The following is a 57,671-nucleotide window of genomic DNA, read 5'->3' as shown; positions in this document are numbered from 1 at the left end:
GCTGAGCATCAGGCCATTATTAATATCGTCACCTCATGGCCGGGCGTCAGGGGAGCGCATGATTTACGTACGCGGCAGTCAGGGCCGACCCGCTTTATTCAGCTTCATATCGAAATGGAAGACAATTTACCGCTGGTTCAGGCGCACGTTATTGCTGAACAGGTGGAACAGGCGATCCTGCATCATTTCCCTGGGTCGGATGTGATCATTCACCAGGATCCCTGCTCGGTCGTGCCGACGGAACGACAGGGACATTTTGAGCTTTAGTTTTTCGTTGTAGTAAAGCAGACATGGGCGGCTTTTTAGGGGTAAATTACCGCCTTTTGGCCTGACCTGAATCAATTCAGCTGGAAGCGGTTGGTATACTATTGCAGCAGCGTCGAAGCCTCGGCTTGCCCGCAGGCTGTTTCCGGCAACAGGATTAATTTTGCATTCAAAGTTCAGAGGTAGTCATGATCAAAAAAATTGGTGTGTTGACGAGCGGCGGTGATGCGCCGGGCATGAACGCCGCGATTCGCGGTGTGGTTCGTGCGGCATTGTCAGAAGGTCTGGAAGTCGCGGGTATTTACGATGGCTATCTCGGTTTGTATGAAGACCGCATGATCAATCTGGACCGCTACAGCGTGTCTGACATGATCAACCGCGGCGGTACCTTCCTCGGCTCCGCGCGTTTCCCGGAATTCCGTGATGAGAAAATCCGTGCGGTGGCTATCGAGAATCTGAAAAAACGCGGTATTGATGCGCTGGTTGTTATCGGCGGTGACGGCTCCTACATGGGCGCTAAACGCCTGACCGAGATGGGCTTCCCATGCATCGGCCTGCCTGGCACCATCGATAACGATATTAAAGGCACCGACTACACCATCGGTTTCTTCACCGCGCTGGAAACCGTCGTTGAAGCAATCGACCGTCTGCGTGACACCTCTTCCTCCCACCAGCGTATCTCCATCGTAGAAGTGATGGGCCGCTACTGTGGCGACCTGACCCTGGCCGCATCCATCGCCGGCGGCTGTGAGTTTGTGGTGCTGCCGGAAGTTGAGTTCAATCGCGAAGACCTGGTGGCGGAAATCAAAGCCGGTATCGCGAAAGGTAAAAAACACGCCATCGTCGCTATCACCGAGCACATCTGCGATATCGATGAGCTGGCTAAATACATTGAAACCGAAACCAAACGCGAAACGCGCGCAACCGTACTGGGCCACATCCAGCGCGGCGGTTCTCCGGTGGCCTACGACCGTATTCTGGCTTCCCGCATGGGCGCTTACTCCATTGAACTGCTGCTGCAGGGCCACGGAGGCCGTTGCGTAGGTATTCAGAACGAAAAACTGGTCCACCATGACATCGTCGACGCTATCGAAAACATGAAGCGTCCGTTCAAAGGCGACTGGCTGGATTGCGCTAAGAAACTGTACTAAGTCCGCTTTTATCAGGAGCCGGGGAAACCCGGCTTTTTTATGGCTGTGTATATTTCCAATAGTTATAGCCAATCTTTTTTTATTCTTTAATCAATGGATAAGTTTCTGGCAGGCTGAGTTCATCAAACTACACAGAAGAGAGCGTGCGATGAACAAGTGGGGAGTGGGATTAACATTACTTTTGGCGTCTGGCGGCGTATTAGCTAAGGATATCCAGCTACTGAACGTGTCTTACGACCCGACGCGTGAACTGTACGAAGAATATAACAAAGCCTTCAGCGCGCACTGGAAGCAGGAAACCGGCGACAACGTGGTGGTGCGTCAATCCCACGGCGGTTCAGGCAAACAGGCGACTTCCGTCATCAACGGCATTGAAGCCGACGTGGTCACCCTTGCGCTGGCCTACGATGTCGATGCCATTGCCGAGCGTGGCCGTATTGATAAAAACTGGATCAAACGCCTGCCGGATAACTCCGCGCCTTATACCTCCACCATCGTTTTCCTGGTGCGCAAAGGCAACCCGAAACAAATTCATGACTGGAACGATCTAATTAAACCGGGCGTTTCCGTTATTACCCCGAACCCGAAAAGCTCCGGCGGCGCTCGCTGGAACTATCTGGCCGCATGGGGCTATGCCCTGCACCACAACAATAACGATCGGGCCAAAGCACAGGATTTCGTGAAGGCACTGTTTAAAAACGTTGAGGTGCTGGATTCAGGCGCTCGTGGCTCGACTAACACCTTCGTGGAACGCGGCATTGGCGATGTGCTGATTGCGTGGGAAAACGAGGCGCTGCTGGCGACCAACGAGCTGGGCAAAGACAAGTTTGAAATCGTTACCCCAAGCGAATCTATCCTGGCCGAGCCTACAGTTTCCATTGTCGATAAAGTCGTGGAGAAGAAAGGGACGCAGAAAGTCGCCGAAGAGTATCTGAAATACCTTTACTCTCCGGAAGGCCAGGAAATTGCCGCGAAGAACTACTATCGCCCGCGTAACGCGGACGTAGCGAAAAAATACGAAAACGCCTTCCCGAAACTGAAGCTGTACACCATCGATGAAGAGTTCGGCGGCTGGACGAAAGCGCAGCAGGAGCACTTCTCCAACGGCGGCACCTTCGACCAAATCAGCAAACGCTAATCCAGACGGCCCCAGAGGGGCCGTTTTTGTTTCAGGGTTAAATGCGAGCTATTATCAACGCCAATTTACATTCCTGCCGCTCCGCCGTAGACTGCTGAAAAAATCCGCAGGAGACAGGTATGTCACACTGGTTTATCCATCCCCTATTCCTTCCAGGCCTGGTTATCCTTGTTACCATCGCTCTCTGGGCTACCTCCGCGCTACCTGAGTATCTCACCGCTCTGCTGTTTTTCGCCGTAGCGATGGTGACAAAAATCGCTCCTGCCGAAGTTATTTTCAGCGGGTTTGCTTCCTCAGCGTTCTGGCTGGTATTCAGCGGATTTGTCCTGGGAATTGCGATCCGCAAAACCGGGCTTGCAGACCGCGCGGCAAGGGCGATATCCGCCAGCCTGACCGACTCCTGGGTAAGGATGGTCGGCAGCGTGGTGTTGCTCAGCTACGCTCTTGCGTTCGTTATGCCCTCGAATATGGGACGTATCGCCTTGCTGATGCCCGTTGTGGCGGCAATGGCGAAACGAGCCGGCATTATGGAAGGATCAAGAGCCTGGTTTGGCCTGGCGCTGGCGGTCGGATTCGGCACCTTCCAGCTTTCCGCCACCATTCTACCCGCCAACGTGCCCAACCTGGTGATGAGCGGCGCGGCTGAAGGCTCTTACGGCATCCATCTTAACTATCTGCCTTATCTCTGGCTGCATACGCCGGTGCTGGGGATTTTAAAAGGCCTGGCGCTTGTCGGCCTGATTTGCTGGCTCTTTCCAGGTAACCCTCACGCTCCGCAAGAGGTGGAGTTTCCCCGTCCGATGAGCGGCGATGAAAAACGGCTGGCGTGGCTGCTTGCGGCGGTATTAACGCTTTGGGTCACTGAAGGCCTGCATGGCGTTGGCCCGGCCTGGGTAGGGCTTGCCGCCGCCTGTATCACCTTGCTGCCGCGAATCGGCTTTATCAGCAGCGAAGAGTTCGCAAGCGGGGTGAACGTACGCACCTGTTTCTATGTGGCGGGCATTCTGGCGCTGGCCCTCTACGGTGACAGATACCGGCTTGGGCGGCATGGTAGGCGAGAAGCTCCTGGCCGTGATGCCTCTTGATCCCGAGCGGCCCTTCACCAGCTTCGTTGCCCTGACCGGCATAACCAGCCTGCTGAACTTTATCGTCACGGCAAACGGCGTGCCGGCGCTGTATACCACGCTTGCGGAAAGCTTTTCGCAGGCGACGGGGTTCCCGCTGTTATCGACGATCATGGTGCAGGTTTTGGGTTATTCAACGCCTTTGCTGCCGTATATGGCCTCGCCTATCGTGGTGGCGATGGGGCTGGGACAGGTGCCCGCAAAGGCCGGGCTAAAACTTTGCCTCGCGCTGGCGGTGATAACCTTTGTCATACTGATGCCGCTGGACTACGGCTGGTTCCGGCTGACGGGAAAGCTATAAAAAAAGGCCCCGCGAGCGGGGCCTTTCCACTGTGCGTTAATTACGCTTTTTTCGCTTCAGCCGCAGCTTTAACGATAACCGCGAAAGCGTCGGCTTTCAGGGAAGCGCCGCCGACCAGCGCGCCGTCGATGTCCGGCTGAGCGAACAGCTCGGCTGCGTTTTTATCGTTTACGGAACCGCCGTACTGGATGATGACTTGTTCAGCCACTTTCGCATCGGCTTTAGCGATGTGGTCGCGGATGAATTTGTGAACGGCCTGAGCCTGAGCTGGAGTGGCTGATTTGCCAGTGCCGATTGCCCATACTGGTTCGTAAGCGATAACTACGCCTTCGAAAGCAGCCGCGCCCTGAGTTTTCAGAACGGCGTCAATCTGACGAGCACAAACTTCTTCGGTTTTGCCCGCTTCGTTTTCCGCTTCGGTTTCGCCGATGCACAGTACCGGCGTCAGGCCAACTTCTTTCAGGACGGCGAATTTCTTCGCGATCAGTTCGTCGGATTCAGCGTGATAGGTACGACGCTCGGAGTGACCGATGATGATGTACTTAGCACCGATGTCTTTTAGCATTTCGGCGGAGACTTCACCGGTGAAGGCGCCGGACAGGTTTACGTCAACGTTCTGAGCACCAAGAATGATGTGGCTACCGGAAGCGGCGTGTTTTGCCTGGTCCAGGTACATGGCCGGAGGAGCGATAGCTACGCCACAACCATCAACGCCGGAAAGTTCTTTGCGCAGGCCAGCAATCAACTCGTTAACCATGTGCTTGCTGCCGTTCAGTTTCCAGTTACCCATCACTAAAGGATGTCGCATTTTAATTCTCCACGAGGTCAAGCAAATAAAAGAATCGCTGCCCTCAGGGCAGCATGGTCTGTGAAATAGTATAGAGACTCAACGGGTGAAAGGCTTTGCTTTTTGTCATTTATTCACCGTTGTTTAGCGTTTCCGAAAGCGCGAGCTTAATCGGTTCAACGGCGAAAGTTAGCCCTTTTTCGCCGTTATCTGCCACTACATAGCGAATCGCCCCTTCGGTCTGCGCGAAGTAGCGTTTGTTCTTGCCGGCGCTGAGTAATTTGTTGAGCCTGTCCAGGCTTTGCTGCTTAGAAAAGGTCGGAGTAAAGCTGCGCAGCAGGGCGGCCATATACTCTGTCGCTTTCGCAAGGGCGGCTTTCTGCTCCGGCCCCTGAATCGGCAGCCAGGTCATCTGGATGGATTTGATTTTCAGCGTGCCGCGTTCCAGCGCCGTAGAAGCGTAGAGGTTTTCGTTAATCTTGCTGGCCGCCCGCGTCAGGTTCGTCCTGTCGCGGCTGGCGTCGATGGCGCGAAATTCATTGATCGGCAGCTTTGGGTTATCGATATTAAATTTTTCACGAAACTGCGTAATCGTCAGATCAAAGGTCGGCGAGCCGGGCAGCAGGTAGGGCGCGGCGGGCAAGGTGGAGGGCGTTTCTGAAGGCGGGTCTGCCCGGCTCACTGCAACAGGTAGCGTGAACAGCGCAAAGGCGCAGAGCAGATATTTCATCAACAGCTTCTCCAGGACATTCATTGCACCGATTAAATCGGCAATCTGTTGGCTTGTCAAAACCCGGCTCGGCCAGGGTACACTACGCCGCATAATTTTAATAAGGACCTTACCATGACCATACAGCAATGGCTGTTCTCTTTTAACGGGCGTATTGGACGACGCGATTTCTGGATTTGGATTGGCGTGTGGATTGCCGGCCTGGCGATTTTGTTTGTCCTGGCAGGGGCAAAAATTATGCCTTACTCGACCGCCGGCTTCTTTTTGTCGGGGTCGTTGATTCCCACGGCTGCGGTTATCGTCAAACGCCTGCACGATCGCAACAGAAAAGGCTGGTGGGCGCTGCTGTTTATACCGGCATGGCTGCTGCTGGCGGGTAACTGGGAGGTTTTTGGCAGCGTAGCGCAGTGGGGACTGGGGCGCTTTATCCCGACGCTGATTCTGGTGATGATGATGATGGACCTGGGCGCGTTTGTCGGCACCCAGGGCGAGAACAGATTCGGCAAAGATACCAGCGAAGTAAAATACCGCTGAGCTTACCAGTAGTGTTCGGCGGTCATATGGCCCGGACGGCGACGCAAATGTTTGGTCATCTGCCGGGTATCTTTCAGCAGCTGCTGGGTATCGCGCACCATTTGCGGATTGCCGCACAGCATGACGTGGCTGGTTTCAATATCCATCGGTAAGCCAACCGCGGCTTCCAGCTCGCCGCTGTCGATAAGCGCAGGTACGCGGCCGTGCAGCGAACCGGCGATGGTTTCGCGGCTCACCACCGTCTGAATGCGTAATTTCCCTTCATAGCGCCGCTGAAGCTGCTGCATTAACGGCAGATAGCTCAGGTCGCTGGCATAGCGCACGGCATGCAGCAAAACGATGTTCTCAAAGCGTTCAAGATCCTTGCCTTCCTGCAGGATCGAAAGATAAGGGCCAAGCGCGGTGCCGGTCGCCAGCATCCACAGCGTTTTGCAGTCCGGGATTTCTTCCAGCACAAAGAATCCGGCGGCCTCGCTCACCACCAGTACTTCGTCGCCGGGTTGCATAACGTGCAGGCGCGGGCTGAGTTTACCTTCCGGCACGTTGACCAGGTAGAATTCGAGATCGGGGTTGCCCGGCGCGTTAACGTAGGAATAGGCGCGCTGCACGCGTTCCCCGTCGATTTCCAGCGCCAGTTTGGTAAATTGCCCGGCGGTAAACGGGGCTACAGGAGCCTGAATCGTGAGGCTGAAGAGAGAATCGGTCCAGTGCTGAACCCGAGTAACTTTACCTTTGACCCAATCCGCCATGTTGCGCTCCTGTTGTTGCTCTTGCCTTATCTTCACCAGAAAAATGAGAGATTTCCAGCCTGCGCAGGCCGGAAAGCTCAATCAGACAAACGGCAGCCTTACAGAATATGGGCCTGCACGTCCGGGTCTTTGCGGTCGAGATAGTGAATGGATTTGATACGGCGGATGGTGCGCGATTTGCCGCGAATCAGCAGCGTTTCTGTGGTCGCCATATTGCCTTTGCGGGCGATCCCCTCAAGCAGATCGCCTTTGGTGATGCCGGTGGCCGAAAAGATAACGTTATCGTTGCGCGCCATGTCGTCCAGCTTCAGAACCTTGCCTGCTTCAATGCCCATCGTTTTGCAGCGTTCCAGCTCCTGTTCGCCGATGTGGCGGTTGGCTTCGTTGTCGCCTTTAACGTGATGACGTGCCAGCAGGCGGCCCTGCATATCGCCGTCCAGCGCGCGGATAACCGCTGCGGAAATCACCCCTTCAGGCGCGCCGCCGATGCCGTACATCACGTCCACTTCGCTGTCCGGCATGCAGGTGAGGATCGAGGCGGCAACGTCGCCGTCAGGAATGGCAAAAACGCGCACGCCCAGCTTCTGCATTTCGGCGATGGTGGCCTCGTGGCGAGGTTTCGCCAGAATGGTGACGGTAAGCTCGCTGAGCGGTTTATTGAGCGCAACGGCAACGTTATGCAGATTTTGCGCAAGCGGCAGGTTGAGATCGATAACGCCCCGTGCGCCAGGGCCCACGATCAGCTTTTCCATATACATATCAGGGGCGTTCAGAAAGCTGCCTTTATCGCCTACGGCTAATACAGCCAGCGCGTTGGCCTGGCCCATCGCCGTCATGCGGGTGCCTTCTATGGGATCAACGGCGATATCCACCGCGTCGCCTTGCCCGGTTCCCACTTTCTCGCCGATATAAAGCATCGGCGCCTCGTCGATTTCCCCTTCGCCAATGACGATCCGGCCGTCGATATTGACCTGGTTAAGCACGATGCGCATGGCGTGAACGGCTGCGCCGTCGGCGATATTTTTATCGCCGCGGCCAAGCCATTTATAGCCTGCAAGCGCTGCGGCTTCCGTTACGCGGGAAAATTCGATCGCAAGTTCTCGTTTCATCACATACTCATTTAGCAAGCTTAATTGCGACGGAGTGTAGCACAGGCGGCTGTCGGCCAGGAAAACCCTGCAGGGGGAGGGAGAATGAAAATGGCCCCTTCCGGGGCCATAGAAAGGGCTTAAGATTCGTCGTGCTCTTCCCATGCAAGCGCGCGTTTCACCGCTTTCTTCCAGCCTGCGTAACGGAAATTGCGCTCGGTGGTTTCGATACCCGGACGGAACTCTTTCTCAATGACCGCTTTCTCGCTGACCTCATCGAGGTTCTGCCAGAAGCCAACCGCCAGGCCTGCCAGATAGGCCGCGCCCAGAGCGGTAACTTCACGCACTTCAGGGCGTTCGACGCGAGTGCCGAGAATATCGGACTGGAACTGCATCAGGAAATTGTTGGCCACCGCGCCGCCGTCCACGCGTAAGGCGTGCAGACGAATGCCTGAGTCAGCCTGCATCGCTTCGAGCACGTCACGGGTTTGATAAGCGATGGATTCCAGCGTAGCGCGGATGATGTGGTTTGAATTCACCCCGCGCGTCAGGCCGAAAATCGCACCGCGTGCATACGGATCCCAGTACGGCGCGCCGAGGCCGGTGAAAGCGGGAACGACATACACCCCGTTGGTATCTTTCACCTTGGTGGCGAAGTATTCAGAGTCGAAGGCGTCGCTGATGAGCTTCATCTCGTCGCGCAGCCACTGAATAGAAGCGCCAGCCATAAACACCGCGCCTTCCAGAGCGTAATTCACTTCACCTCGTGGACCGCAGGCGATCGTTGTCAGCAGCCCATGGCTTGAGGTCACGGCTTTTTCACCGGTGTTCATCAGCATAAAGCAGCCGGTGCCGTAGGTATTCTTCGCCATGCCTTCTTTCACGCACAGCTGCCCGAACAGCGCCGCCTGCTGATCGCCTGCGATACCGGCGATAGGAATACGCGTGCCGCCTTTACCGCCAATGTTCGTCTGGCCATAAACTTCGGACGACTTACGCACGTCCGGCAGCATGGCGCGTGGAATATCCAGCGCTTCCAGCATGCGGTCATCCCAGTCCAGCTCATGGATATTGAACAGCATGGTGCGGGAAGCGTTGGTGTAGTCGGTCACGTGCACGCGTCCCTGAGTCATTTTCCAGATAAGCCAGGTGTCAATGGTGCCGAACAGCAGTTCGCCGCGGCGAGCGCGCTCGCGTGAGCCTTCCACGTGGTCGAGGATCCATTTTACCTTGGTGCCGGAGAAATAAGGGTCGATGACCAGGCCAGTATTGTGGCGGATATACTCTTCCATGCCGTCACGCTTGAGCTTCTCGCAAATCTCCGCGGTGCGGCGGCACTGCCAGACAATGGCGTTATAAATGGGTTTGCCGGTTTCACGCTCCCAGACCACGGTGGTTTCGCGCTGGTTGGTGATGCCGATGGCCGCAATCTGATCGGAATTGATATCTGCTTTCGCCAGCACTTCTACCAGCGTGGAGCTTTGCGTCGCCCAGATTTCCATGGGGTCATGCTCAACCCAGCCTGGCTTCGGGTAGATCTGCTCAAATTCACGCTGTGAAACGCTGATGATATTGGCGTCATGATCCAGGACGACGGCACGAGAGCTGGTGGTGCCCTGGTCGAGCGCAACGATGTACTTTTTTTCTGTGGTCATAAACTTGTCCTGAAGTCAGTGGTGCTTAAGAGGCGTTTTGTTGTGCGGATGAGCGTGAAGCTTTCTCTTCAACGTCTTCGCAAACGTCGCACGGCAAATGGCGACCAATCAATTTACGATACCCGAATGCGCCTAAGGCTGCGCCCGTCAACGGGCCGAATACGGGCACCAGGAAGTAGGGGATATCCTTGCCGCCGGTAAAGGCGACCTCGCCCCAGCCTGCCAGCCAGGCGAACATTTTCGGGCCGAAATCACGCGCCGGGTTCATGGCGAAGCCGGTCAGCGGGCCCATTGACGCGCCGATTACGGCTATCAGTAAACCAATCAGCAGCGGCGCCAGCGGCCCGCGTGGAATGCCGTTGCCGTCATCGGTCAGCGCCAGAATCACGCCCATCAGAATGGCGGTAATCACCATCTCTACGGCAAACGCCTGCACAAGGTTGATGTGCGGGTTGGGGTAAGTAGAGAAGATGCCGGCCAGCTCAAGGCTGTCTACGCTGCCGCGCACCATGTGATGGGTTTGTTCGTAATCAAGGAACAAATTGTAATACAAGCCATATACCAGCGCTGCGGCGCAGAAGGCGCCTGCGATCTGCGCCACAATAAAGGGCGCGACTTTACGTCCGTCAAAGCAGGCGAAAAGCCACAGCGCGACGGTGACGGCAGGATTGAGGTGCGCACCAGAAACACCCGCGGTTAAGTAGATGGCCCATCGCCACGCCTAAACCCCAGATGATGCTGATTTCCCACTGTCCGAAGCTTGCGCCTGCCACTTTTAATGCCGCCACGCATCCTACCCCGAAGAAAATCAACAACGCGGTACCCATAAATTCTGCGATGCACTGGCCTTTTAAGGTTGGTGAAGCTGTCTGGCTCATAAGTAGGGTCCTGAAGGCAAAATTAATGATTGTTGTGAGTTGAGCGTCCCTGCCACCCTGTTGCCATGTAGGCATGGTGTTAATTTATCGTTAACGAACATAAACGAGAAATATCGAACCTTAAATTTGTGGCTTTCGTCATAAAAAGCGCGTTTTCGAGCCATAAATGAGCACTATCACACAGTAAAAGCAGGGTAATGCCCGCGTGTTAAAGATGTATTCTTTAACAATTAATGGCTAAGCAGGCCGCGGTCTCTCGGCATAAGCTGAAAAACGTTATGTTACGCAAAGAGCTCGGGAAGCCGCTGGACACGCCGTGCTGCGCTACTTACAATCGGGGAAACGCTGCGTGGTGCGCATATGTTCACAAAGGCGTCGCCGGACATCCCGGGACGAGGATAGCCATCCATCAACGCCTTGCAATTCAGGAGAGATTTGACATGTCATTTGAAGTTTTTGAAAAACTGGAATCGAAAGTACAGCAGGCGATTGACACTATCACGTTGTTACAGATGGAAATCGAAGAGCTGAAAGAAAAAAACAACAGCCTGGCTCAGGAAGTGCAGCAGGCACAGGGCAATCACGAAGAGCTGGTCCGCGAGAATAATTCTCTTAAAGAACAACAGCATGTCTGGCAGGAGCGTCTGCACGCGCTGCTGGGCAAAATGGAAGAAGTGTAGGTCACAGGCTGAAATAAAACGGGCGCCCAGGGCGCCCGTTTTGCATGTTGTAAGCTGATTATTCGATATCCAGCGGATCTTCGGAAAGGATAATGCCGGTGTTATCCGCGTAAAGGTGATCGCCGGAGAAGAAGGTCACGCCGCCGAAGTTAACGCGCACATCGCTTTCGCCAATGCCTTCGCCCGTGGAGCCGACCGGAATGGCGGCAATGGCCTGAATTCCAATATCCAGCTCTTCCAGATCGTCCACCTGGCGCACCGCGCCGTAAACCACAATGCCTTCCCACTCGTTTTGCGTAGCCAGACGAGCCAGTTCAGCATCAACAAGGGCGCGGCGTACAGAACCGCCGCCATCGACCAGTAAAACACGGCCACGGCCCATTCTGTTCGAGCAGATCGTACAGCAACCCGTTGTCCTCGAAACATTTCACCGTAATGATTTGCCCGCCAAACGACGACCGCCCACCAAAATTGGAAAACAGCGGTTCAACGACGTTGACGTCTTCCTGGTAGATGTCACAAAGCTCGGAAGTATCATATTTCATAGGATTTAATTTCTGTTGCTGCAGGAGCTGTCAGTATATCGCTTAATGTTAACTGTTGGCAAAACCATCAATTGTTAATTGATATTTATGGGGCCGCATTCTCCCCCGTTCAGGCTGATATATTTCCGGCGCGGCGGTAAAAGCCACGGAACGGGCGGGCTATTTGACAGCCGGAAAACAGCTATTATATGCTCAGTCTGTCCTTCACTTCCCAGCCGAGGTATTCGTCCAATGCGCAATTAATGCCCTCCGTCACCTTTGACGGCCTTCCCGCAGCTCCTTTCGGGCGTTGCTCTGGTGCATTAATTTCAAGGTTATCGCATGACGAATTCTCTCCTTACGCTGGAACGCGTTTCTTTTGTATTGCCTGACGGCAACCCGCTTTTCTCAAATCTCAACGAACAGTTTGACCATCGCCATACTGGCCTGGTGGGAAGAAATGGCGCGGGCAAGAGCCTGCTGGCGAAGATGCTGGCGGGCCTGGTGATGCCGACCTCCGGTCACTGCCATCGTTCAGGCAAAGTCAGATACCTGGCGCAGCATCTGTCGCCGCAAAACTACCAGAATGTTGCGATGCTGGCGGGAGTTGACGACCGGTTAGCGGCGTTAAGGCGTATTGAGGCAGGAAGCGTCGATCCGGCGGATTTTGACCTTGTGGGTGACGGCTGGGACTTACGCCAGCGGCTGAAAACGCAGCTGGAGTCCGCGGGGCTGGGCTATCTCACGCCGGCTTCGGCGGCGGACCGGCTGAGCGGCGGGGAAGCGATGCGGGTGGCGCTTACTGGCGCGATGTTGTCCGATGCGGACTTTCTTATTCTTGACGAACCTACCAACCATCTGGACGGCGCCAGCCGGCTGGCGCTGATGCAGCAGCTGCAGCGCTGGCCTCGCGGCCTGCTGACGATTAGCCATGACCGAACGTTGCTGCAGCAGATGGCAAGGATTGTCGAACTGTCATCGCTGGGTTTGCGCAGCTACGGCGGCAATTATACTTTTTATCAACAGATGAAAGCGCAGGAAACTGCCGCCGCCTCGCAAAAGCTTGAACGCCTTAAAACCGAGCGTAAGCGAGAAGAGCAGGCGCTGCGCGAGCAGCGTGAACGGTTTGAAAAACGCCAGCTTCGTAGCAGTCGCCAGAGCAAAGAGGCCAATCAGGCGAAAATATTACTGGGCCGCCAGAAAGGCCGCAGCGAGGCCTCGGCAGGCAAGCTGGCGAAACAGCAAGCGCAGACCAGGACGCAGCTCAGCCAGCAGGTGCAGGAGGCGGCGAAGCAAATGGAGACATCCACCCACATCGTCATGCACGCCATACCCGCACTCACGGCGCTCTCGCAAAAGGTGGCCGCGCTTAACGAGGCCGTTTTACCTTTCGCTCCGGAACCTTTCAGCCGGATAAACTTAGCTATCAACGGCGGTCAGCGAATGGGCGTCGTCGGCCCAAACGGCTGCGGTAAATCGACGCTGTTAAAAACATTGGCAGGCCTGCTGCCGCTGGCGTCCGGTCGCTGCGAGCTGCGGGTTAAGGCGGCATACCTTGACCAGCAGCTTTCCATACTGCGTCGCGAAGAAACGGTTCTTGAGCAACTTAAGGCGGTTAACTCACAGGCAGGAGAAGCGCAGCTGCGTATGCAGCTTGCACAGCTCGGATTAGATGCGACGAAGTTATTGCTGCCCTGCGGCAAACTCAGCGGGGGAGAGCAGCTGAAAGCCGCGCTGGCAACGGTAATTTATGCCGATCCGCCCGCTGGCTTTTTACTGCTCGACGAGCCGAGTAACCATCTGGATTTCCCTTCCCTGCATGCGCTGGAGACTTTACTCAATCAGTATCGGGGAACCCTGATGGTGGTGTCGCACGATGAGGCGTTTCTCAACCGGATCGGGCTGACGCACAGGCTTGTTGCAGGGGATAAGGGCTGGGAACTCCTCGCTCATCAGCATCCTGCTTAATGCGTCCATTAAAAATGCGTTCTGCTGAGCGCAACGCCTGTTGCAAACAATAGGTTAACCAACAATGCCGCTTTCACCGTACGTTCAAGCATCGGACGGATAGCGACAGGCTCTCTTTCACGCATGATGTACATTGCCTGTTTGATGAGAAGCGGCGCCGCCAGCATAAACAGCCATCCCCACAGGCTTTTTAGCCAGACCAGATTAAAGACCGCCAGGCACAGCAGCGCGCCCATCAGCAGACAAACATGGTAGCGGCGCGCCAGAACCGGACCCAGGCGCACCGCCAGGGTGTTTTTGCCGTTTTCCCGGTCGCTGTCGATGTCGCGCAGGTTGTTGATATTCAGTACGGCGGTAGCCAGCAGGCCGCAGGCCGTAGCGGGCAGGAAGACCAACGGCGCCAGCATGTGCGCCTGCAGATACCAGCTGCCGGCCACGCTCAGCCAGCCGAAAAAGACCAGCACGGAAATATCGCCAAGGCCCATGTAGCCATACGGGCGGGTACCGACGGTGTAGGTGATTGCCGCGACGATAGAGGCCAGCCCGAGCACCAGGAAACCGAAGAAATCGGCCGCGGTATGACAGGCGACGGCGACCAGAGCCAGGCCGGAGAGGCAAATAAGCACGACGGTGATAACCAGCGCGCGCTTCATTTGCGCCTGGGTGATCGCCCCTTTCTGCATGCCGCGCAGAGGGCCCGATGCGATCTTCTTTATCGCTGCCCTTTACCGCATCGCCATAATCGTTCGCCAGGTTCGAAAGAATTTGCAGCAGTCCCGCCGTCAGCAGCGCAAGGCCCGCCACCGCAGGGTCGAAGACGCCCTGCCAGTAGGCCAGCGCGGAGCCGCAGACGATAGAGGCAAAAGCCAACGGCAGGGTGCGGGGACGCAGGCTTTCCAGCCAGGCCCGCGTTATGCTTACAGAGTGCGAATCGTTCATCGTTATAGCTGCCAGTAAAAAAAATGGAGGGCATAAGCCCTCCATTTTGAAATGAAGAAAATACGTTGGGCGCGATTATAAGATAAAACGGCTCAGATCTTCATCTGCTACCAGCTCATCAAGATGCTTACTGACATAATCAGCGTCGATGCTGATGGACTGGCCGCTCAGATCGCTGGCTTCGTAGGAGATGTCTTCAACCAGGCGTTCGAGCACGGTATGCAGACGACGCGCGCCGATGTTCTCGGTGGATTCGTTCACCTGCCATGCCGCCTGAGCGATACGACGGATACCGTCTTCGGTGAAGTCGATATTCACGCCTTCGGTCCCCATTAGCGCTTTGTACTGCACGGTAATGGAAGCGTTTGGCTCCGTCAGGATGCGCTCGAAGTCTTCCACGGTCAGCGCCTGCAGCTCAACGCGGATTGGCAGACGACCCTGCAGTTCCGGAATCAGGTCGGACGGGCTTGCCACCTGGAAAGCGCCGGAGGCGATAAACAGGATGTGGTCGGTTTTGACCATGCCGTGCTTGGTGGAGACGGTGCAGCCTTCAACCAGCGGCAGCAGATCGCGCTGTACGCCTTCGCGGGAAACGTCCGGGCCGGAGGTATTGCCGCCGCGCTTGCAGATTTTATCGATCTCGTCGATAAACACGATGCCGTGCTGCTCAACGGCGTCAATCGCATCCTGCTTCAGCTCTTCCGGGTTGACGAGCTTCGCCGCCTCTTCTTCAATCAGCAGCTTCATCGCGTCTTTAATTTTCAGCTTGCGCGGCTTCTGCTTCTGGCCGCCCAGGTTCTGGAACATGGACTGCAGCTGGCTGGTCATCTCTTCCATGCCCGGAGGCGCCATGATTTCAACGCCCATCGGCGCCGCCGCCAGATCGATTTCGATTTCTTTATCGTCCAGCTGGCCTTCGCGCAGTTTTTTGCGGAATGCCTGACGCGCCGCGGACGGCTCCTGCGCCGTTTCGGACTGGCCCCAGTTATTCTTGGCCGGCGGGATCAGCGCATCAAGAATGCGTTCTTCGGCCATCTCTTCGGCGCGATAGCGGTTTTTCTCGATTGACTGTAAGCGCACCATTTTCATCGCGGAATCGGTCAGATCGCGGATGATAGAGTCTACTTCTTTCCCGACATAGCCCACTTCGGTGAACTTGGTGGCTTCGACTTTAATGAACGGCGCATTGGCAAGCTTCGCCAGGCGACGAGCGATTTCGGTTTTACCCACGCCGGTCGGGCCGATCATCAGAATGTTTTTTGGCGTCACTTCATGGCGCAGCTCTTCGTCCAGCTGCATACGGCGCCAGCGGTTACGCAGCGCGATCGCCACGGAACGCTTGGCGTTGTCCTGGCCGATAATGTGTTTGTTCAGTTCGCTGACAATTTCGCGTGGAGTCATTTCAGACATGGGGGATCCTTACGCCTTAGACGCTAATTCTTCGATAGTATGGAAATGGTTGGTGTAGATGCAGATATCACCGGCGATCCCCAGCGATTTCTCAACGATGTCGCGCGCGCCCAGCTCGGTATTTTCCAGCAGGGCGCGGGCAGCCGCCTGCGCGTACGGGCCGCCAGAGCCGATGGCGATAAGGTCATCTTCCGGCTGAATGACGTCACCGTTGCCGGTGATTATCAGGGAGGCATTTTCATCGGCCACGGCCAGCAGCGCTTCAAGCTTGCGCAGCATGCGGTCGGTACGCCAGTCTTTAGCCAGCTCGACGGCGGCTTTCACCAGGTGGCCCTGGTGCATCTCAAGCTTGCGCTCAAAGAGTTCGAAAAGGGTGAAGGCATCGGCTGTGCCGCCCGCAAAGCCCGCAATGACTTTGTCGTTGTAGAGGCGACGAACTTTTTTCACGTTGCCTTTCATTACGGTATTGCCGAGCGTGGCCTGACCATCACCACCGATTACGACATGGCCATTGCGGCGCACACTTACTATTGTTGTCACGAGCAGACCCCTTATTGCATCAGCTGAATACGTGCCCCAAACCGTGTTTGGGGCTGAATGCAATTATAGATGGGGGGGATTTCGGGGGTTTCAACCCCCGCCGAGACGAATGCAGTTGGAGTGGCCAGCCATCTTCAGACGATTGAGGGTGCCATCAGCGTTGTCTTTACCTTTGATTGGGCCAATCACCACGCGATTCCAGCCGTTGTTGGTGGTAATGCGCGAATCAAAACCTTCAAAAGCAAGCTGCGCGCGCACCGTTTCCGCCTGTTCGCTACCTTTGAATGATCCACACTGCACCATCCAGCGTTTTTCATCCTTTTTCTCCTGGGCGGGCCGGCGCAGGCTTAGCGGCTTCAGGCTCATGAGTAACGGGCGCCGCTTTTGGCTGCGCCTGGACCTGCTCACGAGGCTGCGTATTTTGCGCAGGCGCTCGCTGCTGAGCGGTGTGCGGCGGCGTTTGCAACAAATCCTGGTACGGCTGGGATGCTGTAGCACGCGGCGGCGACTGGACCGTTCTTTGCTGCTGCGTCTGCTGAACAGGAGCCTGCTGCGCGCTCCTCGGCTGCTGATAAGGCTGCTCGGTAACGCGCTGCTGCACGCGAGGCTGCTGCTGCGCTTGCTGTTGCAGCTGCTTTTGACGCTGCAAAGTTTGTTGACGCTGGGCCGGAGTCTGTTCGTTCCACGGCACTTCGTTTAGCTGCGTCGGCTGCTGGCGCATATCCGCCTGCATCTGCTCAAGCAGCTGGCGCTGTTCATTGGTGAGCTGGTCTTTGTTCTGCACTTCTCCACCGGCGGTAGGCTCGGTTGGAATACGTACGCCGGGCTGGCGGTTCTCCAGCTCTTTAATGTAACGCCAGCGTTCCTCAGGTTTCGGAGGAAGCCCATTTCCGGTCACTTTATGGCCCGGCAGAACTTCACTTTCCTCTTTTTTATGATGGGTAATGAAGTACAGAGCACCAATAAAGGTCACCAGAACGGCGGCCGCAATGGCAACCATTGTCGGCGAGATGGATGGCAGGTTACGTTGCTTTTTGCGGGAGGTGCTCTTCTTGCGCCGTGTCCCTGCCGATTGCCCGCGGCGTACATAATCTCTTTGTGCCACTATCGATTCGCTGTATTTATTCGTTTGTCAGCCCGCCATGTTACTTAAGGGGGGCCCCTTTGACCAGATTATGGAGTCCTAAAGCGGCTCATTTTCTTGCGCCCGGCGCGCTGGTGGTTCCTCGTTCAATGAGGTCGCAGTCCAGCAGGCGCGATCCGCTGCTAACGATTTCGCCGTGCAGCTGATCTAATAACAACAGCATAGCTTCCCTGCCGATAGCGAAACGCGGCTGCTGAACCGTGGTGAGCGGCGGATCGCAAAACTGCGATAGCGCGATATCATCAAAGCCCATAATGGATAAATCTTCCGGGATGCGCAGCCCGCTGCGTTTAGCCTGTGAAAGCGCGCCCAGAGCCATAACGTCGCTGTGGCAAAAAACTGCGGTAGGCGGAACGGGAAGCGATAAAAGCTGCGCAAGGGCCGCCGCGCCGGCTTCATAAGTAAAATCGCCGCGCGCGATGTAATGCGGATCGACGACCATTCCCGTACGACGTAAGGCCTGCACGTATCCCTGCAGACGATAATGGCAAAGCGGCATCTCTTCCGGCCCGGCAATACAGGCAATCCTTTCGTGGCCCAGCTGCTGCAAATAATAGACCGCGTTAAACGCAGCGGTAAGGTTGTCGATATGAACCGTCGGCAGCTCCAGTTCAGGCGCAAACTCGTTGGCCATCACCATCGGCGGCAGATTTCTTTGCTCCTCAAGGCTTGCATCAAACGGCAGGCGTGAGCCCAGCAGCAGCATTCCGTCGATTTGCTTGGTGATTATCAGGTCGATAAACGTTTTTTCCTGCTGATTCTGATGGGCGCAGTCGCCGATCAGCACCAGATAACCTTGTTCAGCGGCGGTGACTTCAATGCCGCGAATAATCTCGCTGAAGAACGGATCGCAGATATCCGGAACGATAACCAGAATGGTGCGCGATTCGTTACGCTTTGCATTGCGGCCTGGCGAATGAGGCAGATAGCCCACTTCTATTGCAGCCTGCTCTACCCGGCTGCGCGTGCTCTGTGAGACCTTATCCGGGTTCATCAACGCACGGGACACCGTTGCCGTTGAGACTTTCGCCTGCAGGGCAACATCTTTCATGGTTGCATTGGCAACCTGGTTCTTCGGCTTCAACTTCTTCTCCTCGCATGCACTCCGCAGGTCATACCGCATCCTTGCTGCCCGCTCGTGCTCACATTCTTAGCAGAATATGACGGCCGCCTGTTACAGAAATTTCATTAAAAATGTGACGGGTACATAATTTTTCGATCCGCTTCGCATAACCAGTCGGTCATGCGCTAGCCCTCAATCGGATCGACATCCAGCATCCACTTCACCTTGCGCGACTCCGGCAGGGTATTGACCAGCGCCAGGGAGTGGCTTATCAGGCGCTGCAGACGGGCGCGTGACGGGTGCTGTAGCAGAATCTGCCAGCGGAAGCGGCCGCCGCGCTTTGGCTGTAAAGACGGCACTGGCCCCATTATCCACAGCTGTTCATCACGCAGCGGGCTGGCTTCCAGCAAATTGCGCAGCTGTTGCAAAAACAGCGGCGCCTGGTGGTTGTTTTGATCCTCAGCGCGGAAGATAACGTGGCTGGTAAAAGGAGGCAAAAATACCGTCTGGCGCTCCATCAGCGCCTGGCCTGCGAAGGCGTCGTAGCCCTGGGTCAGCAACGTCTGCAGTAAGGGATGCTCAGGATGGTGGGTTTGCAGCACCACCTCACCCTGTTTACCCGCGCGGCCTGCGCGCCCGGAAACCTGAACGTAAAGCTGGGCGAAACGCTCGGCTGCGCGAAAATCTGCCGAGAACAGGGCGCCGTCAACGTCAAGCAGCGCAACTAAGGTGACGTCGGGGAAATGGTGGCCTTTAGCCAGCATCTGCGTGCCAATCAGAATACGTGCGCCGCCGCGATGAACCTCCGCCAGATGCTGTTCAAGCGCGCCCTTCCGGCTGGTGGTATCGCGGTCGATACGAGAAAGGGGAACGCCCGGGAATAGCGGCGCCAGGCTTTGCTCAAGCTGTTCCGTCCCCATGCCTACCGGCACCAGGTTTGTCGAGCCGCAGCCCGGGCACTGGTCGGGTATGGCACGCTGGCTGTCGCAGTGGTGGCAGCGCAAATGACGCTGGCCCTGATGCAGCGTGTAATAGCGATCGCAGCGCGGACACTCCGCTATCCAGCCGCATTCGTGGCAGAGCAGAGCAGGGGCGTATCCCCGACGATTTAAAAACAGAATGACCTGGTTATCCGCCTTCAGATGCTGCCCAATTTTCTGAATCAGCGCCGGCGCAAGGCCTGATTTAAGCGGCTGGCCTTTTAAATCCAGCACCTGCTGCAAGGCAGGACGCGCATTTCCCGCCCGTTTGGTCAGGTGCAGCTGGCGATATTTGCCGAGCTGTACGTTATGCAGCGTTTCCAGCGCCGGCGTCGCTGAGCCGAGAATTATCGGGATATCCTCCGCATGAGCGCGATACACCGCCAGATCGCGAGCATGGTAGCGCCAGCCTTCCTGCTGCTTGTAGGAGCTGTCGTGCTCTTCGTCGATAACGATAACGCCAAGGCGGCAGAAAGGCGTAAACAACGAGGAGCGGGTGCCGATGACAATCGCCGCCTCGCCGCTGCGTGCTTTCAGCCAGACGGCAAGGCGCTCGCTGTCGTTCAGCCCTGAGTGCAATACTTCTACCGGCGCGTTAAATCGTTCGCGGAAGCGGGCGATGGTCTGCGGCGTCAGGCCGATTTCCGGCACCAGCACCAGCGCCTGCAACCCTCGCGCCAGCACGTTTTCCAGCACGCTCAGATAAACTTCGGTTTTGCCCGAGCCGGTGATGCCCGCCAGCAGCCAGGCGGAAAAGCGATCCGCCGCGCTGTGAATGGCGCCTACCGCCGTGGGCCTGCTCGGTGTTCAGACGCAGGCGTTCTCCCGCAACCGACCAGCTCTCCCGCCAGTCCGTTGCGGCAGGCGCCGCGCTTTGCAGTTCGCATAGACCTTTGGCGCGCAGCGCCTGCAGGCCCTGCTCGCTGATATCCATTTCGCCCACCTGGTGACGCCAGATGTTTTTTTGCCGCACCGCCGCTAACGCCTGCTGCTGCTTAGGCGCTCGCTTCAGGCTATTAAGATCGACGGCCCTGCCTTCTTCCGTGGCAAACCAATACCACAGCGGCGCGTGGTGCGCGGGCTTGCCCTGGCGCAGCAAAATCGGCAAAGCGTGAAACAGCACATCGCCGATGGGATGGTGATAGTAATCTTTTGCCCACAGCAAAACGCGCCATAAAGACGGGGGAAATAAAGATGCGCTATCGAGCACGTCAACGACCGGTTTCAGCTCGCTGAGCGCAAGTTCGCTTTTATCGCTAACGGCGACTACAATCCCCACCGCCTCACGTTTGCCAAACGGAACCATTACGCGACAGCCCGCCGCGACCTGCATCCCGGCAGGGATCAGATAGTCAAAGGTACGGGCAAGTGGAACCGGCAGGGCGACGTGAGCGACAGGCATGAAAATATCCGGGATGATAAAAAAGACGAGATAGTGTACACTGTGTGTTCGCGAAATTGCGGATCAGTTTGCATGCATCAATAGTATTCTGTATGATTCGCCGCCTTTGATGCGCAGTTTCGGCTTCGAATAAACCTACTTTATTAACATCGCGTGGTGTCTGGCGTTAGGGCTGGAAGAGCGACGCGGCCTTAGACCTGAGGTTTTCCATGAAAAAAGATATCCACCCTAAATATGACGTAATTACTGCAAACTGTTCTTGCGGTAATTCTATCAAAATCCGCTCTACTGCGGGTCACGATCTGAACCTGGACGTTTGCGGCGAATGCCACCCGTTCTACACTGGTAAACAGCGTGACGTTGCTACCGGTGGCCGTGTTGACCGCTTCAACAAGCGTTTCAGCATCCCAGGCGCTAAATAAGTTAGCAAGCCCGGAAAAGAGAAAGGCGCCGCGAGGCGCCTTTTTTGTGTCCGTTACTTTTATAACCGTTAACGTCAGGCCGCAGCCAACGTTTCTGCAGCCTGAAGGGTAACGGGTAGAATCAGTATTCCCACGTATCCGGGTCTATCCCCAGCTCGCGCATAATTACCTTCGCTTCTTCCGGAATTTCATCACTACGCTCTTTGCGCAGATCCGCATCGTTCGGCAGAGGCTGGCCAGTAAACGCGTGCAGAAAAGCTTCGCACAGCAGCTCACTGTTTGTTGCGTGGCGCAGGTTGTTCACCTGGCGACGGGTGCGCTCATCGGTGAGGATTTTTAACACCTTCAGAGGAATGGAAACCGTAATTTTCTTTACTTGTTCACTCTTCTTCCCGTGCTCAGCGTAAGGGCTGATATATTCGCCGCTCCATTCAGCCATGAGATACCTTTAATCCTCTTATCAATTAAACATGCTTAAACCGGGCGAGGCACGATTTCAGCGATTATCTGTCTTAGTGTACAGCCCAGACACCTGCGCAGTCTGCGACGCTATCGCGCTAAAGCATATAATTTTAACGGCTATTTCGCGTTTGCTCAATCTATACGCAAAGAAGTTTAGATGTCCAGATGTATTGACGTCCATCTTTGCAATGTTTACTCTGATGCCTGACCTTTATTCGACCAGCAAGGATCAGGGAAACAATGACGCGCAAACAGGCAACCATCGCAGTACGCAGCGGTTTGAACGATGACGAACAATACGGCTGTGTTGTTCCCCCCATTCATCTTTCCAGCACTTATAACTTCACCGGCTTCAATGAGCCGCGCGCGCATGACTACTCGCGTCGCGGCAACCCTACGCGCGACGTTGTACAGCGCGCGCTGGCGGAGCTGGAAGGCGGCGCGGGCGCGGTGATGACCAATACCGGCATGTCGGCCATTCACCTGGTGACCACGGTATTCCTGAAGCCTGGCGATCTGCTTGTTGCCCCACACGACTGCTATGGCGGCAGCTATCGCCTGTTTGATAGCCTGGCAAAACGCGGCGCGTACCGCGTTTTATTTGTCGATCAGGGCGATGAAACCGCTTTAAATGCGGCCCTGGCCGAAAAACCGAAGCTGGTGCTGGTAGAAAGTCCAAGTAATCCATTGTTGCGCGTGGTAGATATTGCGAAAATATGCGCCGCGGCGCGTGAGGCCGGAGCAATCAGCGTGGTGGATAACACCTTCCTGAGCCCGGCGCTGCAAAATCCGCTGGCGCTGGGGGCCGATCTGGTTCTGCACTCCTGCACCAAATATTTAAATGGTCATTCGGACGTGGTTGCAGGTGTAGTGATCGCTAAAGATGCCGATACTGTCACCGAGCTTGCCTGGTGGGCGAATAATATCGGCGTGACCGGCAGCGCGTTTGACAGCTACCTGCTGCTGCGCGGTCTGCGTACGCTGTCGCCGCGTATGGAAGTGGCTCAGCGGAACGCGCAGCTAATAGTTGATTTCCTGAAGACACAACCGCTGGTGAAAAAGCTGTATCATCCATCGCTGCCAGAAAACCAGGGGCACGAGATTGCGGCCCGTCAGCAAAAAGGTTTTGGCGCGATGTTAAGTTTTGAGCTGGACGGAGACGAGCAGACGCTGCGTCGTTTCCTGAGCGGGCTGTCGCTCTTCACGCTGGCGGAATCGCTGGGTGGAGTGGAAAGCCTGATTTCTCACGCGGCAACCATGACTCACGCGGGTATGGCGCCGGAGGCGCGAGCTGCGGCTGGCATTTCCGAAACGTTGCTGCGTGTGTCTACCGGTATAGAAGATGGTGAAGATTTAATTGCTGACCTGGAAAATGCCTTCCGGGTGGCAAGAGAGGGGTAAGCATGAGTGTTTCAGCACCAGCAGGGACGCCGGTTCGTCAACTGCATAAGTTTGGCGGTAGTAGTCTTGCAGATGTGAAATGTTACCTGCGCGTAGCGGGTATCATGACCGAGTATTCCAGGCCGGGCGACCTGATGGTGGTCTCCGCCGCCGGCAGCACCACTAACCAGCTGATTAGCTGGCTGCAGCTGAGCCAGAGCGATCGTTTATCCGCGCATCAGGTTCAGCAGGCGCTGCGTCGCTATCAAAGCGAGTTAATCAGCGGCCTGGTCGCGCCTGAAGTTGCGGATGGCCTGATCGGAGAATTTATTCACGATCTGGAACGCCTGGCCGGCCTGCTGGATGGCAAAATCACCGACGCGGTCTATGCCGAAGTTGTCGGCCACGGGGAAATATGGTCTGCACGTCTGATGTCTGCGGTGCTGAATCAGCAGGGCATTGAAGCGGCCTGGCTTGATGCGCGTGATTTTATGCGCGCCGAGCGGGCGGCTCAGCCCCAGGTTAACGAAGGCCTTTCCTGGCCGCTGCTGCAAGAGCTTATGGCGCAGCATCCGCATAAACGCCTCGTGGTGACCGGCTTTATCTGCCGTAATGACGCCGGCGAAACCGTGCTGCTGGGGCGTAACGGCTCTGACTATTCTGCAACGCAAATCGGCGCGCTGGCGGGCGTTTCCCGCGTCACCATCTGGAGCGACGTGGCCGGGGTGTACAGCGCCGACCCGCGTAAAGTAAAAGATGCCTGTTTGCTGCCTCTGCTGCGTCTGGACGAAGCCAGCGAGCTGGCGCGCCTTGCTGCGCCTGTGCTGCACGCGCGTACGCTGCAGCCGGTCTCCGGCAGCGATATCGATTTGCAACTGCGCTGCAGCTACTCTCCGGAGCAGGGTTCAACCCGCATTGAACGCGTTCTGGCGTCCGGCACCGGCGCGCGCATCGTCACCAGCCACGATGACGTCTGCCTGATTGAGTTCCAGGTGGCCCCGCAGCAGGATTTCAAACTGGCGCAGAAAGAGCTTGATACGCTGCTTAAACGCGCGCAGGTTCGTCCTTTGTCCATCGGCGTGCATCCCGATCGCAGCCTGCTGCAGCTTTGCTACACCTCCGAAGTGGTGAACAGCGCTCTGCAAATCTTGCAGGATGCTGGCCTGCCGGGCGAATTACGCCTGCGTGAAGGCTTAGCGCTGGTGGCGATGGTAGGCGCTGGCGTTTGCCGTAATCCTTTGCACAGCCACCGTTTCTGGCAGCAGCTGAAAGACCACCCGGTTGAATTTATCTGGCAGTCCGAAGATGGCATCAGCATGGTTGCCGTCCTGCGCGGCGGCCCGACTGAAAATCTGATTCAGGGGCTGCATAAATCACTGTTCCGCGCTGAAAAACGTATTGGGCTTATGCTGTTCGGCAAAGGGAATATCGGTTCTCGCTGGCTGGAGCTGTTTGCCCGCGAGCAGGAAACCATCTCCGCCCGTACCGGTTTTGAATTTATCCTCGCCGGGGTAGTGGACAGCCGCCGCAGCCTGCTGAACTATGAGGGGCTCGACGCCAGCCGCTCGCTGGCGTTTTTCAACGATGAGGCGGTAGAGCAGGACGAAGAATCCCTGTTCCTGTGGATGCGTGCCCATCCTTACGACGATTTAGTGGTGCTGGACGTTACCGCAAGCGAGCAGCTTGCCGACCAGTATCTCGACTTCGCAAGCCACGGCTTTCACGTCATCAGCGCCAATAAGCTGGCGGGCGCCGGCAACGGTCAGAAATATCGTCAAATCCGCGACGCCTTTGAAAAAACGGGCCGCCACTGGCTCTACAACGCCACCGTAGGCGCCGGCCTGCCGGTCAACCACACGGTGCGCGACCTGCGCGAAAGCGGCGATGCGATTCTGGCGATTAGCGGCATTTTCTCCGGTACGCTCTCCTGGTTATTCCTGCAGTTCGACGGCACGGTTCCCTTTACCGATCTGGTGGATCAGGCGTGGCAGCAGGGGCTTACGGAACCCGATCCTCGCGTCGATCTCTCCGGGAAAGACGTTATGCGCAAGCTGGTGATCCTCGCCCGTGAAGCGGGTTATGACATCGAGCCCGATCAGGTCCGCGTGGAGTCCCTGGTGCCGAACGGCTGCGAGGAGGGCTCGGTGGATCATTTCTTCGAGAACGGCGAGGCGCTGAACGAACAGATGGCGCAGCGCTTTGAAGCCGCGCAGGAAATGGGGCTGCTCCTGCGTTACGTGGCCCGTTTTGATGCGAACGGCAAGGCGCGCGTCGGCGTGGAGGCGGTTCGCCCTGAGCACCCGCTGGCGGCGCTGCTGCCGTGCGATAACGTTTTTGCCATCGAAAGCCGCTGGTATCGCGATAATCCGCTGGTGATCCGCGGGCCGGGCGCCGGCCGTGACGTCACCGCCGGGGCTATTCAGTCCGATATTAATCGCCTGGCGCAGCTGCTGTAAATTATCCGCAACCGATCCCGCAGAAGGCCAGCTTATGCTGGCCTTTTTACTGTCGCCCTTTGCACCATGAAGAAAATTCATCTTCAGTGAGAATTCCTCAGTTCTGGTGGTGATTTTTCAGTTGACGGCCTGGCTCTTTTCCTTCATCTTGCTATCTGGACGTCTAAACGTCTGGACAGCAGTCAAACACAACAACACATTATTACAAATGCGATTGATGAGGTAAGGGTATGAGTTTTTTTCACGCCAACCAGCGGGAAGCACTGAATCAGAGTCTGGCCGAAGTCGCCGGGCAAATTAACGTTTCCTTTGAGTTTTTCCCGCCGCGCACCAGTGAAATGGAACAGACCCTGTGGAGCTCAATCGACAGGCTCAGCAGCCTGAAACCTAAGTTCGTCTCCGTAACCTACGGCGCAAACTCCGGCGAGCGCGATCGCACCCATAGCATTATTAAAGGGATCAAAGACCGTACCGGGCTGGAAGCGGCGCCGCATCTGACCTGTATCGACGCCACCCGCGACGAGCTGCGCACCATCGCCCAGGACTACTGGAACAACGGCATCCGTCATATCGTTGCCCTGCGCGGCGATTTGCCGCCGGGCGGCGGCAAGCCGGACATGTATGCATCCGATCTGGTTACCTTGCTTAAGGAAGTCGGGGATTTTGACATTTCGGTTGCTGCCTATCCGGAAGTGCACCCGGAAGCGAAAAGCGCGCAGGCCGATCTTATCAACCTGAAGCGCAAAATCGATGCGGGCGCTAACCGGGCTATCACGCAGTTCTTCTTTGATGTGGAAAGCTATCTGCGCTTCCGCGACCGCTGCGTGGCAACGGGTATTGATGTGGAAATCGTGCCGGGTATCCTGCCGGTCAGTAACTACAAGCAGGCGCACAACTTCGCCACCATGACCAACGTGCGCGTGCCGCACTGGATGGCGCAAATGTTTGAAGGGCTGGATAACGATGCGGAAACCCGCAAAATGGTCGGGGCAAACATTGCGATGGACATGGTGAAAATCCTCAGCCGTGAAGGGGTGAAGGATTTCCACTTCTATACGCTTAACCGCGCCGAGATGAGCTACGCGATTTGCCACACTTTAGGCGTGCGCCCAGGGTTGTAAGAAGCGGCACTGAACCCCGCCTGCGTGGTTCATATAAGCAGTGACAGAGGCCAGACTCCGGTAGAAAACCTGAGCCTGGCTTTTTAATTTGCGATCCTTTTTCTGTAGCTGCTGTGTCGGAGAGGGTCTTCATCACTTCCCGACGCTGTTTACAGCAGTGAAAAAGTCGCGATGCGCTAACCGTTTGCTTCCTGCAGGGTCTTAAAGTGTGAAACCGCGGCAACCAGCTGACGGGCTTCATCGGACATAATATGGATAGTTTTTATCGTGTCATGGACCAGCGAGGAGTTTTCATGCGCCGTTTTATCAAGCTGAATAATCGCCTCGCTAATCTGCGATATGCCCAGAGCCTGTTCCGAGCTTGATAACGAAATATCTCCCAGCGAGGTAGAGACATTGGACGTTGAGCTAATAATATTTAGCATGGCGGCGCCGGCCTGTGAAACCAACCGCGAGGCTTCTTTCGTACCGGTCTCGTTAGCCGTTATCTGCAGACCGATGTCTTTTGCCGCCGAGGTGCAGCGCTGCGCCAGCGCGCGAACCTCCTGAGCCACGACGGCAAAGCCTTTACCGTGCTCGTTTGCGCGCGCGGGCCTCTACGGAAGCGTTAAGCGCCAGAATATTGGTTTGAAACGCAATGCTGTCAATCAAGCCTGTGATCTGTGAAATTTTATCTGAGCGTTGATTAATGGCATCCATAGACGTGGTTATTTTCCCGACTAAGTCGCCTCCTTCTTCAGCATAGTTTGAAGTGCTATGGGCCACATCGGAGGCCATTTTCGCATTAGCGGTATTTTGCGATACCGTGGTGGTGAGCTCTTCAAGCGTTGCCGAAACCTGCTGTATCGCGCTGGCCTGTGATTCTGTGCGTTGGCCTAACTGTTCGTTACTGTCGATAATGCTGTTGCAAATTTTTACGACATTATCCGTATTTTTTCGTATATCCTGGATAATTGAAGTGAGCGCGCTTTGCATATTGCGGACCGTATATAACAGGCTGCTCGTATCCTTTTTCTTGATTGGGATTTCCTGAGCCAGATTGCCCCTGGCAACGCCGGTCATAATCCTTACAAGCTCTTCCGGATTACATCCTAACTGGCGAATAAGAGCCAGATTAATAATAAAAGTAATGCTGAAAATAATCGCAATGCTAATCGCGATAAAAATACCCGCCTGGATAAACCCCTGCATAAATAGTGCGTCAATATCATGTATTTCTACACCGGTAGAAAGCCCCCAGCCCCACTCTTTATAATTATCGCTGTAGGCGATTTTATCCACCATGCCCAGCTTTTTATTTAGCCATTTATAGGAGACGAAACCACCGCCTTGCTGAAAAGCAATATCAACAATATCTTTTGTTGAATAGTCTCTGACATCTTTCCCCAGCAGATCGTTGAGTATCGGATGCATCAAATATTTTCCCTGGCGATCGAAAATAAATATGTAGCCACCGCCCTGATAGCGTAAATTTTTTATGGTATTAAGCGCCCGCGATTGTGCCTCTTCAACGGACAATACGCCTTGGTCTGCCAGGGAACCGTATTGCTTCACGATGCCTGTGGCCAGCTGTATAGTCGATTGTAATTGTGACTGGCGCTCCGAAATAAGAACGTTATATTGTTGGTGATTAAAATAAACGCTCAGCATTATCATAAGTACGGTGGTAACAACCAGAGGAATCCAAATCTTTTTTCTAAATGTTAATTTCGAAAGGATAAACATACAGACCCCAGTATTTCATTTCTATCTCTGTATTTGAAATAAATCGGCCTGCAGAAAGAAAACTAAATTTTTTATCGCCGGGGTTTGACGTCTATCACAGATAAGCTTTATTTATAAATTATTCCGCCAGCACCGGCCGGGGCTATGTAAAAATGGAATCAGGTATGAACAAAAAAACCCCGCCTGTGCGGGGTTGTGGAGAGTTTGTTCAGCTTAACCGGTGTTACGCATGCCGGCCGCAACGCCGGCGATGGTCACCATCAGCGCCTGTTCAACGCGGGCGTCCGGCTCTTCACCTTTCTCTTCCGACTGGCGTGAACGGTGCAGTAATTCAGCCTGCAGCACGTTCAGCGGGTCGGTGTAGATGTTCCGCAGGGTGATGGACTCGGCTATCCACGGCAGGTCTTCCATCAGGTGCGAATCGTTGGCGATAGCCAGCACCACTTTGATGTCCGCTTCCAGCTGGTCGCGCAGCTGCGTGCCGAGCTTCCACAGCTCTGGTTTCACCAGGCGCTGATCGTAGTATTCCGCCAGCCACAGGTCGGCTTTCGCAAATACCATCTCGAGCATGCCAAGACGGGTGGAGAAGAACGGCCAGTCGCGACACATGGTTTCCAGCTCGCCCTGCTTGCCGTTTTCCACTACCTTTTGCAGCGCGGCGCCGGCGCCCAGCCAGGCAGGCAGCATCAGTCGGTTCTGCGTCCAGGCGAAGATCCACGGAATGGCGCGCAGCGACTCGACGCCGCCGTTCGGACGACGTTTGGCCGGACGCGAACCCAGCGGCAATTTGCCCAGCTCAAGCTCAGGCGTTGCTGAACGGAAGTAGGGAACGAAGTCTTTGTTCTCGCGAATATAGCCGCGATACATATCGCAGGAGGTGGCAGACAGCTCCTCCATAATATGCTTCCACTCTTTTTTCGGCTCCGGCGGCGGCAGCAGGTTAGCTTCAAGGATCGCGCTGGTGTAGAGCGAAAGGCTGCTGATGGTGATTTCCGGCAGGCCATATTTGAAGCGAATCATTTCGCCCTGTTCGGTTACGCGCAGGCCGCCTTTCAGGCTTCCCGGCGGTTGAGACAGCAGCGCCGCATGGGCAGGCGCGCCGCCACGACCGATGGAGCCGCCGCGTCCGTGGAACAGCGTCAGGGTGATGCCGGCTTTTTCACAGGTTTTAATCAGCGCGTCCTGTGCCTGATACTGCGCCCAGGAAGCGGCCATAACGCCCGCGTCTTTCGCCGAGTCGGAATAGCCGATCATGACCATCTGTTTGCCCTGGATAAAGCCGCGATACCAGTCGATGTTCAGCAACTGGGTCATCACGTCGTCGGCGTTGTTCAGGTCATCAAGCGTTTCAAACAGCGGGGCGACCGGCAGCGCGAAGGTGCAGCCGGCTTCTTTTAACAGAAGATGGACCGCCAGCACGTCGGACGGCGTTTTCGCCATTGAGATAACATAGGCGGCGATAGATCCGCGCGGCGCTTCGGCAACCACTTTACAGGTTTCCAGCACTTCGCGGGTTTCTTCGCTCGGCTCCCACTGGCGGGGCAGCAGCGGGCGCTTGGAGTTCAGTTCGCGGATCAGGAAGGCCTGTTTGTCAGCCTCGGACCAGCTTTCATAGTCGCCAATGCCGAGATAGCGTGTCATCTCGCCCAGCGCTTCGGTATGGCGGGTGCTTTCCTGGCGAACATCAATGCGCACCAGCGGCACGCCAAAGCTTTTCACACGGCGCAGGGTATCGAGCAGCTGACCGTTGGCGATGATGCCCATGCCACAGGCCTGCAGCGATTCGTAACAGGCGTACAGCGGCTCCCAGAGCTGTTCGTTTTGCGTCAGCAGGCCTTCTGGTTTCGGCAGGCGCTGGCCTTTCAGACGCGCCTCCAGCCAGGCCTGCGTGGCCAGCAGCTGCTGGCGCAGACCTTTCATAATGCAGCGGTAGGGTTCCTGTGCGGCATCCGGGCCTGCCAGTTCGCTCAGCTCCGGCGTGCACTCCACCATGGACAGTTCGGAAATCAGCACCTGAATATCGCGCAGGAACAGATCGGTGGCTTTCCAGCGGCTAAGCAGCAGGACGTGGCGCGTAATATCGGCCGTTACGTTCGGGTTGCCGTCCCGGTCGCCGCCCATCCAGGAGGTGAAGCGCACCGGCACGAAGTCCACCGGCAGCTTGTAATTCAGGTTTGCTTCAAGCTGTTCGTTTAGCTCGCGCAGATAGTTTGGTACGCCTTCCCACAGGCTGTTTTCGACAACCGCAAAGCCCCATTTGGCCTCGTCGACCGGGGAAGGGCGGTGCTTACGGATTTCGTCGGTATGCCACGCCTGCGCCACCAGCTGGCGCAGACGGCGCATGATCTGGTTGCGTTCGTAATCGGCGATATCGCTGTGGTCGAGCTGCTTCAGGCAGCTGTTTACTTCCACCAGCTTGTGGATCAGGGTGCGACGGGTGATCTCAGTTGGGTGCGCGGTCAGCACGAGTTCCAGGGAGAGGGATTCCACAGCATCACGAATGGCGTTTTCGCTAATATCCGGCTGATCTTTTAATTTTTGGAGGGTTTTAGCGATAACTTCGGGATTGCTGGCGGCCTCGCCGTTGGCGGAAATGCTGTGATACTGTTCGGCGGTGTTGGCCAGATTGAGGAACTGGCTGAACGCACGGGCTACCGGGAGTAGTTCGTCGTTAGACAGGTTCTGCAACGTGGTTAGCAACTCCTGACGGTTTGCTTCATTGCCCGCCCGTGAAGACTTTGATAACTTGCGGATTGTTTCTACCCGGTCAAGGATGTTTTCACCTAACGCATCCTTAATGGTATCCCCGAGCAACTTGCCGAGCATACTGACATTACTTCGCAAAGCGGAATACTGTTCGTTCATATGACCCCAGACACCCATCTAATTTGTAACTTAATTTCACCCGTGAAGGCTCAACACCGTCTTTTATAAAGCCACGTCTCAAAGCGTTCGTCAATTGCTACGAAATCGTTTCAGCAAACGAGTAAATGCCGCAAATTCATGAAATTTAATTACCAAGTTTGCACATAAGCATTTCTTATAAGAATCCAGAAAAAACCAGCGAAAAAAGGGGCAAAAACCCCTTTCTCCGCTATTTTTCAATGCCAGCAAAAATGATTGATAACCTGCGTAATGAGTTTACGCGTCGGCTCGATGAAACGCGTTTCGATATATTCATCCGGCTGGTGCGCCTGGTTAATGGAACCCGGCCCCAGAACCAGCGTTGGGCAAACGGTCTGGATAAACGGCGCTTCGGTACAGTAGTTCACCACTTCGGTTTGCGCGCCCAGCAGTTTTTCAACCACCTGCACCAGCTGATGATCTGCGGCGCACTCGTAGCCCGGAATCGGCGGATGGAGCTCGGAAATCGTCAGACGCCCCGGCCAGCGCTGGCTAACCGGCTCCAGCGCCTCGTTAAGTAAACCGTTCAGATCGTTTAATGTCAGGCCAGGCAGCGGGCGGATATCCATATGCAGCTCGCAGCAGGCGCAGATGCGGTTTGCCGCGTCGCCGCCGTTGATATGGCCCAGGTTCAGCGTCGGATAAGGCACGGTAAAGGCATCGTGGTGATAGCGGTCTTTTAAAGTATTTTTCAAAGACATAATGTGGCCGATAGCATCGTGCATCAGTTCGATAGCGTTTACGCCCCGCGCCGGATCGCTTGAGTGGCCGGACTGGCCGAGGATGCGGATGGCGTTAGAAATATGGCCTTTATGGGCGCGAACAGGTTGCAACGACGTCGGCTCGCCGATGATCGCGCAGTCCGGGCGCAGAGTCGTGGTTTCAGAGAAATAACGCGCCCCGGCCATGGTGGTTTCTTCATCGGCGGTCGCCAGAATATAAAGAGGCTTTTTCAACGTCGTGACGTCAACGTCGCGCAGCGCGTCGAGAATAAAGGCAAAGAAGCCTTTCATGTCTGCGGTGCCAAGACCATAGAGTTTGTTTTCGTGTTCTGTCAGGGTGAAGGGATCGCGCGTCCAGCGTCCGTCGTCAAAAGGCACGGTATCGGTGTGGCCCGCCAGCAGCAGTCCGCCCGCGCCAGAACCGGTACTGGCCAGCATATTGAATTTACTGCGGGTGCCCGGCACGGGCTGCACTTCGACGTTAAAACCCAGGTCGCGGAACCATCCCGCCAGCAAATTGATTAAAGACTCATTGCTCTGATCCAGCGCGCTGTCGGTGGCGCTGATGGAAGGCGTCGCGATCAACGCGCGGTAAATCTCGATAAAAGGAGGTAATTTCATCTTCACTGTTGACAGGCCTTAGGTTAGGATAGTATCAATATTCATGCAGTAATTATGAATAAAAATACAATAACGTTGAGCGTAAAGGAACACTTAAGCGTTCCGGTGAATAAAACCACGCTCGCAGACGTGGGTGATAGCCTCAAGGCTTTCCCTGAGCAGACACGACGTAAGAAGGTGAACAGCCCAGATGTTGAATACGCTGATTGTTGGTGCCAGCGGTTATGCAGGCGCAGAGCTTGTAACCTATTTGAATCGCCATCCTCATATGAACATAACCGCATTGACGGTTTCAGCGCAAAGCTCAGATGCAGGAAAATTGATATCCGATTTGCATCCGCAGCTAAAAGGCATTGTCGACATGCCGTTACGGCCAATGTCTGACATCAGCGAATTTACCGATGGCGTCGACGTTGTGTTCCTGGCGACGGCCCATGAAGTGAGTCACGATCTGGCGCCGCAATTTTTGGCCGCCGGCTGCGTGGTGATTGATTTATCCGGCGCGTTTCGCGTTAACGACGCTGATTTTTATCAACGTTATTATGGCTTTACCCACCAGTATCCTGAACTGCTCGAGCAAGCGGTTTACGGCCTTGCGGAGTGGCAGAGCGACAGGCTAAAAGACACCAACCTGATTTCCGTGCCGGGCTGTTATCCGACAGTCTCCCAGCTGGCTCTTAAGCCGCTGATTGACGCGGGCCTGCTGGATTTGCAGCAGTGGCCGGTGATTAACGCCACCAGCGGCGTCAGCGGAGCAGGGCGCAAAGCGGCTATTTCCAACAGCTTCTGCGAAGTGAGCCTGCAGCCGTACGGCATCTTTAACCATCGCCACCAGCCGGAAATCGCGACGCACCTCGGCACGCAGGTTGTTTTTACTCCTCATTTAGGCAGCTTCCCGCGCGGGATCCTGGCGACTATTACCTGCCGCCTGCAAGAGGGCGTTACGCAGCAGCAGGTTGCCGATGCCTTTAATCAGGGGCCTATCAGGACAAGCCTATGGTTCGCCTGTACGACAAAGGCGTGCCGGCGCTGAAAAACGTGGTTGGCCTGCCGTTTTGCGATATCGGCTTTGCGGTGCAGGACCAGCATCTGATCGTCGTCGCCACCGAAGACAATCTTCTCAAAGGCGCGTCGGCTCAGGCCGTGCAGTGTCTGAACATTCGTTTTGGCTTCGCCGAAACGCAGTCTCTTATTTAACCGACAGCCGGGTGAAATGATGAATCCGTTAATTATCAAATTAGGTGGCGTACTGCTTGATAGCGAAGAGGCGCTGGAGCGCCTGTTTACTACGCTTGCGAACTATCGCCAGTCCCATCAACGCCCGCTGGTGATTGTGCACGGCGGCGGCTGCCTGGTGGACGAGTTAATGAAAAAACTCTCCCTGCCGGTGAAAAAGAAAAATGGCCTGCGCGTTACGCCTGCCGATCAGATAGACATTATTACCGGCGCGTTAGCGGGCACGGCGAACAAAACGCTGCTGGCATGGGCGAAAAAGCACGGCATCAACGGCGTCGGCCTGTGCCTGGGCGACGGCGACAGCGTGAGCGTCACTCAACTGGACGAAGAGCTAGGCCATGTTGGTCGGGCATTGCCTGGTTCAGCGCGGCTGATGACTGCCCTTCTGGATTCAGGCTTTCTGCCGATCGTCAGCTCCATTGGCGTGACGGCGGAAGGCGAGTTAATGAATGTGAATGCTGACCAGGCGGCAACCGCCCTGGCGGCGACCCTGGGAGCGGATTTGATTCTGCTCTCAGACGTAAGCGGCATTCTGGACGGTAAAGGGCAGCGTATCGCTGAGATGACTGCCGCTAAAGCCGAACAGCTCATTGAGCAGGGCATTATTACCGACGGAATGATTGTGAAAGTAAACGCGGCGCTGGATGCGGCCCGCACGCTGGGGCGTCCGGTGGATATCGCCTCCTGGCGTCATGCGGATCAGCTCCCCTCTTTATTTAACGGCGTGGCAATCGGCACCCGGATTCTGGCTTAGTTCTGGCCTGGTTTAGAAAAAGTATTTGAAGGAAAAAGACAATGGAAAATCACGGCATCAAAAAAATCGTTCTCGCCTACTCCGGCGGCCTTGATACTTCAGCCATCATTCCATGGCTGAAAGAAAACTACGGCGGCTGCGAAGTGGTCGCCTGCGTGGTGGATATTGGCCAGGATCGTGACGATCTGAAAGGCGTTGAGCAAAAAGCCCTGCGCTCCGGCGCGACTGAATGCTATGTAGTGGATGCGCGTGAAGAGTTTATCAGCGACTACGTTTATCCGGTTCTGCAGACTGGCGCGCTGTATGAAGGCAGCTATCTGCTGGGCACCTCAATGGCTCGTCCGTTGATTGCAAAAGCGCTGGTGGACGTGGCGAATAAAGTCGGCGCGGACGCGCTGTGCCACGGCGCAACCGGCAAAGGCAACGACCAGGTGCGTTTCGAGTCCGCCTGGGCTGCGCTGGCGCCGCATCTGAAAGTGGTTGCGCCGTGGCGTGAGTGGAACCTGCGTTCCCGTGAAGCCCTGCTCGACTACCTGAAAGAGCGCGATATTCCGACGACCGCGTCGCTGGAAAAAATCTACAGCCGTGACGAAAACGCCTGGCACATTTCCACCGAAGGCGGCGTGCTGGAAAGCCCGTGGAACGCGCCGAATAAAGATTGCTGGGTCTGGACCGTCGATCCGCAGGAAGCGCCGGATCGGGCAGAGCAGGTTACCGTCACCGTTAAGCAGGGCAAGGTTGTCGCCGTCAACGGCGAGGCGATGAGCCCGTTTAAGTGCCTGGAAACCCTGAACGCGATTGGGTCTAAGCACGGTATCGGCCGTATTGATATCGTTGAGAACCGCCTGGTGGGCATCAAATCCCGCGGCTGCTACGAAACCCCGGGAGGCACCATCATGATGGCTGCGCTGCGCGGCGTTGAGCAGCTGGTGCTGGATCGCGATAGCTTCAAATGGCGCGAGCAGCTGGGCCTGGAAATGTCCTATGTGGTTTACGATGGCCGCTGGTTCGCGCCGCTGCGTAAATCCCTGCAGGCTTCCGCGGAATCTTTGGCGGAAGAGGTGAACGGCGAAGTTGTGCTGCAGCTGTATAAAGGACAGGTCACGGCGATTCAGAAGAAATCTCCGAACAGCCTGTATAGCGAAGAGTTCGCGACCTTTGGCGAAGATGAAGTGTACGACCACAGCCACGCGGGCGGCTTTATCCGTCTGTTCTCGCTGTCTTCGCGTATCCGTGCTTTGAACGAGCTGAAGAAGTAAAAATCGTAAAGGGCGGGTGGCGTGAGCTTACCCGCCGGTAAAAGTCACAACGAAATTAATGGAGCACGACTATGGCACTTTGGGGTGGACGTTTTACTCAGGCAGCGGACCAGCGGTTCAAACAGTTCAATGATTCATTGCGCTTTGACTACCGGCTGGCCGAGCAGGATATCGTGGGTTCCGTCGCCTGGTCCAAAGCGCTGGTTACCGTCGGCGTTCTGACGCAGGCGGAACAGGTTGAGCTCGAACAGGCGCTTAACGTGCTGCTTGAAGAGGTGCAGGCGAACCCGCAGGCCATTCTTGCGAGCGACGCGGAAGATATTCACAGCTGGGTGGAAGGCAGGCTCATCGACAAAGTCGGCGCGTTGGGTAAAAAACTCCACACCGGCCGCAGCCGTAACGATCAGGTGGCAACCGACCTGAAGTTATGGTGCAAAACGCAAATCAGCGAGCTGCTGGCGGCGACTCGTCAGCTGCAGCAGGCGCTGGTAGAAACCGCTGAAAATAACCAGGACGCGGTCATGCCCGGCTATACCCATCTGCAGCGTGCCCAGCCTGTGACTTTTGCCCACTGGTGCCTGGCCTATGTAGAAATGCTGGCGCGCGATGAAAGCCGTCTGCAAAGCACGCTGGAGCGTCTTGACGTCAGCCCGCTTGGCTGCGGCGCGCTGGCCGGCACCGCGTATGAAATCGACCGTGAGCAGCTGGCCGGCTGGCTAGGTTTTTCCTGTGCTACCCGCAACAGCCTGGACAGCGTTTCCGATCGCGACCACGTGCTTGAGCTTCTGGCGGACGCTTCTATCGGCATGGTCCACCTGTCTCGTTTCGCAGAAGATCTGATCTTCTTCAATACCGGCGAGGCTGGCTTTGTTGAGCTTTCGGATCGCGTAACTTCCGGCTCTTCGCTGATGCCGCAGAAGAAAAATCCGGATGCGCTGGAACTGATCCGCGGCAAGTGTGGCCGCGTCCAGGGCGCGCTGACCGGCATGATGATGACGCTAAAAGGGCTGCCGCTGGCCTACAACAAAGATATGCAGGAAGACAAAGAGGGTTTATTCGACGCGCTCGATACCTGGCTTGACTGTCTGCATATGTCCTTGCTGGTGCTCGACGGCATTCAGGTGAAACGGCCGCGCTGCAAAGAAGCGGCCGAGCAAGGCTATGCCAACGCCACCGAGCTTGCAGATTATCTGGTCGCCAAAGGCGTTCCTTTCCGTGAAGCGCACCATATCGTTGGTGAAGCCGTAGTGGAAGCGATTCGCCAGGGCAAAGCATTAGAAGCCCTGTCGCTTGCGGATTTGCAGAAATTTAGCGCGGTGATTGCTGATGATGTGTATGCCATTTTGTCTTTGCAATCCTGCCTGGATAAACGCGCCGCCAAAGGCGGTGTCTCGCCTGAGCAGGTGAGCTTGGCCATTGCGGAAGCGAAGCAGCGTCTGGTTTAACCTTTCAGAACGCCTTCACGACCGTGAAGGCTCTTTTCCGAATTCAGCGCAAAAAAAAGCGGACATCAAGTCCGCTAAAAGTTCACGTTGGCTTTTCATAGTTGGCATCAGAGAACAGAGAGTTTCTCTGCAGCGGAACCCTCCGTTGAGGGGTCAAACGTTGGAGGATTCGTGCTGTTGCCGCTTATTATTCATATTCCTTCTTGATAGGGATAATCGTTCATTGCTATGCTATCTATCGCCATGGGCTATCATGGCGCTGGAGGATGGATAATGAATATTCGTGATCTTGAATACCTTGTGGCGTTAGCTGAACATCGTCATTTTCGTCGGGCAGCGGATGCCTGTCATGTTAGCCAGCCAACCCTGAGCGGCCAAATCCGTAAGCTGGAAGATGAGCTGGGCGTCATGCTGCTGGAGCGTACCAGCCGCAAAGTTTTATTCACCCAGGCCGGTTTGCTGCTGGTCGATCAGGCCCGTACCGTCCTGCGCGAAGTGAAGGTGCTCAAAGAGATGGCCAGCCAGCAGGGCGAGGCGATGTCCGGGCCGCTGCATATCGGGCTTATTCCAACCGTTGGGCCTTACCTGCTGCCGCAGATTATCCCGATGCTGCACAAAACCTTCCCCAAACTGGAAATGTATCTGCACGAAGCGCAGACCCATCAGCTGTTAGCGCAGCTTGATAGCGGCAAGCTTGACTGCGCCATCCTTGCGCTGGTGAAAGAGAGCGAGGCCTTTATTGAGGTGCCGCTGTTTGACGAGCCGATGGTGCTGGCGGTCTATCAGGATCATCCGTGGGCGAATCGCGACCGGGTGCCGCTTTCCGATCTTGCCGGCGAGAAGCTGTTAATGCTGGAAGACGGGCACTGTTTACGCGATCAGGCGCTGGGCTTTTGTTTTGAAGCCGGCGCGGATGAAGACACGCATTTCCGCGCAACCAGCTTAGAAACGCTGCGTAACATGGTGGCGGCGGGCAGCGGAATTACGCTGTTGCCGGCGCTGGCCGTGCCAAACGAACGTGAGCGGGACGGTGTGGTTTATCTGCCCTGTTATAAACCAGAGCCGCGCCGTACGGTTGGCCTGGTCTATCGCCCTGGTTCACCGCTGCGCAGCCGCTATGAGCAGCTTGCGGAAGCCGTCCGTACGCAGATGGACGGCCATTTTGACTCCGTGTTAAAACAGGCGGTTTAAGCCGTTTAACGCCGCTACCCGATAGGCTTCCGCCATCGTTGGGTAGTTGAAGGTGGTGTTAACGAAGTACTCAATGGTGTTACCACCGCCTTTCTGCTCCATTATCGCCTGGCCGATGTGAATAATTTCCGCCGCGCGTTCCCCAAAGCAGTGGATGCCTAAAATCTCTTTCGTCTCGCGATGGAAGAGAATTTTTAGCGTGCCCACGTTCATGCCGACGATTTGCGCGCGGGCCAGATGCTTAAACTGAGCGCGACCCACTTCGTAAGGCACCTTCATGGAGGTTAGCTGCTGCTCGGTTTTCCCAACGGAGCTGATTTCTGGAATGGTATAAATGCCGGTGGGAATATCTTCAATCAGGTGCGCGTTGGCTTCGCCTTTCACCAGCGCCTGCGCTGCGATACGGCCCTGATCGTAGGCCGCAGACGCAAGGCTTGGATAACCTATTACATCCCCGACCGCATAGATATGCGGCTGCGCCGTCTGGTACATGCTGTTGACCTTCAGCAGGCCGCGGCTATCGGCTTCCAGCCCGACGTTTTCCAGCGACAGGGAGTCGGTATTGCCGGTGCGGCCGTTGGCGTACAGCAGGCAATCGGCCTTCACCTTCTTGCCGGATTTCAGCGAGACGATAACCCCATCTTCCACGCCTTCAATACTCTCAAACTCTTCGTTGTGGCGGATAACGACGCCGCTGTTCCAGAAGTGGTAGGAGAGCGAATCTGACATTTCCTGATCGAGGAACGCCAGCAGGCGGTCGCGCGTGTTGATCAAATCTACTTTGACGTTCATGCCGCGGAAAATTGACGCGTATTCACAACCGATAACGCCTGCGCCGTAAATAATGACATGGCGTGGTTCGTGGTGCAGATTGAGAATGGAATCGCTGTCGTAAACGCGCGGATGCGTAAAGTCGACTTCTGGTGGACGGTATGGGCGCGAACCGCAGGCAATGACGAACTTCCCGGCGGTAATCATTTCCACCGAACCGTCATGGCATTCCAGCGCGATGGTGTGTTCATCGACAAACCTTGCGTCGCCCTGCAGCATCTCGCAGCGGTTACGCTCATAGAAGCTTTGGCGCATGCGGGTTTGCTGGTTAATCACGCTGTCGGCGTGGTTAAGGATATCGGCAAAGGAAGAACGCAGAAGGTGGGTATGGTCGCTGTATAACGGGTTCTGATTGAATTCTATAATACGGCTAACGGCGTGGCGGAGGGCTTTTGAAGGGATGGTGCCCCAGTGGGTGCAACCGCCGCCGACGTTATGGTAGCGCTCAATCACCGCTACCCTTGCGCCAAGTTTCACCAGCCCCATTGCAGCGCCTTCGCCGCCCGGGCCGGAACCAATTACTACTGCATCATAATCGTAGGTGTGTGGCATGGTAAGGCTTACCTGTTCTTATACATAATAGCAACATGATGGTAACATCATCGGCGGTATAACCCAATTATCCCTGTGCTTTTTACTTTTTAACGCGAGTGGGCTCCCGTAAACAATCATTCACAATCCTGTATAAAAGCGGTAGCGTTAGAGTCTGGTATAGTGCCAGTTCGGTTTGAGGGATTCAGGCAACATGATGGGTGTAAGAGCGCAACAAAAAGAACGAACCAGGCGTTCTCTGGTTGAAGCCGCGTTTAGCCAGCTAAGTGCTGAACGAAGTTTCGCCAGCCTCAGTTTACGAGAGGTTGCACGTGAGGCCGGGATTGCGCCAACGTCGTTTTATCGTCACTTTCGCGACGTTGATGAACTGGGTCTGACCATGGTGGATGAGAGCGGTTTGATGCTGCGTCAGTTAATGCGTCAGGCCCGCCAGCGCATTGCCAAAGGCGGAAGCGTTATCCGCACTTCCGTTTCTACCTTTATGGAATTCATCGGTAATAACCCCAACGCTTTTCGATTATTACTGCGTGAACGTTCCGGCACGTCTGCCGCTTTTCGCGCCGCGGTGGGCCCGCGAAATTCAGCATTTTATTGCGGAACTTGCCGACTATTTAGAACTCGAAAATCGCATGCCGCGCAGCTTTACTGAAGCGCAGGCGGAAGCGATGGTCACTATTGTTTTTAGCGCCGGTGCCGAAGCCCTCGACGTTGACCCCGAGCAGCGTCGGCAGCTCGAAGAGCGCCTGGTGTTACAGCTGCGCATGATTTCAAAAGGTGCGTATTACTGGTATCGCCGGGAGCAGGAAAAGATGTCGCTGGCGCAATTATCCGAAGAGTGAAGGACGAGCAATGAAACAGTTACAAGAGAGAGGTACGCTGGTGCTGGCGTTTATCGCTGGCCTGTCAATTAACGGAACCTTCGCCGCGCTGTTCAGCTCGGTGGTGCCGTTTTCTGTCTTCCCGATTATCGCGCTGGTGCTGACGGTGTACTGTCTGCATCAGCGTTATCAAAACCGAACGATGCCGATAGGGCTGCCGAGCCTGGCCGCGGCCTGCTTTGTGCTTGGCGTGCTGCTGTATAGCGCTGTCGTTCGCGCAGAGTACCCGGCAATTGGCTCAAACTTCCTGCCGTCCGTGCTTTCCGTGGCGCTGCTGTTCTGGATTGGCTTTAAAATCCGCGCCCGCAAGGCGCAGCTTACGGATTAAGTTTGCTGGGCTGCAAAAAAGAACGGACGCCGCGGCGTCCGTTTTTTATTTACGCGTCAGCCACACGCCGCATTCCATATGGTGCGTGTAAGGGAACTGATCGAATAGCGCCAGACGCGAAATTTCGTGCGTTTCCGTCAGCGTTTCCAGATTCTCACACAGCGTTTGCGGGTTGCAGGAGATATACAGAATACGCGGATAGGCCTGCACCATCTTCACCGTATCGGCATCCAGCCCGCTGCGCGGCGGATCGACAAAAATCGTCTCGCACCGGTAGCTTTTCAGGTCGATGCCTTTTAAGCGATTAAACTCACGCACGCCGTTCATGGCCTGAGTAAATTCCTCAGCCGCCATGCGGATAATCTGCACGTTTTCAATTTTGTTGGCGGCAATGTTGTACTGCGCGGCGGCAACGGAGGGCTTGGCGATTTCGGTGGCCAGCACGCGGTTAAAGTTGCGCGCCAGCGCCAAAGAGAAATTGCCGTTGCCGCAGTACAGTTCCAGCAGGTCCCCGCTTGAGTTGCTGGTCGCCTCCAGCGCCCATTCCAGCATCTGAATATTCATCGCCGCGTTTGGCTGGGTAAAGCTGTTTTCTACCTGACGGTAAATCATCTCTTTGCCCGCAACCGGCAGACGCTCGTCAATATAGTCCCGATCCAGCTCGATTTTGGTTTTCGTGGCGCGGCCAATCAAATGGACGCTAAAGCCCTGCGCGCGAAGCTTATCGCGCAGCGCTTCGGCGTGCCGCTGCCACTCTTCATCCAGCCGGCGATGATAAAGCAAAGATACAACGGCCTGGTTGCTCAGGGTCGTCAGGTAATCTATCTGGAAAAGTTTATGCCGCAACGCGGGGATATCCCGCACGCCGTCCAGCATGGCCGGCATCAGCGCGTTAATAAGCGAGCTGGCCGCCGGGAAGCTGTCCACCCGAATCCGCCGTTTGGTCTGCTGATCAAACATGATGTGGTAGAGATCGTCCTCATCGTGCCAGATGCGGAATTCGGCGCGCATGCGGTAATGGCTGACGGGCGAACGGAACACCTCCGGCGCGGGCGCGGCAAAAGGGGCCATCATGCTTTGCAGGCGGGTGACTTTTTCAGCCAGTTGCGCGTCGTAAAGTTCTGTCGGGAGATGTTCGGGGGTCATAGGCGGCTACCTGTTAATGAAGTCAAACTACGCGGCGATTTTAGGGAATAGCCCCGGGATGTCCAGTCTCTTTGTCCGCGCAAGTGCAGCTGGAAGTCTGGACATCTATAACGTGATAACTGTAGCATGCGCTCTCCGGCCTCCTGAGAGTTAAAAGGGAACCCAGTGCAATTCTGGGGCTGACGCGCAGCGGTAAGGAAGAGCGGGATGAGCGCGAAACGCAGACACTGCTTATATAAGTGGGAAGTCATCATCCATAAAACGCCTCCAAGCCCGAAGACCTGCCGGTTTACGTCGCAATTGGTATAGCTATCGCGTGCTATCGGTTATGCCTGCGGCATCCTTGATTTGAAAGCGGATGCTTATATAAATGATGATAAAAAAAGTTTCGCTGTTTACGGCGCTGTCCGTAACGGCGTTTTCTGGCTGGGCGCAGGACAGCAATTCTGATGATACTCTGGTGGTGACGGCTAACCGTTTCCAGCAGCCGGTTAATACCGTTCTGGCCCCCACGGACGTTGTCACCCGCGAAGATATCGACAGGTGGCAGGCAAAAAACCTCAACGATGTTATGCGCCGCCTGCCGGGCGTGGACATCGCGCAGTATGGCGGCCTCGGACAAGGCTCTTCTATGCTTATTCGCGGCACCAATGCCAGCCACGTCCTGGTGCTGATAGACGGCGTTCCGGTTGCGCGTCCGGGCATTACGAATACCGCTGATTTCAACCAAATCCCTGTCTCTTTAGTTCAGCGCGTAGAGTATATTCGCGGCCCGCGCTCTGCCGTTTACGGCTCCGGTGCGATTGGCGGCGTCATTAACGTGATTACCCGCTCTGATGAAGAAAAATCGCAGATCAACGCCGGGATGGGTTCGAAAGGCTATCAGCAGTATGACGGCACGCTGCGCCAGCGCTTTGGCGATACGGTAGCGACGATTGCCGGCTCATACGAAACGACCAAAGGTTTCAACATCCAGCCACATTCCACCTACAGCGGCGACAACGACCGTGACGGGTTCCGTAATAAATCGTTCTGGGGCGGCGTTGAGCATAAATTCAACGATGAATTCGATGGCTTCTTCCGCGGCCGTAGCTACACCAACAATATCGATTATGATCTGGGCAGCCCGCCGTATCTGCCTGCCTACAGCGCCAACGAAGAGCAGCTTTACAACCAAAGCTATGACGGCGGGATGCGCTTCCACTCCGGCATCTACTCTTCGCAGCTGATCGCCAGCTACCAGAAGGTGAAGGACTATAACTACAGCAGCGAGTATGGACGCTATAACGACGGCACCACGCTGGACCGCATGACCCAGCGTAATCTCCAGTGGGGCAATAATTTTGCCGTCGGGCAGGGCTCGGTCAGCGCCGGCGTGGACTGGCAGCAGCAACGCCTGGCGTCTTCCGATACCGCTATTAAAGATACCTACAAACGTGATAACACCGGCCTGTACCTTAGCGGCCAGCAGCAGTTTGGCGACGTAACGCTTGAGGCTTCCGGACGCGAGGACCACGACGAACAGTTCGGCTGGCACGGCACCTGGCAGACTGCGGCAGGCTGGGAGTTTGTTGAGGGCTACCGTGCAACGGTTTCCTACGGCACCGGCTTCCTTGCGCCGTCGCTTGGACAGCAGTTTGGTTCCAGCCGCTTTGGTATCGACTCTAATCCCAATCTGAAGCCAGAAGAGTCTAAACAGTGGGAAGCGGGGCTTGAAGGCCTGACCGGCCCGCTCGACTGGCGCCTGTCTGCTTATCGCTACAAAATCCAGAACCTGATTACCTACTACTCCGATCCGGTAACCTTCGACGGCTCTTATGACAATATCGATTCTGCGACCATCAAAGGGCTGGAGTGGACGGGAAGCGTGGATACCGGCATCTTTACCCACAGGGTCACGCTGCAGTATATCGATCCGCGTAACGACCAGAACGATGAAGTGCTGGCTCGCCGCGCGAAACGTCAGGCGAAGTATCAGCTCGACTGGACGATGTTCAACGTCGATATGGATGTGTCATGGCAGTATTATGGGAAGCGCTACGACAACAACACCTCTGCTTATAACAACACTCAGCAAATTTTGCCGAGCTACAGCACAGTTGACGTCTCCGCTTCATATCCAGTCACCTCTCAGCTGACCGTTCGTGGTAGAATCGCCAACCTGTTCGATAAAGATTACGAGACGGTTTATGGCTATCAAACCCCAGGACGGGAATACTACCTCTCTGGCAGCTATACCTTCTGATGCACGCCCCACGGTACTGGTCTTTGATTCCGGCGTCGGGGGGCTTTCAGTGTACAACGAGGTCCGGCAACTTCTGCCGGACCTGCATTATATCTATGCCTTCGATAACGTAGCTTTTCCCTACGGCGAAAAGAGCGAAGAGTTTATCGTTGAGCGCGTGGTAGATATTGTTACCGCCGTCCAGGAGCGTTATCCCCTCGCACTTGCCATTATTGCGTGTAATACCGCAAGCACGGTTTCTCTTCCCGCATTACGCGAAAAGTTCGTCTTCCCTGTCGTGGGCGTTGTGCCAGCCATCAAACCTGCCGCCCGTATGACGGCAAACGGCATTGTTGGCCTGCTGGCAACGCGCGGTACGGTTCGTCGTCCTTATACTCACGAACTCGTGGCGCGCTTTGCTACGGAATGCAAAATCGAGATGCTGGGTTCAGCCGAGCTGGTGGAGCTTGCGGAAGCGAAGCTGCACGGCGAGCCGGTGCCTCTGGAAGAGCTTCGCAAGATCCTGCGTCCATGGCTGAGGATGAAAGAGCCGCCGGATACAGTAGTGCTGGGCTGCACCCATTTCCCGCTGTTACAGGAAGAGCTGCTGCAGGTATTGCCGGAAGGGACGCGACTGATAGATTCCGGCGCTGCGATAGCGCGCCGCACGGCCTGGCTTTTAGAGCATGAAGCGCCCGCGGCTTTTTCCGCCGATGAGAATATTGCTTTCTGTATGGCTTTCACCCCGGAAACCGCGCAGCTGATGCCCGTTTTGCAGCGCTACGGTTTCTTTAAGCTCGAAAAATTGCCGGTTGGCGGTGGTTTTGCACAAAAAAGCGACGCTTGAAAAGAAATTGCAAATTAGGGGTTGTCAGCCTCCGAAAAATCCCTATACTGCGCCTCCACTGACACGGCACAACGGCTTACAAACCGGCCCGTCAGGCAGACGAAAGCGAAAACAAACGCTTGACTCTGAAAGAGGAAAGCGTAATATACGCCACCTCGCAACAGCAGGCTTCGCCGCTGATTGCACTGCTCTTTAACAATTTATCAGACAATCTGTGTGGGCACTCGCAGGATTGATATCTCAGCATCTTCGGGTGCAAAAAAATATCAAGTCTTGAAGAGTGACCAGACAGTAATTCATTAGTGAATTATGTGAATGTAATCTTTGAGCATCGCTTCACTGGTTGAAGCACATCAAGCTTTTAATTGAAGAGTTTGATCATGGCTCAGATTGAACGCTGGCGGCAGGCCTAACACATGCAAGTCGAACGGTAGCGGGAAGAAGCTTGCTTCTTTGCCGACGAGTGGCGGACGGGTGAGTAATGTCTGGGAAACTGCCTGATGGCGGGGGATAACTACTGGAAACGGTAGCTAATACCGCATAACGTCGCAAGACCAAAGAGGGGGACCTTCGGGCCTCTTGCCATCAGATGTGCCCAGATGGGATTAGCTTGTTGGTGGGGTAACGGCTCACCAAGGCGACGATCCCTAGCTGGTCTGAGAGGATGACCAGCCACACTGGAACTGAGACACGGTCCAGACTCCTACGGGAGGCAGCAGTGGGGAATATTGCACAATGGGCGCAAGCCTGATGCAGCCATGCCGCGTGTATGAAGAAGGCCTTCGGGTTGTAAAGTACTTTCAGCGAGGAGGAAGGTGCTGAGGTTAATAACCTCAGCAATTGACGTTACTCGCAGAAGAAGCACCGGCTAACTCCGTGCCAGCAGCCGCGGTAATACGGAGGGTGCAAGCGTTAATCGGAATTACTGGGCGTAAAGCGCACGCAGGCGGTCTGTCAAGTCGGATGTGAAATCCCCGGGCTCAACCTGGGAACTGCATTCGAAACTGGCAGGCTAGAGTCTTGTAGAGGGGGGTAGAATTCCAGGTGTAGCGGTGAAATGCGTAGAGATCTGGAGGAATACCGGTGGCGAAGGCGGCCCCCTGGACAAAGACTGACGCTCAGGTGCGAAAGCGTGGGGAGCAAACAGGATTAGATACCCTGGTAGTCCACGCCGTAAACGATGTCGACTTGGAGGTTGTTCCCTTGAGGAGTGGCTTCCGGAGCTAACGCGTTAAGTCGACCGCCTGGGGAGTACGGCCGCAAGGTTAAAACTCAAATGAATTGACGGGGGCCCGCACAAGCGGTGGAGCATGTGGTTTAATTCGATGCAACGCGAAGAACCTTACCTACTCTTGACATCCAGAGAACTTTCCAGAGATGGACTGGTGCCTTCGGGAACTCTGAGACAGGTGCTGCATGGCTGTCGTCAGCTCGTGTTGTGAAATGTTGGGTTAAGTCCCGCAACGAGCGCAACCCTTATCCTTTGTTGCCAGCGGTTAGGCCGGGAACTCAAAGGAGACTGCCAGTGATAAACTGGAGGAAGGTGGGGATGACGTCAAGTCATCATGGCCCTTACGAGTAGGGCTACACACGTGCTACAATGGCGCATACAAAGAGAAGCGACCTCGCGAGAGCAAGCGGACCTCATAAAGTGCGTCGTAGTCCGGATCGGAGTCTGCAACTCGACTCCGTGAAGTCGGAATCGCTAGTAATCGTGGATCAGAATGCCACGGTGAATACGTTCCCGGGCCTTGTACACACCGCCCGTCACACCATGGGAGTGGGTTGCAAAAGAAGTAGGTAGCTTAACCTTCGGGAGGGCGCTTACCACTTTGTGATTCATGACTGGGGTGAAGTCGTAACAAGGTAACCGTAGGGGAACCTGCGGTTGGATCACCTCCTTACCTTAAAGATACAACCCGCGCAGTGCTCACACAGATTGTCTGATAGAAGTAAAGAAGCAAGGCGCCTGCGAAGTCGCGACACTCAGTGTCCCCTTCGTCTAGCGGTTAGGACTCCGCCCTTTCACGGCGGCAACAGGGGTTCGAATCCCCTAGGGGACGCCACTTGCTTGGTGACAGGTGAAAGGTGTCGCTAAAAAATATCTTAAAACTGACTGTAACAGTCGGCTTTAAGATATTGCTCTTTAAAAATCCGGAACAAGCTGAAAATTGAAACGACACACCATGTCTGTTCTCCGTAATAAGAACAGACAGGCGGTGTGTTCGAGTCTCTCAAATTTTCATAATTCGAAGTGAAACATCTTCGGGTTGTGAGGTTAAGCGACTAAGCGTACACGGTGGATGCCCTGGCAGTCAGAGGCGATGAAGGACGTGCTAATCTGCGATAAGCGCCGGTAAGGTGATATGAACCGTTATAACCGGCGATTTCCGAATGGGGAAACCCAGTGCAATCCGTTGCACTATCGTTAAGCCAATACATAACTTAACGAAGCGAACCGGGGGAACTGAAACATCTAAGTACCCCGAGGAAAAGAAATCAACCGAGATTCCCCCAGTAGCGGCGAGCGAACGGGGAGCAGCCCAGAACCAGCATCAGTTTGTGTGTCAGTGGAAGCGTCTGGAAAGTCGCAGGGTACAGGGTGATACTCCCGTACACAAAGGCACACCTTCTGTGAGTTCGACGAGTAGGGCGGGACACGTGGTATCCTGTCTGAATATGGGGGGACCATCCTCCAAGGCTAAATACTCCTGACTGACCGATAGTGAACCAGTACCGTGAGGGAAAGGCGAAAAGAACCCCGGCGAGGGGAGTGAAACAGAACCTGAAACCGTGTACGTACAAGCAGTGGGAGCCTCTTTATGGGGTGACTGCGTACCTTTTGTATAATGGGTCAGCGACTTATATTCTGTAGCAAGGTTAACCGTATAGGGGAGCCGCAGGGAAACCGAGTCTTAACTGGGCGTTAAGTTGCAGGGTATAGACCCGAAACCCGGTGATCTAGCCATGGGCAGGTTGAAGGTTGGGTAACACTAACTGGAGGACCGAACCGACTAATGTTGAAAAATTAGCGGATGACCTGTGGCTGGGGGTGAAAGGCCAATCAAACCGGGAGATAGCTGGTTCTCCCCGAAAGCTATTTAGGTAGCGCCTCGTGAATTCATCTCCGGGGGTAGAGCACTGTTTCGGCTAGGGGGCCATCCCGGCTTACCAACCCGATGCAAACTGCGAATACCGGAGAATGTTATCACGGGAGACACACGGCGGGTGCTAACGTCCGTCGTGAAGAGGGAAACAACCCAGACCGCCAGCTAAGGTCCCAAAGTCATGGTTAAGTGGGAAACGATGTGGGAAGGCACAGACAGCCAGGATGTTGGCTTAGAAGCAGCCATCATTTAAAGAAAGCGTAATAGCTCACTGGTCGAGTCGGCCCTGCGCGGAAGATGTAACGGGGCTAAACCATGCACCGAAGCTGCGGCAGCGACACTATGTGTTGTTGGGTAGGGGAGCGTTCTGTAAGCCGTTGAAGGTGGACTGTGAGGTCTGCTGGAGGTATCAGAAGTGCGAATGCTGACATAAGTAACGATAAAGCGGGTGAAAAGCCCGCTCGCCGGAAGACCAAGGGTTCCTGTCCAACGTTAATCGGGGCAGGGTGAGTCGACCCCTAAGGCGAGGCCGAAAGGCGTAGTCGATGGGAAACAGGTTAATATTCCTGTACTCGGTGTTACTGCGAAGGGGGGACGGAGAAGGCTATGTTGGCCGGGCGACGGTTGTCCCGGTTTAAGCGTGCAGGCTTGTGTTCCAGGCAAATCCGGAACACTTTAAGGCTGAGGCGTGATGACGAGGCACTACGGTGCTGAAGTGACAAATGCCCTGCTTCCAGGAAAAGCCTCTAAGCATCAGGTAACACAGAATCGTACCCCAAACCGACACAGGTGGTCAGGTAGAGAATACCAAGGCGCTTGAGAGAACTCGGGTGAAGGAACTAGGCAAAATGGTGCCGTAACTTCGGGAGAAGGCACGCTGGCGCGTAGGTGAAGTCCCTTGCGGATGGAGCTGAAGCCAGTCGAAGATACCAGCTGGCTGCAACTGTTTATTAAAAACACAGCACTGTGCAAACACGAAAGTGGACGTATACGGTGTGACGCCTGCCCGGTGCCGGAAGGTTAATTGATGGGGTCAGCCGCAAGGCGAAGCTCTTGATCGAAGCCCCGGTAAACGGCGGCCGTAACTATAACGGTCCTAAGGTAGCGAAATTCCTTGTCGGGTAAGTTCCGACCTGCACGAATGGCGTAATGATGGCCAGGCTGTCTCCACCCGAGACTCAGTGAAATTGAACTCGCTGTGAAGATGCAGTGTACCCGCGGCAAGACGGAAAGACCCCGTGAACCTTTACTATAGCTTGACACTGAACACTGGTCCTTGATGTGTAGGATAGGTGGGAGGCTTTGAAGCGTGGACGCCAGTCTGCGTGGAGCCAACCTTGAAATACCACCCTTTAATGGCTGGTGTTCTAACGTAGACCCGTAATCCGGGTTGCGGACAGTGTCTGGTGGGTAGTTTGACTGGGGCGGTCTCCTCCTAAAGCGTAACGGAGGAGCACGAAGGTTAGCTAATCACGGTCGGACATCGTGAGGTTAGTGCAAAGGCATAAGCTAGCTTGACTGCGAGAGTGACGGCTCGAGCAGGTGCGAAAGCAGGTCTTAGTGATCCGGTGGTTCTGAATGGAAGGGCCATCGCTCAACGGATAAAAGGTACTCCGGGGATAACAGGCTGATACCGCCCAAGAGTTCATATCGACGGCGGTGTTTGGCACCTCGATGTCGGCTCATCACATCCTGGGGCTGAAGTAGGTCCCAAGGGTATGGCTGTTCGCCATTTAAAGTGGTACGCGAGCTGGGTTTAGAACGTCGTGAGACAGTTCGGTCCCTATCTGCCGTGGGCGCTGGAGAATTGAGGGGGGCTGCTCCTAGTACGAGAGGACCGGAGTGGACGCATCACTGGTGTTCGGGTTGTCATGCCAATGGCACTGCCCGGTAGCTAAATGCGGAAGAGATAAGCGCTGAAAGCATCTAAGCGCGAAACTTGCCCCGAGATGAATTCTCCCTGAGACTTCAAGTCTCCTGAAGGAACGTTGAAGACGACGACGTTGATAGGCTGGGTGTGTAAGTGCAGCGATGCATTGAGCTAACCAGTACTAATGATCCGTGAGGCTTAACCTTACAACACCGAAGGTGTTTTGTGAGAGACAGAATAATTTGATTTTCAGCCTGAACCGAGATTTTAAGCCGGTGGTCATGAACAGTGACGGCCGGAGAACAGAATATGCCTGGCGGCAACAGCGCGGTGGTCCCACCTGACCCCATGCCGAACTCAGAAGTGAAACGCCGTAGCGCCGATGGTAGTGTGGGGTCTCCCCATGCGAGAGTAGGGAACTGCCAGGCTCCAAATTCAGAAGTAAAATCGGGGTTAACCCTGATGCTGTAAGAAATTCGGTGGAGCGGTAGTTCAGTCGGTTAGAATACCTGCCTGTCACGCAGGGGGTCGCGGGTTCGAGTCCCGTCCGTTCCGCCACTTATAAAAAATTGAGCCTGCTAACCAGCGGGCTTAATAATAAGCGTCATTTAGGGGCGTAGCTCAGTTGGTAGAGCACCGGTCTCCAAAACCGGGTGTCGCGAGTTCGAGTCTCTCCGCCCCTGCCATATAACGATCCTTTGCTTCGGCAAAGGATTTTTTTTGCCTGAAATTCCTCTAAATCTTCTCCCGTTATCCTCAAAAGCGCATTACTGCGCTATGAGTGTCGTCTTTAATAACTCTTTGATCGTGCTTTGTTTATCACTGTTCTGTAGCCAGATTGCGTACAGAGGGCGCGAGATCATTTTTGACTCTACAAGCAGGCTTAACCCTTCCTGTTTCTTTGCCCACTCAGCGGGTAAAAATGTATACCCGTTAAGCTGCGCAAGCAGTTTGCTGGCGATCTGCGCCGAGCTGGTTGTTAACACGGGGATATCATCGTTACTGATCAGCCCGGGCCTCATGCTGCTGAAAATCAGGGCCCCATTCCAGGCGCAGATAGGTCAGATCTTCTGCGCTGTTTCGCTGTGACGGAGCAAAGAGCGCCAGATTGAAATGTCCCAGCAGCTGGCTTGAGAATTCATCCATCTTGGGCGCTTCGGTGGTAATCAATAAGTCCAGCTGGCGTTCGTGCAGCTGTTTTACTAATGACTGACGCTGTGCAATACGTGCTTCAAACTGCAGGCCGCTATGGTGTTGATAAAGCGCGACCAGCCATTCTGAAAGCATGCATTCCCATAGTGAAGCGCTTGCACCGATGGTTAACTGGTTATGCTGCGACGTATGGGATACTTCTTTCTTGGCCGCAAGCCAGATGCTCATCAGATTTTCAGCATAGGGAAGCAGACGCTCTCCGGCGGTAGTGAGCCGTATGTTATTGCGATGTCTGGTAAAAAGATTTACGCCCAGCTGGTTTTCTAACTGACGAATACGAAAACTGACGGCGGATTGCGTTAAATAAAGCGCTTCCGCCGCCCGTCCAAAATGGCGGGTCCTGCTTACTTCTAAAAAGGTTTTCAGTAATTCGGTATCCACAGCCTGCTCCCAAAAAAAATTTGTCGTTATGATTTAAATGTTTTGTTTGACGCTCTGTCAAGCGTAACTAATACTCCGCGCCATAAATAGCTCGGCCAAGAGAATTAGGAGCGTGTAGGATGGCGGAAAGCTTTACGACGACTAATCGGTTTTTCGACAATAAACATTATCCGCGCGGGTTCGCTCGCCATGGTGATTTCACCATTAAAGAGGCACAGTTACTGGAACGCCATGGTTTTGCGTTCAATGAGCTGGATCTCGGTAAGCGTGAACCTGGAACTGAAGAAGAAGTGCTGTTTGTGGCGGTATGCCGTGGCGAGCGTGAGCCAGTCACCGAAGCCGAACGCGTATGGAGCAAGTACATGACGCGCATCAAGCGTCCTAAACGCTTCCATACCCTCTCCGGCGGTAAACCGCAGATGGATACGGTAGAAGACTTTACCGACAGCGATGACTGACAAAAATGGGGCTCCGGCCCCATTTTTTTATCCTGTTAACCGTTGTAGATGGGCCAGCAGGCGGTCTATCGCACGATAACTTAATGCTTCCATCAGATGCTCGCGCCCGATTTTCTCATGCTGTTGCATATCAGCGATTGTCCGGGCGACTTTCAATAATCTCTGCCACGCCCGTATGGATAATCCCAGGTTAACTAACGCCTCTTCCAGCCATAGCGCATCTGTTTGCTCAATCGCACAATGCTTGCGGATTTCATGGTTATCGAGCCTCGCATTAAGCTTATCCTGACGTAAATATTGTCGTCGCTGGGTTTGTAAGACCCGCTTCCTGATATCCGTGCTGCTTTCGCTCCGCTGAGCGGGCCTGCTGAGCATTCCCGAAGGCGGCAGAGGAATTTCAACCGACAGGTCAAAGCGATCCAGAAAAGGCCCTGACAGCCGGCTCAGATAGCGCAGCGTTTGTTCTGGCGTACAGCGGTTGTGCTTACCCTGATAATGACCCGTCGGGCTGGGGTTCATCGCTGCCAGCAGCTGAAAGCGCGCGGGATAGGTGATTTTGGCCCGCGTGCGCGAAATATGAATCTCTCCTGATTCGATAGGCTCCCGCAGCGCGTCCAGCGCGCGACGCTCAAACTCGGGCAGCTCATCCAGAAACAGTACGCCATTATGAGCAAGAGAGATCTCACCCGGACGGGGAATACCGCCGCCGCCAACCAATGCCGGCAGCGAAGCGCTATGATGCGGCGCCCTGAACGGGCGCTGACGCCATTTTTTACGCAGATCGTGTGGATTTGTCAGGCTGAGAATGGCCGCGCTGTCGAGTGCTTCAGCGTCATTTAAGGGAGGCAGAAGCGTAGTCAGACGGCTGGCCAACATCGTTTTGCCTGTGCCCGGCGGGCCGATGAGTAATAAATTGTGCCCCCCGGCGGCTGCGATCTCTAATGCGCGTTTACCCTGCGACTGACCAATGATTTCATTGAGATCCTGCCCGTTTTCAGCCTGCCACTCCTCCTGTATTTCAGGCGCAAGAAGCTCGCCTTTATTTTCCAGAAAAGCGCATACCTGGATGAGGTGGTTTGCGATAAGGCAGCCTTGTTGTTTGATTAACCCAAGCTCGCCGGCGTTTTCTTCCGCCGCAATAATATTCCTGCCTGCTTTCAGCGCTTCCATGGCTGATGAAATCGCGCCGGGAACGCCGCGTAAAGCGCCTGTGAGCGCCAGCTCCCCCACGAACTCATATCGATCCAGTTTATCTCCTGAGAGCTGCTCAGAGGCCGCGAGCAGGGCTAATGCGATAGGAAGATCGTACCTTCCTCCTTCTTTCGGAAGATCTGCCGGCGCAAGATTGATGGTGATTTTTTTGGCAGGAAAGGTATAGCCGCTATTGATAATAGCGCTACGTACTCGATCCCTTGCCTCCCTGACGGTAGTTTCCGGCAAACCGACCAGCGTTAATCCCGGTAATCCCTGACTAAGATGCACCTCGACGGTGACCAGCGGAGCGGCAATGCCTAAAGCCGCCCTCGTATTAATAACTGCCAGTGACATATTCTCTCCTTAGATGCCGAATAATATTGTCATCCGGCTGAGAGAGGATTAAGGGCAAGAGTTACGATTATCGAGACGCTTTCCTGGCTTTCTCACATCCTTTCATCATTGCATTGAAATCTGGAACCCTTCTCTCAGAAGAATAAGTTTTTTGTCAGGAAGCGAATAAAATGCCCAGAAACATGCCGGCAATGAAATTTTTTCATTATTCCCTTATCTACTGAAAATAAATGCTTTTTGAATTTTTAGATTTTGAATGCGCCGACAGCGTCATAAAAAAATCTTGTGCTTTTGCCGCTCTCTGTGATAACTCTGTAGGCATTACTTCGAACTAGACGTTAGAACATACAGAAAATGAAAGCCCTTCTACGAGTGATTAGCCTGGTCGTGATTAGCGTGGTGGTGATTATTATCCCATCGTGCGGGGCTGCACTTGGAGAAAGAAAGGCTTAAAAATCAAGCCTGAATCGAAAAGAACCCCCGCACCGAAAGGTCCGGGGGTTTTTTGTTGGGCAAAGAAATTCAAGTGGGGAACAGATGATGTGTTGCAGAATAAAATGCTGTTTCTCCGGTAATGAGACGGGGAACTAACTATGAATGGTGCACAGTGGGTGGTACATGCTTTGCGAGCGCAGGGTGTAGAGACAGTTTTCGGTTATCCGGGTGGCGCGATAATGCCTGTCTACGATGCTTTGTATGACGGCGGCGTGGAGCACTTACTCTGTCGCCACGAACAGGGCGCGGCGATGGCAGCTATCGGCTACGCACGTTCTACTGGAAAAACAGGCGTTTGCATTGCGACTTCAGGCCCCGGCGCCACCAACCTCATCACCGGCCTTGCCGATGCGCTGTTAGATTCCGTTCCCGTTGTTGCTATCACCGGCCAGGTCGCCGCTCCCTTTATCGGCACCGATGCTTTTCAGGAAGTGGACGTTTTAGGCCTGTCACTGGCCTGCACCAAGCACAGTTTCCTCGTCGAGTCTCTCGAAGAGCTGCCCCGTATCCTTGCTGAAGCCTTCGCCGTGGCAAACTCTGGCCGTCCCGGGCCGGTTCTGGTTGATATCCCTAAAGACATTCAGCTGGCGCAGGGGGATCCCGAGCCGTGGCTGTCGACCGTTGAAGATAATTTCGAACTGCCGCATACGGAACTGCAGCAGGCGCGTGAGATGCTGGCAAACGCGCATAAACCAATGCTGTATATCGGTGGTGGAGTGGGTATGGCGCAGGCCGTCCCTGCGCTGCGTGAATTCATTGCCGTAACCGATATGCCTTCTGCGGTGACGCTAAAAGGGCTGGGCGCGGTGCCGGCGGAGCATCCTTTTTATACCGGCATGTTAGGTATGCACGGCACTAAAGCGGCCAACCTCGCGGTGCAGGAATGTGATTTGCTGGTCGCCGTTGGCGCCCGTTTTGACGACCGTGTAACCGGTAAGCTCAACACCTTTGCCCCGCACGCCAAAGTTATCCATATGGATATCGACCCGGCTGAACTTGGCAAATTACGCGAGGCGCACGTGGGCCTGCAGGGCGATTTAACCCAGCTGCTGCAGGCTTTGCAGCAGCCTCTGAACATCGCGCAGTGGCGGCAGGAAGTGGCTAAATTACGCGATGAAAACCCATGGCGTTACGATCATCCAGGAGAGGCGATATTCGCACCTCTGCTGCTAAAACAGCTTTCCGACCGCAAGCCGGACAACTGCGTGGTTACCACCGATGTGGGCCAGCACCAGATGTGGACGGCTCAGCATATGTCCTTCACGCGCCCGGAAAACTTCATCACTTCCAGCGGCCTGGGCACTATGGGCTTTGGCCTGCCGGCCGCGGTTGGCGCTCAGGTTGCCCGGCCAAATGATACGGTTATCTGTATCTCGGGTGACGGCTCCTTCATGATGAACGTGCAGGAGCTGGGCACGGTGAAGCGAAAACGGCTGCCGCTGAAAATCGTTTTACTGGATAACCAGCGTTTAGGGATGGTGCGACAGTGGCAGCAAATGTTCTTCTCAGAGCGATACAGCGAAACCAATCTCTCCGATAACCCCAATTTCCTCATGCTGGCCTGCGCCTTCGGCATCCCGGGCCAGCATATTACCCGTAAAGACCAGGTTGAAGACGCCATCGACGCGCTGTTGAACAGCGAAGGTCCGTACATGCTGCACGTCTCAATCGATGAGTACGAAAACGTCTGGCCGTTGGTGCCGCCCGGTGCCAGTAATTCGCAAATGCTGGAGAAATTATCATGATGCAACATCAACTCGCCGTGCAGGCTCGCTTCCGTCCGGAAACGCTGGAGCGCGTATTACGCGTGGTACGCCACCGCGGTTTTCAGATCTGCTCAATGAACATGGTTGCCGTGGGCAATACCGACGACATTAATATCGAATTGACCGTTGCCAGCCTGCGACCTGTCGAATTATTGTTTAGCCAGCTAAGCAAACTGGTTGACGTAGGCCGCGTCGAAATCCAGCAACAGACATCACAACAAATCCGCGCCTGAGCGCAAAAGGAAGAGAATAATGACAACGAAGAAAGCTGATTATATCTGGTTCAATGGTGAGATGACGCCGTGGGGCGAAGCGAAAGTTCACGTTATGTCCCATGCGCTACATTACGGTACCTCCGTGTTCGAAGGCATCCGTTGCTACGATTCTCATCAAGGGCCGGTGGTGTTCCGCCATCGCGAACACATGCAGCGTCTGCGTGACTCAGCAAAAATCTACCGCTTCCCGGTTTCGCAAAGTGTTGATGAGTTGATGGAGGCCTGCCGCGCCGTTATCCGCAAAAACAATCTCACCAGCGCCTATATTCGTCCTCTGGTGTTTGTCGGGGACGTGGGGATGGGCGTGAATCCGCCGGACGGCTATACCACCGATGTCATCATTGCCGCCTTCCCCTGGGGCGCATACCTGGGCGCGGAAGCGCTGGATCAGGGGATCGACGCCATGGTTTCCTCATGGAACCGCGCGGCGCCGAATACCATTCCTACCGCCGCGAAAGCGGGCGGCAACTATCTCTCTTCCCTGCTGGTCGGCAGCGAAGCGCGTCGTCACGGCTATCAGGAAGGTATTGCTTTAGATGTGCAGGGCTTCCTGTCGGAAGGCGCGGGCGAGAACCTCTTTGAGGTCAAAGACGGCATTCTGTTTACCCCGCCGTTCACCTCTTCCGCGCTGCCGGGCATTACCCGCGATGCCATCATCAAACTGGCGAAAGACCTGGGTATCGAAGTGCGTGAGCAGGTGCTTTCCCGCGAATCGCTCTACCTGTCGGACGAAGTCTTTATGTCCGGCACCGCGGCTGAAATCACGCCGGTACGCAGCGTTGACGGCATTCAGGTGGGCGAAGGCCGTTGCGGCCCCGGTGACTAAACGTATTCAGCAGGCATTTTTTGGTCTGTTCACCGGCGAGACCGAAGATAAATGGGGCTGGTTAGATCCAGTAAACCCACAGTAAAAAATTATAACCATGCGGGTGGCAACTGACCGTCCGCACCATGACAGACTGGAGTAATAAGCATGCCTAAGTACCGTTCAGCCACCACAACCCAT

The 57,671-nt window shown here is 55.2% G+C and carries 38 protein-coding genes, 3 tRNA genes, 3 rRNA genes, 10 pseudogenes and 1 riboswitch (2 of these 55 running past the window's edge); of the genes and pseudogenes, 32 read left to right on the top strand and 22 right to left on the bottom strand.

Features of this window, described 5'->3' with window-relative positions:
* The 4 genes and pseudogenes from fieF to WLO32_RS19985 all read left to right on the top strand — a co-directional run.
* Nucleotides 1-267: the 3' portion of a CDF family cation-efflux transporter FieF gene (gene fieF, locus WLO32_RS20000; protein ID WP_435946673.1), read on the top strand. 636 nt of this gene lie to the left of the window's left edge; only the last 267 of its 903 coding nucleotides appear in the window; its start codon lies off the left edge, out of view; its stop codon occupies nucleotides 265-267.
* Between the two features lie 185 nt (nucleotides 268-452).
* Nucleotides 453-1,415 (top strand): 6-phosphofructokinase, encoded by a 963-nt coding sequence (pfkA, locus tag WLO32_RS19995; RefSeq protein ID WP_435946672.1) that lies wholly within the window; start codon nucleotides 453-455, stop codon nucleotides 1,413-1,415.
* 148 nt (nucleotides 1,416-1,563) lie between these two features.
* On the top strand, nucleotides 1,564-2,553 hold the full coding sequence (locus WLO32_RS19990; RefSeq protein WP_435946671.1) for a sulfate ABC transporter substrate-binding protein: 990 nt from the start codon (nucleotides 1,564-1,566) through the stop codon (nucleotides 2,551-2,553).
* A gap of 119 nt (nucleotides 2,554-2,672) precedes the next feature.
* Nucleotides 2,673-3,978, top strand: a pseudogene (locus WLO32_RS19985) (SLC13 family permease).
* A 40-nt stretch (nucleotides 3,979-4,018) separates the two neighbouring features.
* Here WLO32_RS19985 and tpiA read toward each other — a convergent pair.
* Both tpiA and WLO32_RS19975 read right to left on the bottom strand, forming a co-directional pair.
* The gene (gene tpiA, locus WLO32_RS19980) at nucleotides 4,019-4,786 is read right to left on the bottom strand and encodes a triose-phosphate isomerase (protein WP_435946670.1); all 768 of its coding nucleotides are present in this window, start codon (nucleotides 4,784-4,786) and stop codon (nucleotides 4,019-4,021) included.
* Nucleotides 4,787-4,895: 109 nt separating this feature from the next.
* On the bottom strand, nucleotides 4,896-5,495 hold the full coding sequence (locus tag WLO32_RS19975) for a DUF1454 family protein (protein ID WP_435946669.1): 600 nt from the start codon (nucleotides 5,493-5,495) through the stop codon (nucleotides 4,896-4,898).
* Between the two features lie 114 nt (nucleotides 5,496-5,609).
* Here WLO32_RS19975 and WLO32_RS19970 point away from each other — a divergent pair, with 114 nt between their 5' ends.
* Nucleotides 5,610-6,029 carry a DUF805 domain-containing protein gene (locus WLO32_RS19970; RefSeq protein WP_435946668.1) on the top strand — a complete coding sequence of 140 codons (420 nt, stop codon included), beginning with the start codon at nucleotides 5,610-5,612 and terminating at the stop codon, nucleotides 6,027-6,029.
* A gap of 2 nt (nucleotides 6,030-6,031) precedes the next feature.
* On the opposite strand, the gene fpr is transcribed toward WLO32_RS19970, so the two are convergent.
* The 4 genes and pseudogenes from fpr to WLO32_RS19950 form a co-directional block, all read right to left on the bottom strand.
* Nucleotides 6,032-6,778, bottom strand: a complete 747-nt coding sequence (gene fpr / locus WLO32_RS19965) for a ferredoxin--NADP(+) reductase (protein WP_435946667.1) — start codon at nucleotides 6,776-6,778, stop codon at nucleotides 6,032-6,034.
* A 98-nt stretch (nucleotides 6,779-6,876) separates the two neighbouring features.
* Complete coding sequence (gene glpX, locus WLO32_RS19960; protein WP_435946666.1) at nucleotides 6,877-7,887, bottom strand: class II fructose-bisphosphatase; 1,011 nt, start codon at nucleotides 7,885-7,887, stop codon at nucleotides 6,877-6,879.
* 119 nt (nucleotides 7,888-8,006) lie between these two features.
* The gene (gene glpK / locus WLO32_RS19955; RefSeq protein WP_435946665.1) at nucleotides 8,007-9,521 is read right to left on the bottom strand and encodes a glycerol kinase GlpK; all 1,515 of its coding nucleotides are present in this window, start codon (nucleotides 9,519-9,521) and stop codon (nucleotides 8,007-8,009) included.
* A 25-nt stretch (nucleotides 9,522-9,546) separates the two neighbouring features.
* A pseudogene (locus tag WLO32_RS19950) lies at nucleotides 9,547-10,399 on the bottom strand (MIP/aquaporin family protein).
* A gap of 440 nt (nucleotides 10,400-10,839) precedes the next feature.
* Between WLO32_RS19950 and zapB the strand changes: the two are divergent.
* On the top strand, nucleotides 10,840-11,079 hold the full coding sequence (zapB, locus tag WLO32_RS19945) for a septal ring assembly protein ZapB (RefSeq protein ID WP_121266187.1): 240 nt from the start codon (nucleotides 10,840-10,842) through the stop codon (nucleotides 11,077-11,079).
* Nucleotides 11,080-11,137: 58 nt separating this feature from the next.
* Here the strand turns inward: zapB and rraA are convergent.
* Nucleotides 11,138-11,624 (bottom strand): annotated as a pseudogene (rraA, locus tag WLO32_RS19940) (ribonuclease E activity regulator RraA).
* A 321-nt stretch (nucleotides 11,625-11,945) separates the two neighbouring features.
* On the opposite strand from rraA, the gene WLO32_RS19935 reads away from it, so the two are divergent.
* Entirely contained in the window at nucleotides 11,946-13,571 is a 1,626-nt protein-coding gene (locus WLO32_RS19935) for an ABC-F family ATP-binding cassette domain-containing protein (RefSeq protein ID WP_435946664.1), read from the top strand.
* An 8-nt stretch (nucleotides 13,572-13,579) separates the two neighbouring features.
* On the opposite strand, the pseudogene menA reads toward WLO32_RS19935, so the two are convergent.
* The 6 genes and pseudogenes from menA to priA form a co-directional block, all read right to left on the bottom strand.
* A pseudogene (gene menA / locus WLO32_RS19930) lies at nucleotides 13,580-14,510 on the bottom strand (1,4-dihydroxy-2-naphthoate polyprenyltransferase).
* A 75-nt stretch (nucleotides 14,511-14,585) separates the two neighbouring features.
* Nucleotides 14,586-15,920: an HslU--HslV peptidase ATPase subunit gene (gene hslU, locus WLO32_RS19925; RefSeq protein ID WP_121266179.1), complete on the bottom strand. Its 1,335-nt coding sequence runs from the start codon at nucleotides 15,918-15,920 to the stop codon at nucleotides 14,586-14,588.
* Nucleotides 15,921-15,929: 9 nt separating this feature from the next.
* On the bottom strand, nucleotides 15,930-16,460 hold the full coding sequence (gene hslV, locus WLO32_RS19920; protein WP_034461419.1) for an ATP-dependent protease subunit HslV: 531 nt from the start codon (nucleotides 16,458-16,460) through the stop codon (nucleotides 15,930-15,932).
* Nucleotides 16,461-16,550: 90 nt separating this feature from the next.
* Nucleotides 16,551-17,565: pseudogene (gene ftsN / locus WLO32_RS19915) on the bottom strand (cell division protein FtsN).
* Between the two features lie 88 nt (nucleotides 17,566-17,653).
* On the bottom strand, nucleotides 17,654-18,688 hold the full coding sequence (cytR, locus tag WLO32_RS19910) for a DNA-binding transcriptional regulator CytR (protein WP_435946663.1): 1,035 nt from the start codon (nucleotides 18,686-18,688) through the stop codon (nucleotides 17,654-17,656).
* Nucleotides 18,689-18,852: 164 nt separating this feature from the next.
* A pseudogene (priA, locus tag WLO32_RS19905) lies at nucleotides 18,853-21,049 on the bottom strand (primosomal protein N').
* A 209-nt stretch (nucleotides 21,050-21,258) separates the two neighbouring features.
* On the opposite strand from priA, the gene rpmE reads away from it, so the two are divergent.
* A complete protein-coding gene (gene rpmE, locus WLO32_RS19900; RefSeq protein ID WP_121266173.1) occupies nucleotides 21,259-21,471 on the top strand; it encodes a 50S ribosomal protein L31 in 213 nt (70 codons plus the stop codon).
* A gap of 121 nt (nucleotides 21,472-21,592) precedes the next feature.
* Here rpmE and metJ read toward each other — a convergent pair whose 3' ends face one another.
* Nucleotides 21,593-21,910 (bottom strand): met regulon transcriptional regulator MetJ, encoded by a 318-nt coding sequence (gene metJ, locus WLO32_RS19895; RefSeq protein WP_031523354.1) that lies wholly within the window; start codon nucleotides 21,908-21,910, stop codon nucleotides 21,593-21,595.
* Nucleotides 21,911-22,173: 263 nt separating this feature from the next.
* Here metJ and metB point away from each other — a divergent pair, with 263 nt between their 5' ends.
* The 3 genes from metB to metF all read left to right on the top strand — a co-directional run bounded on the left by metB (nucleotide 22,174) and on the right by metF (nucleotide 26,890).
* Complete coding sequence (gene metB, locus WLO32_RS19890; protein WP_435946662.1) at nucleotides 22,174-23,334, top strand: cystathionine gamma-synthase; 1,161 nt, start codon at nucleotides 22,174-22,176, stop codon at nucleotides 23,332-23,334.
* Nucleotides 23,335-23,336: 2 nt separating this feature from the next.
* Complete coding sequence (locus WLO32_RS19885; protein WP_435946661.1) at nucleotides 23,337-25,769, top strand: bifunctional aspartate kinase/homoserine dehydrogenase II; 2,433 nt, start codon at nucleotides 23,337-23,339, stop codon at nucleotides 25,767-25,769.
* A gap of 230 nt (nucleotides 25,770-25,999) precedes the next feature.
* On the top strand, nucleotides 26,000-26,890 hold the full coding sequence (gene metF / locus WLO32_RS19880) for a methylenetetrahydrofolate reductase (protein WP_435946660.1): 891 nt from the start codon (nucleotides 26,000-26,002) through the stop codon (nucleotides 26,888-26,890).
* 176 nt (nucleotides 26,891-27,066) lie between these two features.
* Here metF and WLO32_RS19875 read toward each other — a convergent pair whose 3' ends face one another.
* From WLO32_RS19875 to argE, 4 genes are all read right to left on the bottom strand, one after another.
* Nucleotides 27,067-27,444: a methyl-accepting chemotaxis protein gene (locus tag WLO32_RS19875; protein ID WP_435946659.1), complete on the bottom strand. Its 378-nt coding sequence runs from the start codon at nucleotides 27,442-27,444 to the stop codon at nucleotides 27,067-27,069.
* A 13-nt stretch (nucleotides 27,445-27,457) separates the two neighbouring features.
* Entirely contained in the window at nucleotides 27,458-28,615 is a 1,158-nt protein-coding gene (locus tag WLO32_RS19870; RefSeq protein ID WP_435946658.1) for a methyl-accepting chemotaxis protein, read from the bottom strand.
* A gap of 213 nt (nucleotides 28,616-28,828) precedes the next feature.
* The gene (ppc, locus tag WLO32_RS19865) at nucleotides 28,829-31,480 is read right to left on the bottom strand and encodes a phosphoenolpyruvate carboxylase (protein ID WP_435946657.1); all 2,652 of its coding nucleotides are present in this window, start codon (nucleotides 31,478-31,480) and stop codon (nucleotides 28,829-28,831) included.
* 236 nt (nucleotides 31,481-31,716) lie between these two features.
* Nucleotides 31,717-32,868 carry an acetylornithine deacetylase gene (gene argE, locus WLO32_RS19860; RefSeq protein ID WP_435946656.1) on the bottom strand — a complete coding sequence of 384 codons (1,152 nt, stop codon included), beginning with the start codon at nucleotides 32,866-32,868 and terminating at the stop codon, nucleotides 31,717-31,719.
* A gap of 184 nt (nucleotides 32,869-33,052) precedes the next feature.
* Here argE and argC point away from each other — a divergent pair.
* The 5 genes and pseudogenes from argC to oxyR all read left to right on the top strand — a co-directional run bounded on the left by argC (nucleotide 33,053) and on the right by oxyR (nucleotide 38,747).
* Nucleotides 33,053-34,059: pseudogene (gene argC / locus WLO32_RS19855) on the top strand (N-acetyl-gamma-glutamyl-phosphate reductase).
* Nucleotides 34,060-34,075: 16 nt separating this feature from the next.
* Nucleotides 34,076-34,852, top strand: a complete 777-nt coding sequence (gene argB / locus WLO32_RS19850) for an acetylglutamate kinase (protein WP_435946655.1) — start codon at nucleotides 34,076-34,078, stop codon at nucleotides 34,850-34,852.
* Between the two features lie 41 nt (nucleotides 34,853-34,893).
* Nucleotides 34,894-36,111, top strand: coding sequence for an argininosuccinate synthase (locus WLO32_RS19845; RefSeq protein ID WP_435946654.1), 1,218 nt, complete (start codon nucleotides 34,894-34,896; stop codon nucleotides 36,109-36,111).
* Between the two features lie 71 nt (nucleotides 36,112-36,182).
* Nucleotides 36,183-37,556, top strand: coding sequence for an argininosuccinate lyase (argH, locus tag WLO32_RS19840; RefSeq protein ID WP_435946653.1), 1,374 nt, complete (start codon nucleotides 36,183-36,185; stop codon nucleotides 37,554-37,556).
* A 273-nt stretch (nucleotides 37,557-37,829) separates the two neighbouring features.
* On the top strand, nucleotides 37,830-38,747 hold the full coding sequence (gene oxyR / locus WLO32_RS19835) for a DNA-binding transcriptional regulator OxyR (protein WP_121266150.1): 918 nt from the start codon (nucleotides 37,830-37,832) through the stop codon (nucleotides 38,745-38,747).
* Here the strand turns inward: oxyR and sthA are convergent.
* On the bottom strand, nucleotides 38,730-40,130 hold the full coding sequence (sthA, locus tag WLO32_RS19830; RefSeq protein WP_435946652.1) for a Si-specific NAD(P)(+) transhydrogenase: 1,401 nt from the start codon (nucleotides 40,128-40,130) through the stop codon (nucleotides 38,730-38,732). The two genes, oxyR and sthA, sit on opposite strands and share 18 nt — an antisense overlap.
* A gap of 193 nt (nucleotides 40,131-40,323) precedes the next feature.
* On the opposite strand from sthA, the pseudogene fabR reads away from it, so the two are divergent.
* Together fabR and WLO32_RS19820 are read left to right on the top strand one after the other, a co-directional pair.
* Nucleotides 40,324-40,969: pseudogene (gene fabR / locus WLO32_RS19825) on the top strand (HTH-type transcriptional repressor FabR).
* Nucleotides 40,970-40,979: 10 nt separating this feature from the next.
* Nucleotides 40,980-41,336 carry a YijD family membrane protein gene (locus WLO32_RS19820; RefSeq protein WP_435946651.1) on the top strand — a complete coding sequence of 119 codons (357 nt, stop codon included), beginning with the start codon at nucleotides 40,980-40,982 and terminating at the stop codon, nucleotides 41,334-41,336.
* Nucleotides 41,337-41,381: 45 nt separating this feature from the next.
* Here the strand turns inward: WLO32_RS19820 and trmA are convergent, their stop codons facing one another.
* A complete protein-coding gene (gene trmA / locus WLO32_RS19815; protein ID WP_435946650.1) occupies nucleotides 41,382-42,482 on the bottom strand; it encodes a tRNA (uridine(54)-C5)-methyltransferase TrmA in 1,101 nt (366 codons plus the stop codon).
* Between the two features lie 119 nt (nucleotides 42,483-42,601).
* A riboswitch (cobalamin riboswitch) is annotated at nucleotides 42,602-42,785 on the top strand.
* A gap of 70 nt (nucleotides 42,786-42,855) precedes the next feature.
* On the opposite strand from trmA, the gene btuB reads away from it, so the two are divergent.
* From btuB to WLO32_RS19775, 8 genes are all read left to right on the top strand, one after another.
* Entirely contained in the window at nucleotides 42,856-44,727 is a 1,872-nt protein-coding gene (gene btuB / locus WLO32_RS19810; RefSeq protein ID WP_435948346.1) for a TonB-dependent vitamin B12 receptor BtuB, read from the top strand.
* Nucleotides 44,672-45,553: a glutamate racemase gene (gene murI / locus WLO32_RS19805; protein WP_435946649.1), complete on the top strand. Its 882-nt coding sequence runs from the start codon at nucleotides 44,672-44,674 to the stop codon at nucleotides 45,551-45,553. The genes btuB and murI overlap by 56 nt, the downstream gene beginning before the upstream one ends.
* Before the next feature lie 362 nt (nucleotides 45,554-45,915).
* Nucleotides 45,916-47,457 (top strand): 16S ribosomal RNA (locus WLO32_RS19800).
* Nucleotides 47,458-47,544: 87 nt separating this feature from the next.
* Nucleotides 47,545-47,619 (top strand) — tRNA-Glu (locus tag WLO32_RS19795).
* Nucleotides 47,620-47,829: 210 nt separating this feature from the next.
* Nucleotides 47,830-50,736 (top strand): 23S ribosomal RNA (locus WLO32_RS19790).
* A gap of 106 nt (nucleotides 50,737-50,842) precedes the next feature.
* Nucleotides 50,843-50,958: ribosomal RNA gene (gene rrf, locus WLO32_RS19785) — 5S ribosomal RNA — on the top strand.
* The 16S, 23S and 5S rRNA genes sit together here with 3 tRNA genes alongside, the layout of an rRNA operon.
* 53 nt (nucleotides 50,959-51,011) lie before the next feature.
* Nucleotides 51,012-51,088, top strand: a tRNA-Asp gene (locus WLO32_RS19780).
* Nucleotides 51,089-51,140: 52 nt separating this feature from the next.
* Nucleotides 51,141-51,216, top strand: a tRNA-Trp gene (locus WLO32_RS19775).
* An 81-nt stretch (nucleotides 51,217-51,297) separates the two neighbouring features.
* On the opposite strand, the pseudogene hdfR reads toward WLO32_RS19775, so the two are convergent.
* Nucleotides 51,298-52,123 (bottom strand): annotated as a pseudogene (gene hdfR / locus WLO32_RS19770) (HTH-type transcriptional regulator HdfR).
* A 119-nt stretch (nucleotides 52,124-52,242) separates the two neighbouring features.
* Here hdfR and WLO32_RS19765 point away from each other — a divergent pair.
* On the top strand, nucleotides 52,243-52,581 hold the full coding sequence (locus WLO32_RS19765) for a DUF413 domain-containing protein (RefSeq protein ID WP_121266815.1): 339 nt from the start codon (nucleotides 52,243-52,245) through the stop codon (nucleotides 52,579-52,581).
* A 27-nt stretch (nucleotides 52,582-52,608) separates the two neighbouring features.
* Here the strand turns inward: WLO32_RS19765 and WLO32_RS19760 are convergent, their stop codons facing one another.
* The gene (locus WLO32_RS19760) at nucleotides 52,609-54,129 is read right to left on the bottom strand and encodes a YifB family Mg chelatase-like AAA ATPase (protein WP_435946648.1); all 1,521 of its coding nucleotides are present in this window, start codon (nucleotides 54,127-54,129) and stop codon (nucleotides 52,609-52,611) included.
* A gap of 354 nt (nucleotides 54,130-54,483) precedes the next feature.
* Here WLO32_RS19760 and ilvL point away from each other — a divergent pair, with 354 nt between their 5' ends.
* The 5 genes and pseudogenes from ilvL to ilvD all read left to right on the top strand — a co-directional run.
* Nucleotides 54,484-54,582, top strand: a complete 99-nt coding sequence (gene ilvL, locus WLO32_RS19755) for an ilv operon leader peptide (protein WP_121266813.1) — start codon at nucleotides 54,484-54,486, stop codon at nucleotides 54,580-54,582.
* A gap of 140 nt (nucleotides 54,583-54,722) precedes the next feature.
* On the top strand, nucleotides 54,723-56,369 hold the full coding sequence (gene ilvG / locus WLO32_RS19750; protein WP_435946647.1) for an acetolactate synthase 2 catalytic subunit: 1,647 nt from the start codon (nucleotides 54,723-54,725) through the stop codon (nucleotides 56,367-56,369).
* Complete coding sequence (gene ilvM, locus WLO32_RS19745) at nucleotides 56,366-56,623, top strand: acetolactate synthase 2 small subunit (protein ID WP_435946646.1); 258 nt, start codon at nucleotides 56,366-56,368, stop codon at nucleotides 56,621-56,623. The genes ilvG and ilvM overlap by 4 nt, the downstream gene beginning before the upstream one ends.
* A gap of 19 nt (nucleotides 56,624-56,642) precedes the next feature.
* Nucleotides 56,643-57,576 (top strand): annotated as a pseudogene (locus WLO32_RS19740) (branched-chain amino acid transaminase).
* A gap of 62 nt (nucleotides 57,577-57,638) precedes the next feature.
* Nucleotides 57,639-57,671, top strand: the beginning of a protein-coding gene (gene ilvD / locus WLO32_RS19735) for a dihydroxy-acid dehydratase (protein ID WP_435946645.1). The gene runs 1,818 nt beyond the window's last position; 33 of the gene's 1,851 nt are visible here — the first part of the coding sequence; it begins with the start codon at nucleotides 57,639-57,641; its stop codon lies beyond the right edge, outside the window.

Source organism: Dryocola mayonis, assembly GCF_051307045.1.
GTDB lineage: Bacteria > Pseudomonadota > Gammaproteobacteria > Enterobacterales > Enterobacteriaceae > Dryocola.
The sequence above is the reverse complement of the archived record's forward strand: the minus strand, read 5'-3'. Positions and strand labels throughout refer to the sequence as shown.

What these genes read in the sequence shown, in the direction of transcription:
- sthA (WP_435946652.1), bottom strand. Translation starts at nt 40,130, where the DNA reads ATGCCACACACCTACGATTATGATGCAGTAGTAATTGGTTCCGGCCCG.
- WLO32_RS19820 (WP_435946651.1), top strand. Translation starts at nt 40,980, where the DNA reads ATGAAACAGTTACAAGAGAGAGGTACGCTGGTGCTGGCGTTTATCGCT.
- WLO32_RS19765 (WP_121266815.1), top strand. Translation starts at nt 52,243, where the DNA reads ATGGCGGAAAGCTTTACGACGACTAATCGGTTTTTCGACAATAAACAT.
- ilvG (WP_435946647.1), top strand. Translation starts at nt 54,723, where the DNA reads ATGAATGGTGCACAGTGGGTGGTACATGCTTTGCGAGCGCAGGGTGTA.
- argB (WP_435946655.1), top strand. Translation starts at nt 34,076, where the DNA reads ATGATGAATCCGTTAATTATCAAATTAGGTGGCGTACTGCTTGATAGC.
- WLO32_RS19990 (WP_435946671.1), top strand. Translation starts at nt 1,564, where the DNA reads ATGAACAAGTGGGGAGTGGGATTAACATTACTTTTGGCGTCTGGCGGC.
- tpiA (WP_435946670.1), bottom strand. Translation starts at nt 4,786, where the DNA reads ATGCGACATCCTTTAGTGATGGGTAACTGGAAACTGAACGGCAGCAAG.
- oxyR (WP_121266150.1), top strand. Translation starts at nt 37,830, where the DNA reads ATGAATATTCGTGATCTTGAATACCTTGTGGCGTTAGCTGAACATCGT.
- murI (WP_435946649.1), top strand. Translation starts at nt 44,672, where the DNA reads ATGGCTATCAAACCCCAGGACGGGAATACTACCTCTCTGGCAGCTATA.
- hslU (WP_121266179.1), bottom strand. Translation starts at nt 15,920, where the DNA reads ATGTCTGAAATGACTCCACGCGAAATTGTCAGCGAACTGAACAAACAC.
- argH (WP_435946653.1), top strand. Translation starts at nt 36,183, where the DNA reads ATGGCACTTTGGGGTGGACGTTTTACTCAGGCAGCGGACCAGCGGTTC.
- rpmE (WP_121266173.1), top strand. Translation starts at nt 21,259, where the DNA reads ATGAAAAAAGATATCCACCCTAAATATGACGTAATTACTGCAAACTGT.
- metF (WP_435946660.1), top strand. Translation starts at nt 26,000, where the DNA reads ATGAGTTTTTTTCACGCCAACCAGCGGGAAGCACTGAATCAGAGTCTG.
- btuB (WP_435948346.1), top strand. Translation starts at nt 42,856, where the DNA reads ATGATAAAAAAAGTTTCGCTGTTTACGGCGCTGTCCGTAACGGCGTTT.
- metJ (WP_031523354.1), bottom strand. Translation starts at nt 21,910, where the DNA reads ATGGCTGAATGGAGCGGCGAATATATCAGCCCTTACGCTGAGCACGGG.
- glpK (WP_435946665.1), bottom strand. Translation starts at nt 9,521, where the DNA reads ATGACCACAGAAAAAAAGTACATCGTTGCGCTCGACCAGGGCACCACC.
- metB (WP_435946662.1), top strand. Translation starts at nt 22,174, where the DNA reads ATGACGCGCAAACAGGCAACCATCGCAGTACGCAGCGGTTTGAACGAT.
- trmA (WP_435946650.1), bottom strand. Translation starts at nt 42,482, where the DNA reads ATGACCCCCGAACATCTCCCGACAGAACTTTACGACGCGCAACTGGCT.
- WLO32_RS19885 (WP_435946661.1), top strand. Translation starts at nt 23,337, where the DNA reads ATGAGTGTTTCAGCACCAGCAGGGACGCCGGTTCGTCAACTGCATAAG.
- WLO32_RS19845 (WP_435946654.1), top strand. Translation starts at nt 34,894, where the DNA reads ATGGAAAATCACGGCATCAAAAAAATCGTTCTCGCCTACTCCGGCGGC.
- WLO32_RS19870 (WP_435946658.1), bottom strand. Translation starts at nt 28,615, where the DNA reads ATGTTTATCCTTTCGAAATTAACATTTAGAAAAAAGATTTGGATTCCT.
- WLO32_RS19970 (WP_435946668.1), top strand. Translation starts at nt 5,610, where the DNA reads ATGACCATACAGCAATGGCTGTTCTCTTTTAACGGGCGTATTGGACGA.
- ilvL (WP_121266813.1), top strand. Translation starts at nt 54,484, where the DNA reads ATGAAAGCCCTTCTACGAGTGATTAGCCTGGTCGTGATTAGCGTGGTG.
- ilvM (WP_435946646.1), top strand. Translation starts at nt 56,366, where the DNA reads ATGATGCAACATCAACTCGCCGTGCAGGCTCGCTTCCGTCCGGAAACG.
- WLO32_RS19935 (WP_435946664.1), top strand. Translation starts at nt 11,946, where the DNA reads ATGACGAATTCTCTCCTTACGCTGGAACGCGTTTCTTTTGTATTGCCT.
- zapB (WP_121266187.1), top strand. Translation starts at nt 10,840, where the DNA reads ATGTCATTTGAAGTTTTTGAAAAACTGGAATCGAAAGTACAGCAGGCG.
- WLO32_RS19760 (WP_435946648.1), bottom strand. Translation starts at nt 54,129, where the DNA reads ATGTCACTGGCAGTTATTAATACGAGGGCGGCTTTAGGCATTGCCGCT.
- glpX (WP_435946666.1), bottom strand. Translation starts at nt 7,887, where the DNA reads ATGAAACGAGAACTTGCGATCGAATTTTCCCGCGTAACGGAAGCCGCA.
- ppc (WP_435946657.1), bottom strand. Translation starts at nt 31,480, where the DNA reads ATGAACGAACAGTATTCCGCTTTGCGAAGTAATGTCAGTATGCTCGGC.
- WLO32_RS19975 (WP_435946669.1), bottom strand. Translation starts at nt 5,495, where the DNA reads ATGAAATATCTGCTCTGCGCCTTTGCGCTGTTCACGCTACCTGTTGCA.
- fpr (WP_435946667.1), bottom strand. Translation starts at nt 6,778, where the DNA reads ATGGCGGATTGGGTCAAAGGTAAAGTTACTCGGGTTCAGCACTGGACC.
- pfkA (WP_435946672.1), top strand. Translation starts at nt 453, where the DNA reads ATGATCAAAAAAATTGGTGTGTTGACGAGCGGCGGTGATGCGCCGGGC.